The organism is Planomonospora corallina (assembly GCF_042650625.1).
Lineage (GTDB): Bacteria > Actinomycetota > Actinomycetes > Streptosporangiales > Streptosporangiaceae > Planomonospora_B > Planomonospora_B corallina.
The window spans coordinates 130,364-187,876 of sequence record NZ_JBHSBM010000023.1; the positions used below are offsets into that span (position 1 = coordinate 130,364).

At 72.4% G+C, this 57,513-nt stretch carries 44 protein-coding genes and 1 pseudogene (1 of these 45 running past the window's edge); 16 read left to right on the plus strand and 29 right to left on the minus strand.

Features of this window, described 5'->3' with window-relative positions; translation table 11 throughout:
- Window positions 1-106: 106 nt before the first annotated feature.
- Both ACFOWE_RS19890 and ACFOWE_RS19895 read left to right on the plus strand, forming a co-directional pair.
- Window positions 107-1,798: a potassium/proton antiporter gene (locus ACFOWE_RS19890; RefSeq protein ID WP_377289944.1), complete on the plus strand. Its 1,692-nt coding sequence runs from the start codon at window positions 107-109 to the stop codon at window positions 1,796-1,798.
- A complete protein-coding gene (locus ACFOWE_RS19895; protein ID WP_377289946.1) occupies window positions 1,780-1,914 on the plus strand; it encodes a hypothetical protein in 135 nt (44 codons plus the stop codon). The genes ACFOWE_RS19890 and ACFOWE_RS19895 overlap by 19 nt, the downstream gene beginning before the upstream one ends.
- A gap of 142 nt (window positions 1,915-2,056) precedes the next feature.
- Here ACFOWE_RS19895 and mnhG read toward each other — a convergent pair whose 3' ends face one another.
- From mnhG to ACFOWE_RS19935, 8 genes and pseudogenes are all read right to left on the minus strand, one after another.
- Window positions 2,057-2,437 (minus strand): monovalent cation/H(+) antiporter subunit G, encoded by a 381-nt coding sequence (gene mnhG, locus ACFOWE_RS19900; protein ID WP_377289948.1) that lies wholly within the window; start codon window positions 2,435-2,437, stop codon window positions 2,057-2,059.
- Entirely contained in the window at window positions 2,427-2,696 is a 270-nt protein-coding gene (locus ACFOWE_RS19905) for a monovalent cation/H+ antiporter complex subunit F (protein WP_377289950.1), read from the minus strand. The genes mnhG and ACFOWE_RS19905 overlap by 11 nt, the downstream gene beginning before the upstream one ends.
- Window positions 2,697-2,715: 19 nt before the next feature.
- Window positions 2,716-3,315 carry a Na+/H+ antiporter subunit E gene (locus tag ACFOWE_RS19910; RefSeq protein WP_377289952.1) on the minus strand — a complete coding sequence of 200 codons (600 nt, stop codon included), beginning with the start codon at window positions 3,313-3,315 and terminating at the stop codon, window positions 2,716-2,718.
- Entirely contained in the window at window positions 3,312-4,817 is a 1,506-nt protein-coding gene (locus tag ACFOWE_RS19915; RefSeq protein ID WP_377290373.1) for a Na+/H+ antiporter subunit D, read from the minus strand. The genes ACFOWE_RS19910 and ACFOWE_RS19915 overlap by 4 nt, the downstream gene beginning before the upstream one ends.
- 99 nt (window positions 4,818-4,916) lie before the next feature.
- Window positions 4,917-5,353: pseudogene (locus ACFOWE_RS19920) on the minus strand (Na(+)/H(+) antiporter subunit C); the annotation flags it as partial.
- Window positions 5,350-8,199, minus strand: a complete 2,850-nt coding sequence (locus ACFOWE_RS19925; protein WP_377289954.1) for a Na+/H+ antiporter subunit A — start codon at window positions 8,197-8,199, stop codon at window positions 5,350-5,352. The pseudogene ACFOWE_RS19920 and the gene ACFOWE_RS19925, both read right to left, overlap by 4 nt.
- Window positions 8,200-8,593: 394 nt before the next feature.
- Window positions 8,594-8,962, minus strand: coding sequence for a VOC family protein (locus ACFOWE_RS19930; protein WP_377289956.1), 369 nt, complete (start codon window positions 8,960-8,962; stop codon window positions 8,594-8,596).
- Between the two features lie 36 nt (window positions 8,963-8,998).
- A complete protein-coding gene (locus ACFOWE_RS19935; protein ID WP_377289958.1) occupies window positions 8,999-10,702 on the minus strand; it encodes a sensor histidine kinase in 1,704 nt (567 codons plus the stop codon).
- A 357-nt stretch (window positions 10,703-11,059) separates the two neighbouring features.
- On the opposite strand from ACFOWE_RS19935, the gene secA2 reads away from it, so the two are divergent.
- The gene (gene secA2, locus ACFOWE_RS19940) at window positions 11,060-13,285 is read left to right on the plus strand and encodes an accessory Sec system translocase SecA2 (protein ID WP_449301221.1); all 2,226 of its coding nucleotides are present in this window, start codon (window positions 11,060-11,062) and stop codon (window positions 13,283-13,285) included.
- A gap of 22 nt (window positions 13,286-13,307) precedes the next feature.
- Here the strand turns inward: secA2 and ACFOWE_RS19945 are convergent, their stop codons facing one another.
- Genes ACFOWE_RS19945 through modA form a run of 3 tightly spaced genes read right to left on the minus strand, consistent with a single transcriptional unit; the run spans window position 13,308 to window position 15,995 of the window.
- Window positions 13,308-14,336 carry an ABC transporter ATP-binding protein gene (locus ACFOWE_RS19945; protein WP_377289962.1) on the minus strand — a complete coding sequence of 343 codons (1,029 nt, stop codon included), beginning with the start codon at window positions 14,334-14,336 and terminating at the stop codon, window positions 13,308-13,310.
- 59 nt (window positions 14,337-14,395) lie between these two features.
- The gene (gene modB, locus ACFOWE_RS19950; RefSeq protein ID WP_377289964.1) at window positions 14,396-15,178 is read right to left on the minus strand and encodes a molybdate ABC transporter permease subunit; all 783 of its coding nucleotides are present in this window, start codon (window positions 15,176-15,178) and stop codon (window positions 14,396-14,398) included.
- A 40-nt stretch (window positions 15,179-15,218) separates the two neighbouring features.
- Complete coding sequence (gene modA, locus ACFOWE_RS19955) at window positions 15,219-15,995, minus strand: molybdate ABC transporter substrate-binding protein (protein WP_377289966.1); 777 nt, start codon at window positions 15,993-15,995, stop codon at window positions 15,219-15,221.
- 232 nt (window positions 15,996-16,227) lie between these two features.
- Here modA and ACFOWE_RS19960 point away from each other — a divergent pair, with 232 nt between their 5' ends.
- A complete protein-coding gene (locus ACFOWE_RS19960) occupies window positions 16,228-17,028 on the plus strand; it encodes a helix-turn-helix domain-containing protein (RefSeq protein WP_377289967.1) in 801 nt (266 codons plus the stop codon).
- A gap of 114 nt (window positions 17,029-17,142) precedes the next feature.
- On the opposite strand, the gene ACFOWE_RS19965 is transcribed toward ACFOWE_RS19960, so the two are convergent.
- Window positions 17,143-17,685 (minus strand): helix-turn-helix domain-containing protein, encoded by a 543-nt coding sequence (locus tag ACFOWE_RS19965; RefSeq protein WP_377289968.1) that lies wholly within the window; start codon window positions 17,683-17,685, stop codon window positions 17,143-17,145.
- 86 nt (window positions 17,686-17,771) lie between these two features.
- On the opposite strand from ACFOWE_RS19965, the gene ACFOWE_RS19970 reads away from it, so the two are divergent.
- From ACFOWE_RS19970 to ACFOWE_RS19990, 5 genes are all read left to right on the plus strand, one after another.
- Window positions 17,772-19,061, plus strand: a complete 1,290-nt coding sequence (locus ACFOWE_RS19970) for an alpha/beta hydrolase family protein (protein ID WP_377289970.1) — start codon at window positions 17,772-17,774, stop codon at window positions 19,059-19,061.
- Between the two features lie 171 nt (window positions 19,062-19,232).
- A complete protein-coding gene (locus ACFOWE_RS19975) occupies window positions 19,233-19,484 on the plus strand; it encodes a type II toxin-antitoxin system Phd/YefM family antitoxin (protein ID WP_377289972.1) in 252 nt (83 codons plus the stop codon).
- Complete coding sequence (locus ACFOWE_RS19980) at window positions 19,481-19,918, plus strand: type II toxin-antitoxin system VapC family toxin (protein ID WP_377289974.1); 438 nt, start codon at window positions 19,481-19,483, stop codon at window positions 19,916-19,918. The genes ACFOWE_RS19975 and ACFOWE_RS19980 overlap by 4 nt, the downstream gene beginning before the upstream one ends.
- 116 nt (window positions 19,919-20,034) lie before the next feature.
- Complete coding sequence (locus tag ACFOWE_RS19985) at window positions 20,035-21,378, plus strand: extracellular catalytic domain type 1 short-chain-length polyhydroxyalkanoate depolymerase (protein WP_377289976.1); 1,344 nt, start codon at window positions 20,035-20,037, stop codon at window positions 21,376-21,378.
- A 132-nt stretch (window positions 21,379-21,510) separates the two neighbouring features.
- Window positions 21,511-23,025: a golvesin C-terminal-like domain-containing protein gene (locus ACFOWE_RS19990; protein ID WP_377289978.1), complete on the plus strand. Its 1,515-nt coding sequence runs from the start codon at window positions 21,511-21,513 to the stop codon at window positions 23,023-23,025.
- Here the strand turns inward: ACFOWE_RS19990 and ACFOWE_RS19995 are convergent.
- From ACFOWE_RS19995 to ACFOWE_RS20005, 3 genes are all read right to left on the minus strand, one after another.
- Window positions 22,986-23,186, minus strand: coding sequence for a hypothetical protein (locus ACFOWE_RS19995; RefSeq protein ID WP_377289980.1), 201 nt, complete (start codon window positions 23,184-23,186; stop codon window positions 22,986-22,988). The genes ACFOWE_RS19990 and ACFOWE_RS19995 overlap by 40 nt on opposite strands.
- Window positions 23,187-23,205: 19 nt before the next feature.
- Entirely contained in the window at window positions 23,206-23,640 is a 435-nt protein-coding gene (locus ACFOWE_RS20000) for a hypothetical protein (RefSeq protein ID WP_377289982.1), read from the minus strand.
- Window positions 23,641-23,845: 205 nt separating this feature from the next.
- On the minus strand, window positions 23,846-24,838 hold the full coding sequence (locus tag ACFOWE_RS20005; protein ID WP_377289984.1) for a hypothetical protein: 993 nt from the start codon (window positions 24,836-24,838) through the stop codon (window positions 23,846-23,848).
- Window positions 24,839-24,916: 78 nt separating this feature from the next.
- Between ACFOWE_RS20005 and ACFOWE_RS20010 the strand changes: the two genes are divergently transcribed.
- Window positions 24,917-25,105 (plus strand): hypothetical protein, encoded by a 189-nt coding sequence (locus tag ACFOWE_RS20010; RefSeq protein WP_377289986.1) that lies wholly within the window; start codon window positions 24,917-24,919, stop codon window positions 25,103-25,105.
- A 4-nt stretch (window positions 25,106-25,109) separates the two neighbouring features.
- On the opposite strand, the gene ACFOWE_RS20015 is transcribed toward ACFOWE_RS20010, so the two are convergent.
- Complete coding sequence (locus tag ACFOWE_RS20015; protein ID WP_377289988.1) at window positions 25,110-25,940, minus strand: hypothetical protein; 831 nt, start codon at window positions 25,938-25,940, stop codon at window positions 25,110-25,112.
- Window positions 25,941-26,257: 317 nt separating this feature from the next.
- Here ACFOWE_RS20015 and pglX (ACFOWE_RS20020) point away from each other — a divergent pair, with 317 nt between their 5' ends.
- A complete protein-coding gene (pglX, locus tag ACFOWE_RS20020; RefSeq protein WP_377289990.1) occupies window positions 26,258-29,830 on the plus strand; it encodes a BREX-2 system adenine-specific DNA-methyltransferase PglX in 3,573 nt (1,190 codons plus the stop codon).
- A gap of 19 nt (window positions 29,831-29,849) precedes the next feature.
- On the opposite strand, the gene ACFOWE_RS20025 is transcribed toward pglX (ACFOWE_RS20020), so the two are convergent.
- The 8 genes from ACFOWE_RS20025 to ACFOWE_RS20060 form a co-directional block, all read right to left on the minus strand.
- A complete protein-coding gene (locus ACFOWE_RS20025; protein ID WP_377289992.1) occupies window positions 29,850-32,009 on the minus strand; it encodes a DEAD/DEAH box helicase in 2,160 nt (719 codons plus the stop codon).
- Between the two features lie 206 nt (window positions 32,010-32,215).
- The gene (brxD, locus tag ACFOWE_RS20030) at window positions 32,216-33,520 is read right to left on the minus strand and encodes a BREX system ATP-binding protein BrxD (RefSeq protein WP_377289994.1); all 1,305 of its coding nucleotides are present in this window, start codon (window positions 33,518-33,520) and stop codon (window positions 32,216-32,218) included.
- Between the two features lie 102 nt (window positions 33,521-33,622).
- The gene (pglZ, locus tag ACFOWE_RS20035; RefSeq protein WP_377289996.1) at window positions 33,623-36,484 is read right to left on the minus strand and encodes a BREX-2 system phosphatase PglZ; all 2,862 of its coding nucleotides are present in this window, start codon (window positions 36,482-36,484) and stop codon (window positions 33,623-33,625) included.
- A complete protein-coding gene (locus ACFOWE_RS20040) occupies window positions 36,481-40,092 on the minus strand; it encodes a hypothetical protein (protein WP_377289998.1) in 3,612 nt (1,203 codons plus the stop codon). Before ACFOWE_RS20040 ends, pglZ begins: the two co-directional genes overlap by 4 nt.
- Window positions 40,093-40,095: 3 nt before the next feature.
- Window positions 40,096-43,710 (minus strand): BREX-2 system adenine-specific DNA-methyltransferase PglX, encoded by a 3,615-nt coding sequence (gene pglX, locus ACFOWE_RS20045; RefSeq protein ID WP_377290000.1) that lies wholly within the window; start codon window positions 43,708-43,710, stop codon window positions 40,096-40,098.
- A gap of 322 nt (window positions 43,711-44,032) precedes the next feature.
- Window positions 44,033-44,170, minus strand: a complete 138-nt coding sequence (locus ACFOWE_RS20050) for a hypothetical protein (protein ID WP_377290002.1) — start codon at window positions 44,168-44,170, stop codon at window positions 44,033-44,035.
- A 309-nt stretch (window positions 44,171-44,479) separates the two neighbouring features.
- The gene (locus ACFOWE_RS20055) at window positions 44,480-44,695 is read right to left on the minus strand and encodes a DUF397 domain-containing protein (protein WP_377290004.1); all 216 of its coding nucleotides are present in this window, start codon (window positions 44,693-44,695) and stop codon (window positions 44,480-44,482) included.
- A 20-nt stretch (window positions 44,696-44,715) separates the two neighbouring features.
- Window positions 44,716-45,573, minus strand: coding sequence for a helix-turn-helix domain-containing protein (locus ACFOWE_RS20060; RefSeq protein ID WP_377290006.1), 858 nt, complete (start codon window positions 45,571-45,573; stop codon window positions 44,716-44,718).
- 238 nt (window positions 45,574-45,811) lie between these two features.
- Here ACFOWE_RS20060 and ACFOWE_RS20065 point away from each other — a divergent pair, with 238 nt between their 5' ends.
- Complete coding sequence (locus tag ACFOWE_RS20065; RefSeq protein ID WP_377290008.1) at window positions 45,812-46,237, plus strand: hypothetical protein; 426 nt, start codon at window positions 45,812-45,814, stop codon at window positions 46,235-46,237.
- Window positions 46,234-46,641, plus strand: coding sequence for an ATP-binding protein (locus tag ACFOWE_RS20070; protein WP_377290010.1), 408 nt, complete (start codon window positions 46,234-46,236; stop codon window positions 46,639-46,641). The genes ACFOWE_RS20065 and ACFOWE_RS20070 overlap by 4 nt, the downstream gene beginning before the upstream one ends.
- A gap of 12 nt (window positions 46,642-46,653) precedes the next feature.
- Here the strand turns inward: ACFOWE_RS20070 and ACFOWE_RS20075 are convergent, their stop codons facing one another.
- Complete coding sequence (locus ACFOWE_RS20075) at window positions 46,654-49,170, minus strand: DUF262 domain-containing protein (RefSeq protein ID WP_377290012.1); 2,517 nt, start codon at window positions 49,168-49,170, stop codon at window positions 46,654-46,656.
- A 183-nt stretch (window positions 49,171-49,353) separates the two neighbouring features.
- Window positions 49,354-49,641, minus strand: coding sequence for a hypothetical protein (locus ACFOWE_RS20080; protein ID WP_377290014.1), 288 nt, complete (start codon window positions 49,639-49,641; stop codon window positions 49,354-49,356).
- A gap of 87 nt (window positions 49,642-49,728) precedes the next feature.
- On the opposite strand from ACFOWE_RS20080, the gene ACFOWE_RS20085 reads away from it, so the two are divergent.
- Window positions 49,729-50,172 carry a hypothetical protein gene (locus ACFOWE_RS20085; protein ID WP_377290016.1) on the plus strand — a complete coding sequence of 148 codons (444 nt, stop codon included), beginning with the start codon at window positions 49,729-49,731 and terminating at the stop codon, window positions 50,170-50,172.
- A 42-nt stretch (window positions 50,173-50,214) separates the two neighbouring features.
- On the opposite strand, the gene ACFOWE_RS20090 is transcribed toward ACFOWE_RS20085, so the two are convergent.
- Window positions 50,215-52,134: a hypothetical protein gene (locus ACFOWE_RS20090; RefSeq protein WP_377290018.1), complete on the minus strand. Its 1,920-nt coding sequence runs from the start codon at window positions 52,132-52,134 to the stop codon at window positions 50,215-50,217.
- Between the two features lie 307 nt (window positions 52,135-52,441).
- On the opposite strand from ACFOWE_RS20090, the gene ACFOWE_RS20095 reads away from it, so the two are divergent.
- Together ACFOWE_RS20095 and ACFOWE_RS20100 are read left to right on the plus strand one after the other, a co-directional pair.
- Entirely contained in the window at window positions 52,442-52,729 is a 288-nt protein-coding gene (locus ACFOWE_RS20095) for a type II toxin-antitoxin system Phd/YefM family antitoxin (RefSeq protein WP_377290020.1), read from the plus strand.
- Between the two features lie 55 nt (window positions 52,730-52,784).
- Complete coding sequence (locus ACFOWE_RS20100; RefSeq protein ID WP_377290022.1) at window positions 52,785-53,057, plus strand: type II toxin-antitoxin system RelE family toxin; 273 nt, start codon at window positions 52,785-52,787, stop codon at window positions 53,055-53,057.
- A gap of 69 nt (window positions 53,058-53,126) precedes the next feature.
- Here ACFOWE_RS20100 and pglW read toward each other — a convergent pair whose 3' ends face one another.
- Entirely contained in the window at window positions 53,127-57,305 is a 4,179-nt protein-coding gene (gene pglW / locus ACFOWE_RS20105; protein ID WP_377290024.1) for a BREX system serine/threonine kinase PglW, read from the minus strand.
- A gap of 89 nt (window positions 57,306-57,394) precedes the next feature.
- Window positions 57,395-57,513, minus strand: the 3' portion of a protein-coding gene (locus tag ACFOWE_RS20110) for a hypothetical protein (RefSeq protein WP_377290026.1). 1,447 nt of this gene lie beyond the right edge of the window; only the last 119 of its 1,566 coding nucleotides appear in the window; its start codon lies beyond the right edge, outside the window — the gene reads right to left on this strand; its stop codon occupies window positions 57,395-57,397.

A 57,513-nucleotide genomic window follows, 5' to 3' on the forward strand; every position in this document is an offset into this window, starting at 1 on the left:
GGGGTGACGGAAAGGACCGAAGGCAGGGGCGGGGGTCCGGCGGAGCGGGAAGGCAACGGCGCGGTCGGTCGTCGTCCGGCGGCTGGGGGACCGGGAAGGCGTCGCCATGAATCTGCCGGAGCTGTACGGAGTGCTGCTGGCCGGTGGACTGGTCCTGCTGGCCGGCATCATCGCGGCGCGCACCGCCGGCCGCCTCGGCCTGCCCAGCCTGCTGTTCTTCCTCGGTCTCGGCGTGCTGCTCGGCGAGGGCGTCCTCGGCATCCGCTTCGACGACGCGCAGCTGGCGCAGACGCTGTGCACCTCGGCACTGGCGGTCATCCTGGTCGAGGGCGGTCTCAGCACCCGCTGGTCCGGTCTGCGCCGTCTGCTGGCCCCCTCCGCGCTGCTGGCCACCGCCGCGGTGGTCGTCAGCGTGCTGGTCACCGCCGCCGGAGCGCACCTGCTGCTGGGCATGGACTGGCAGCTGGCGCTGCTGATCGGCGCCATCGTCTCCTCCACCGACGCGGCGGCCGTCTTCGCGGTGATGCGCTCGCTCTCGCTGCCGAAGCGGCTGTCGGCGATGGTGGAGGCCGAGTCGGGATTCAACGACGCCCCCACCGTGATCCTGGTGCTGGTCTTCAGCGCGTCCGGCGGCGTTCCCGACCCGCTGGCGATCGGCGGGCAGATGGCCTACCAGATCGTCGTCGGGGCCGTGATCGGCCTGATGGTCAGCGGGGCCGGGGTGATCGCCCTGCGCTACGTCGCCCTGCCGGCCAGCGGCCTGTACCCGCTGGCCAGCATGGGGCTGGGGATCATCGCCTTCGCCGCCGCGGGCGCGGCCGGCGCCTCCGCGATCATCGCCGCCTACCTGTCCGGGATCGTCCTGGGCAACGCCGTGCTGCCGCACCGCGCGGCCACCCGCTCCTTCGCCGAGGGTTTCGCCTGGCTGGCCCAGATCGGCCTGTTCGTCATCCTCGGCCTGCTGGTCGACCCCGGTCAGCTGCCCGCCGCGCTGCTGCCGGCCCTCGTCGTCGGCCTGGTCCTGCTGCTGGTGGCCCGGCCGGTCTCCGTGGTGCTCTGCCTGATCCCCTTCCGCATCCCCTGGCGGGACCAGGCGTTCATCTCCTGGGCGGGCCTGCGCGGCGCGGTGCCGATCGTGCTGGCCACCTTCCCGGTCGTGGCCGGCGTGCCGGGCAGCGAGCGGCTGCTGCACATCGTCTTCGTCCTGGTCGTCATCTTCACCCTGGTCCAGGGCCCGACACTGCCGGGCCTGGCCCGGCTGCTGGGCCTGGCCCAGCCCGACCAGGCGCGGGAGGTGGAGATCGAGTCCGCCCCGCTGGACGTGCTGGACGCCGAGCTGCTCACCGTGTCCATCCCGCCCGGCTCCCGACTGCACGGAGTGGAGATCGCCGAGCTCCGGCTGCCCCCGCCGGCGGCCGTCAACCTGATCATCCGCGACCGGACCACGTGCGTGCCCGCCCCCGACACCCGGCTGCAGGAGGGAGACGAACTGCTCATCGTCGCCACCGGCGGCACCCGTGAGACCGCCGAGCGGCGCCTGCGCGCCGTCGGCCGCCGCGGCCGCCTGGCCCACTGGTACGGCGAGACCGGCCAGGCGGATCCGAGTCCCGTCCCCCCACCACCGAACGGAGGCCATCTGAAATGGACATCATCCCAGCGACCATCCCCGGCACCGGAACCGTCCACCAGTGCGAGACCCGGCACGGGCAGCGCATCGGCGTCATCGACCACGGCGATGAGCGGCGCACCCTCCTCATCTACGGAGCCGCTGATCCCGACGTGCCCACGCAGACCATAGAGCTCGACGAGGACGAGGCCGACCAGCTGGCCGAGCTGCTGCTGAGCCCTTCGCTCACCGATCGGCTCGCCGCCGTCGAGCGTCGCCTGGCCGAGATCACCGGTAAGAAGACCTGACCCCGGTCCGGGGCGGGCTCCGGCCGTCCGGCGGGTGAGAGAGCCCTCACCCGCCGGACGGCCGGCTCCGCGGAGGCACGAGGAACATGTCCGCGGACCAGGGCGGCGGCCCCGGGGCGGTGATGGAGACGCACCCTGCCGGTCAGGGGTTCTCCCGCCGGTCCCCGGACTGTCCGCCGCTCCTGTCGGCGGGGGCGGACAGCTCGTCGACGACGAGCAGATCGGGACGTACCAGCCCTTCCCGATGGGCGGCGCGGCCGACCATGTGCGCTGACACGGGGGCGGTGGCCAGCTGGAACACACCGATCAGCACCAGCGTCGTGATGTCCACGGTGTTGCGCAGCCGCAGCGCGCAGCCGAGCAGCACCAGCAGCAGGCCGAGCACCTGGGGCTTGGTGGCCGCGTGCATGCGCGAGAGCAGGTCGGGAAAGCGGATCAGGGCGACCCCGGCGGAGAGGCTGAGCAGGGCTCCGGTGACGAGGCACACCGCGGTGGCGGCGTCGAGGACGGTCTCAGGACTCATCGCGGCGGCTCCCGGCGGTGAAGCGGGCGACGCTCACCGCGCCGGTGAAGCCCAGGATGGACAGGACGACGAGCACGGGCAGCGCGGTGGCGTCACGGCTGTAGGCGGCATCGGCGGCGATGGTGGCGACGATGACGGCCAGCAGCACGTCGGTGGCCACGATCCGGTCGAGGACGGACGGGCCGTGGACGATCCGGGCGAGGGTGAGCATGCCGGCGACGGCGAGCAGAGTGACGACCGTGATGATGACGATGGTCATGCGGGTGGTCCTTCCCGATTCATGCGGATGGCGGAGGACTGGCGGAGGCGGCGATGAGGCGTCGCTCGGCGGCCGAGCCGATCGCGGCGATGATCCGCGCCTCCAGCTGCCAGACGCTCTGGCGGAACCGGTCGGCCTCCGCCCGGTCCCGCACGCCGAGGACATGGACGTACAGCGTGCCGGCGGCGCGGTCGACGTCGATGACGATGCTGCCGGGGACCAGGCACAGGGCCTCGGCGGTGAGCGTGAGGTTGAGGTCGGAGCGGACCCGGAGCGGTACGGCGATGATCGCGCTGCGCGGAGTGTGCCCGATCCGGAACGCGAGGGCGGCGACCTGGAAGCTGGAGACGACCAGGTCCAGGAGGAAGCGCAGGGCGAAGCGGAGTGCGCCCGGCGGGTGGACGTGCCCGGTGAAGGTCACCGGCGGCAGCGGGAACACGGTGAGGACGACGGCCGCCACGGCGAGGCCGCTGACGAGGTCGGCCCAGGTGAAGGAGCCCCACAGCAGGACCCACACGGTGACCAGGGCGACGACGGCGGCCACCCGGTTGCGGCGCCGTTCGCGCGGGGTCAGCGGGGCGGGAGCGGCGTCGCTCCGCGGGGTACGGCGGGGGCTCACGGCGCACCGTCCGGGTAGACCGCCCGTATGTACGGGGTCCGGTCGAGCAGGTGGACGGCGGCCCCGCCGCTCAGGTCGAACAGCGGCCCGGCGAGCGCGGTGAGTCCCACGCTGAGGACCACCAGCGCGGCGGTGGAGGCGACCATCAGCCGGGGCAGCATCGCGCCGGGTCCCTGGGCGCTCTCCCCTCCCCTGCCGGGCGGCCGCCCGCGGTGGGAGAGGTCGTCACCGTCGGGCATGCCGGGGTGCGGGACGCGCCAGAAGGCCAGGTTCCACACCCGGGCGACGGCGTAGAGGGTGAGCAGGCTGGTCAGCAGCCCGCCTGCGACCAGGGCCCAGGCCAGCGGGCGGCCCTCGGAGATCCCGGCCTGCAGGAGGCCGGTCTTGCCGAGGAAACCGGAGAACGGCGGGATGCCGGCGAGGTTGAGCGCGGGGACGAAGAACAGCACCCCGAGCAGCGGCGAGAGCCGGGCGAGCCCGCCGAGCCGGTCCAGGGAGGTGCTGCCCCCGCGGCGTTCGACCAGGCCGGCGACGAGGAAGAGCGTCGTCTGGATCACGATGTGGTGCACCACGTAGAAGATCGCGGCGGAGAGGCCGGCGGAGGTGGTGAGCCCGATTCCGAACAGCATGTACCCGATGTGGCTGACCAGGGTGAAGGAGAGCAGCCGTTTGACGTCGGACTGCGCGATCGCGCCGAGGATGCCGACCAGCATGGTCAGCAGTGCCGCCACCAGCAGCAGGTCGGCCGCGCGCCCGCCGGGGAAGAGCAGGGTCTCGGTCCGGATGATGGCGTACACGCCGACCTTGGTCAGCAGGCCGGCGAAGACCGCGGTCACCGGAGCCGGAGCGGTGGGGTAGCTGTCGGGCAGCCAAGCCGAGAGCGGGAAGACCGCCGCCTTGATGCCGAAGGCGAGCAGCAGCGTGCCCTGCAGCATCAGTCGCAGGTGGTCCGGCAGGGCGTCGAACCGGCCGGCGAGCTGCGCGAGGTTGAGGGTGCCGGTGGCCGCGTAGACGAGCCCGAGGGCGGCCAGGAAGATCATGGAGGAGAGCAGGCTGACCACGACGTAGGTCGTGCCGGCCCGGATGCGGTTCTCCGTGCCGCCCAGGGTGATCAGCACGTAGCTGGCCACCAGCAGGATCTCGAAGCCGACGTAGAGGTTGAACAGGTCCCCCGACAGGAACGCGTTGGTCACGCCGGCGGCGAGCACGAGGTAGGTCGGGTGGTAGACCGAGAGCGGTGTCTCCTCCTCGCCGTCGGCCATGCCCTGGCCGATGGAGTACGCCAGCACGGCGAGGGTGACGGCGGCCGAGACGACCAGCATGAGCGCGGCGAACCGGTCGGCGACCAGGACGATGCCCAGCGGCGCCGCCCACCCCCCCACCTCGACGACCAGCGGTCCGCGCAGCGAGGAGACGGCCAGCAGGGCGGCGGCGACCAGCAGGGTCGCGCCGAGCACGGTGAGGCTGACGGTCCGCTGCGCACGCGGGTGCCCGGCCAGCATCAGCGTCAGCGCCGCTCCGAGCAGCGGGATGACCACCGGCAGCGGGACGAGGGCCGTCGTCACGGCGCCCCCGTCCCGTCGCCGGGGCGGGCGGGCCGGTCGGTGCCGCCGCCGTTCCCGCCGCCGTTCCCGCCGCCGTCCTCGTCTCCGTCCTCGTCGTCGGCGGACAGGCCCTCGTCCTGCTCGGCGAGCCACGCGATCCGGCGGTCCTCGGCATCGTCCTGCACCTCGTCATGGCCGACGAGGAGCCAGCTCCGGTAGGCCAGCGCCAGCAGGAACGCGGTCATGCCGAGTGTGATCACTATGGCGGTGAGGATCATCGCCTGCGGCAGCGGATCGCTCATCCGGTCCTGCGGGGTGGTTCCGACGATCGGCGCCCCGCCGGCCCGTCCGCCCATGAGGATCAGCAGGTTGACGCCGTTGCTCAGCAGGATCACTCCCATCAGGACCCGGGTGAGGCTCCGTTCCAGCAGCAGGGTCACGCCGGCGGCGAACAGCACGCCGACCGTGGCGACGTAGGTGAGGTTGGGCGTCACGCCGGCTCCTCGGTCAGGGTGTGGTCGTCGGACTCCTTCTGACGGTCCATCTCGGCGCCGAGGCTGCGCAGGATGCTGAGCACCAGCCCGACGACGATGAGATAGACGCCGACGTCGAAGAAGACCGACGTGACGAAGTGGACGTGGCCCAGCACGGGCAGGTGGAGGTCCAGCACCGCGCTCTGCAGGACCTGCCCGCCGAACGGCATCGCCGCCGCGCCGGCGCCGACCGAGACGAACAGGCCCGCGCCGAGCACGACGCCCGCGTCGATGGGGGCCGCGGCGTTCAGCTCGGCCCGGCCGCCGGCCAGGTACCGCACGGTCAGGGCGAGCCCGCAGACCAGCCCGGCGGCGAACCCGCCGCCCGGCGTGTTGTGGCCGGAGAAGAGCAGGTAGACGGAGAACAGCACGATGGTGTGGAACAGCAGCCGGGTGACCACCTGCAGGATGATCGACTGCTGCCGGGTCCCGGGGTCCGGGGCGGTCGCCAGCCAGCGCCCCGCCTGCGCCCCGATCACCGGCAGGGCGTCCCTGTGGCGGCGCAGCGCATCGGAGCCGCGGAAGATCAGGCTCGCCACGCCCGTGGCGGCCGCCACCAGCACCGAGATCTCCCCCATCGTGTCCCAGGCCCGGATGTCGACCAGGGTGACGTTCACGATGTTCCTGCCGCCGCCGTAGGACACCGAGAACTCCGGGAAGCCGACCGAGACCGGGGGCACCCGGCGAGCGCCGGTGGCGGCGTAGGCCATGCCGGCGGCGACCGCGCCGACGATGACGCCGATCGCGACGCGCCCACGCCGGTCGGCCAGGATGGGCCGCTGGGAGAACTTCGCCGGCAGGCGGCGCAGGACGAGGACGAACATCACGAGCGTGACGGTCTCCACCAGGAACTGCGTCAGCGCCAGGTCGGGCGCGCCGTGCAGGACGAACAGCACCCCGGTGCCGTACCCGGTCACCCCGACCAGGACCATGGCGGCGAGCCGGCGGAGCGCCCGGGTGGCGAAGACCGCCGCGGTGATCACTCCCGCTGCGACGACCGCCTGCACGGGGGTGTCCCAGGCGCGCCCCGGCCGGAGCCACGGCTGCCCGGCGAGCATCACCCCGCCGGGCAGCACGATCAGTGTGAGCAGGATGACACCGAGGTAGAACGGGAGCGATCCGCGCTGGGTGGCTCCGGTCAGCTCCACCGCGAGCCGTCCCACCCACTCCGTCACGCGGTCGTAGACGCGCGCCCCGTCGACCGGCAGCCGTAGCCTGCCCGGCAGGCCCCCGGCGAGCAGGAACAGGGCGGAGCCCGCCGCCAGCGCCAGGACGGACAGCCCCAGAGCCGGGGTGAACCCGTGCCAGAGCGCGAGGCGGTACGGGACGCCGGCGGCAGGGACGGCGTCGGCGTACCCGGCCAGCATCCCGCCGACCGCCGGGGCGCAGACACCCACCGCGAGCCCGGCCACGGCCAGCAGCGCCGCCGGTCCCAGGAACACCCACCCGATACGGCGGGGCCGTACGGCGGCCACCCCGGGCTTGCTCGCGAAGGCCCCCCACAGCAACCGCAGGGCGTAGGCCACGGTGAGGGCCGAGCCGAGCACCAGGCCGGCGAGCGCGACCCGGTCCGCGCCGGATCCGTGCAGCAGGGCCTCGAACACCGCCTCCTTGCCGACGAAACCGGCCGTCGGCGGTACCCCCGCCATCGATGCCGCCGCCAGCGCGGCGACGGCGGCCGACCACGGCGCGCCCCGTCCGAGGCCGCTGAGCTCACGCAGGTCCCTGGTGCCGGTGGAGCGGTCGATGATGCCGACGACGAGGAAGAGGGCGGCCTTGAACAGCGCGTGCGCCAGCAGCATCGCCGTACCGGCCAGCGCCGCGTCGCGGCTCCCGGCCCCGAACACCGCCATGAGCAGGCCGAGCTGGCTGACCGTGCCGTAGGCGAGCAGCAGCTTCGCGTCGTGCTGGCGCAACGCCGCCCACCCGCCCAGGAGCATCGTGACCGTGCCGGCGGCCAGCAGCACCCCCCGCCACACGCCCACCTCCCCGAAGGCCGGTGTCATCAGCGCGGCCAGGAAGACGCCGGCCTTCACCATCGCCGCGGCGTGCAGGTAGGCGCTGACCGGGGTGGGCGCGGCCATGGCGGCCGGCAGCCAGAAGCTGAACGGGAAGATCGCGGACTTGCTCAGCGCGCCGAGCAGGACGAGCAGCAGCGCGACCGCCAGGTACCCGCCGCCCGGCGGCGCCTGGGCGATCTGCGACCACCGGTAGGTCCCGGCGTGCTCGCCGAGCATGATGAAGCCGGCCAGCATCGCCAGCCCGCCCAGTGTGGTGACCAGCAGCGCCTGCATGGCGGCCATCCGGCTCGCCCGCCGGGCCGGGTCATGGCCGATCAGCAGGTAGGAGAAGACGGTGGTCAGCTCCCAGAACACGTAGAGCACGAGCAGATCGTCGGAGACGACCAGGCCCAGCATGGCGCCGGCGAACGCGGTGAACACCGCGGCGAAGCGCCCGAGCCCTTCTTCACCGGCGGCGAAGTAGCGGGCGCTGTAGACCAGGACCAGCGCGCCGATCCCTCCGACGAGCACGACCATCAGCCAGCCGAGCACCCCCACCCGGACGGCGATCTCAAGGCCGAGCTGCGGCACCCACGGGTAGGTCCCGGCCACGGCGGTGCCCGCGCGGATCTGGCCGGTGTGCGCCAGCGCCCACACCAGTGCGGCCGCCGGGACCGCTCCCAGCACGTACAGGGCCCGCCGCCCCAGCAGGCGTACCAGCGGCGGAGCGGCCGCGGCGGCGAGCGCGTGGACCGCGACGAGCAGGAGGACCCCCTCCGCGCCGGGCACCGGGGCCGGTGTGCTCATCGGGGTCCCCCCCGACCTGCCAGGATGCCGACCGGCCGGGCACGGGGGGCGGAGAGGCGGGTGACGGACCGGCGTGAGACCGGCGGCAGGTCCGCGCGCATCGCCGAAGGACGTTCTCCGTCCGCCGGTGGGTCCCGTGGAAGAGAGCGGTCAGGCGTCACCTGCCAGGTGGAGGCCGTCCGACCGCCCAGCATGAGCATTCCCTCTTCCCCCGTCGGCTCCGCCCGTCCGGCGTGGACCCCGTCGTCTCCCGGGGTCCAGGGAGACGACGGGGTCCGTCCCCTTATCAGTCTGGGCGGGGAGCGGCAACGGCACCCTCTGGGTTGGTCCCCGTTTCTCCAGGTGAACACCATGGAGATGGTCGTGGTCCCGGAGAGGGACGACGGCCGGAGGTCTAACCGTCCTCGCGGGTGGGGCAGACGCAGAACAGGTGGCCCTCCGGGTCGGCGAGGACGGTCCAGCCCTCCCCGCCGGGCTGGAAGTCCGGCCTGCTCGCCCCGAGCTCCAGATAGTCCTTCACCGCCTGCTCCACGTCGGGGACGCGCACGTCGAGGTGGAACTGCTTGTCCGGGCCGGGCCAGGCGGCGGGCCTGCGCTCGGGGTTCTTCTGGAAGTAGATGTTCATCGTGCCGTCGCCGATGCCGGCGTACTCGTCCTCGGCGTACCGGACCTCGTAGCCGAGCACGGTCGCGTAGAACTCCGCGAGCCGCCTGGGCTCGGCGCAGTCGATGGTCACGGCGAGGAACTTCGCGGTAGTGGTCATGGCTCCGATCGTGCCGCCCGTACCTGCCACCTGATGTCAGGTATGGGAGAGCGGATCCGCGGGCGCCGGCTCCTGCCGCCCGTCGCCCGCGGGAGAGGCCGGCTCCTCCTCCGGGCCGGAGGAGGCCGGCTCCTCCTCCGGGCCGGAGGAGGCCGGCTCCGGGTCGGACAGGCCGATCTCCTCCGGTCCGCCGGCCACGGGCAGGGCGATGACGAAGCGCGTCCCGTCCGTGTGGTCCGTGTCGAGCCAGATCCTTCCCCGGTGGTACTCGACGATCTTCCGGCAGATCGCCAGGCCGATGCCCGTCCCCTCGTAGGCCTCGCGGTTGTGCAGCCGCTGGAAGATGACGAAGATCTTGTCGGCGAACCGGGCGTCGATGCCGATGCCGTTGTCCGTCACGCTGATCAGCCACTCCGTGCCCTGGAGCCGCGCCTCGATGCGGACCACGGGCGCGTGGTCGGGGCTGCGGAACTTCAGGGCGTTGCCGATCAGGTTCTGCCAGAGCATCACGAACTGGGACCGGTCACCGGTCATCCGGGGCAGGCTCCCGACCTCGACCCGTCCCCCGGACTCCTCGGTCGCGGCGGCGAGGTTGCGCAGGGCCGCCGAGACCGCCTCCTCCATGCCGAACACCACCGGCTCGCGGGTGACACGGCCCACCCGGGAGAAGGTGAGCAGCTCGTTGATGAGCACCTGCATGCGTTTGGCGCCGTCCACCGCGAAGGCGATGTACTGCTTGGCCCGCTCGTCCAGCTGCTCGCCGTAGCGCTGCTCCAGCATCTGGGTGAAGCTGGCCACCTTGCGCAGCGGCTCCTGCAGGTCATGGCTGGCCACGTAGGCGAACTGCTCCAGCTCGGCGTTGGAGCGCCGCAGCTCGGTCGCCTGCTCCTCCAGCTGCTGCCTGGCCTGGCGGGTCGTCTCCAGCTCGGCCACGATCCGCTCGCGCATCGCCTCCATGTCGCGGGAGAGCGCGGCGATGTCGGCGGGCCCGCCGGTGTCGACGTGGTGGTCGAAGTCCCCGCCGGTGACCCGGCGCGAGGCGGCGCCCAGCCGCTCCAGCGGCCGGAAGACCACCACGCGCAGCAGCACCGCCACCCCGATGATCGCGAACAGCAGGACCGTGAGGATGCCGAGGAAGGCGGCGTCGCGCAGCACGCGCGCCTCCTCCAGGTCCGCGCGCGCCTCGTCCCGCACCTGCGTCCACACGCTCTTCTGCGACTCCAGCGCCTGCCGGACGGCCTGGAAGGCCTGCCGGCCCCGCTCCGCCCGCACCGGGTCCATCTTCTCCGGGCCGCCCTCCCGGACCAGCTCGATCGTCGGCTCGGCGTACTCCTGGCGCCAGAACCTGGCCCGGCGCTCCACCTCGGCCAGCGCCCCCAGCAGCCGCTCGTCCGTGATGAGCCGCCTGATCTCGGCGATCGAGCGCCGCTTCTCCTGCAGACCCGCCGTGTACGGCTCCAGGAACTGCTCCTGGCCGGTGATGACGAAGCCCCGCAGGCCGGTCTCCTGGTCCAGCAGGGCGGCCTGCAGCCGCTCCGCCTCCACCCGGGCCGGGGAGATCTTGTCGGCCAGGCGGTTGGACACTCCCGCGGTGTTCTGCAGGGCCGTGGCGCCCGTCATCGCGGCCACGCAGAGCAGCAGCGCCATGCACAGCAGCATGAGGTTGACCCACCCCTGCGCGCTCCAGCGACCCGCCCGGGTCGGCGCGGCGGGCGGCGGGGCCGTCTCGTCAGCGGTCATCGCCCTCACCTTCGGCACGGTCCCGCCGGCGGGCGGGCATTCGATGGCTGGGACAACATACCGGCAGAAGCCACCTGATCCGATCGGAGAGCCGCGTCCGGCCGGACGCACGGGCGTGTCGTGCGCCGTGGAACCCCGGGTGCGCGGGCGTGTCGTGCGCCGCGGAGTCCCGGAGCCCCGGGTGCGCGGGCGTCCCGGACGCCGGTACGGTGGCCCCACCGGCGCGCCCGGCCCGTGCCCGCACGCACCGGCGGCGGGCGCACCGGCGGCGGGCGCACCGTGGGCCGGTGGGCCGGTGGGCCGGTCGCGGACGGGAACGCGGTCCCGGGAGCGGACGTTGGAGGGAACGTGGCCTCGATAAAGCAGTTCGTCAGGCGGTTCCTGGAACGCCCCGGCTCGGTCGATCTGACGCCCTTCGAACGCGCGGTGGCGGCCTCCCACGCCCACGCCGGGCGTCTGCGCGGACTCGGCGAGCTGCCCGAGGCCCGGGTGGACGACCAGGCCGCCTTCTGCGCCCTGCTGCGCGAGGCCGCCGACCGGACGCTGGGGCTGCGCCCGTACGACGTGCAACTGGTCGGCACGCTCGCCCTGCTCTCCGGCCACGTCGCGGAGATGGCCACCGGCGAGGGCAAGACCCTGTCCGGCGCGATGGCCGCCGCGGGATACGCGCTGCAGGGCAGGCGGGTCCACGTGATCTCGGTCAACGACTACCTGGCCCGGCGCGACGCCGAGTGGATGGCCCCGCTGTACGAGGCGCTGGGCGTCTCGGTCGGCTGGATCGGGCAGAGCTCCACCCCGGACGAGCGCCGCGCCGCCTACGCCCGCGACGTCACCTACGGCTCGGTCAGCGAGATCGGCTTCGACGTGCTGCGCGACCGGCTCCGCACCGACGCCGCCGACCTCGTCGTGCCCGAGCCGGAGGTCGCGCTCGTCGACGAGGCCGACTCCGTGCTGGTGGACGAGGCGCGGGTGCCGCTGGTGCTGGCCGGGGCCACCGAGGAGGGCGGCGCGGTGCCCGAGACGGCGGCTCTGGTCCGGCGGCTGGTCAAGGGCTACCACTACGAGATCGACGACCAGGCCCGCAACGTCCACCTGACCTCCAAGGGCATCGACACCGTCGAGGAGGCGCTGGGCGTCGTGCTCTACGACGACCCGCACACCCTGGCCGAGGTCAGCCTCGCCCTGCACGCCCACGCCCTGCTGACCCGGGACGTCGACTACATCGTCCGCGACGGCAGGGTCCACCTGATCAACCCGTCGCGGGGCCGGGTGGCGCTGCTGCAGCGCTGGCCGGACGGCCTGCAGGCGGCGGTCGAGGCCAAGGAGGCGCTGCCCCCCTCGGAGACCGGCGAGATCCTCGACTCGGTCACCGTCCAGGGGCTGATCACCCGCTATCCCGTCAGGTGCGGGATGACCGGCACCGCGGTGGCCGTCGGCGACCAGCTCCGCGAGTTCTACGACCTGAAGGTCGCCGTCGTCCCGCCCAACCGGCCGCTGGTCCGCGCCGACTCACCGGACCGGCTCTTCGAGCACGCCATGGAACGCGACCGGGCGCTGGCCGAGGAGATCGCCGAGGCGCACGCCACCGGCCGCCCGGTCCTGGTGGGCACGCCGGACGTGGCCGAGTCCGAGCGGCTCGCGCTGACGCTGGCCGGGCGCGGCCTGGAGTGCGTGGTCCTCAACGCCAAGAACGACGCCGAGGAGGCCTCGATCATCGCCCGCGCCGGGGAGCGCGGCGCGGTCACCGTCTCCACCCAGATGGCCGGGCGCGGCACCGACATCCGTCTCGGCGAGGGGGTGGCCGCCCTGGGCGGGCTGTACGTCATCGGCTCCGGCCGGCACGCCGCCAGCCGCCTGGACGACCAGCTCCGCGGCCGCGCCGGGCGGCAGGGCGACCCCGGCGGCTCGGTCTTCTTCGTCAGCGGCGAGGACGACCTGATCGCCCGCTACGTGGCCGACGAGTACCGCGGCGGGGCGCCCTCGGAGCGGCTCGTCGCGCACGCCCAGCGCGTCGCCGAGGGCGTCAACCTGGAGATCCACCGCAACACCTGGCGCTACACGCGCCTGCTGGAGCGCCAGCGCGAGGAGGTGCTGGAGCGCCGGGGCAAGGTCCTGCGCGGGCGGGCGGCCTCCGAGGCGCTCGCGGAGGCCGCCCCCGGGCGCTGGGCCGAGCTGCTGGAGAGCCTGGAGGCCCTGGAGGATCTGAGCGGCGGGGCCGAGGAGGTGCTGGACGGGGCGGCGCGGCAGATCGTCCTGTTCCACCTCGACCGCTGCTGGGCCGAGCACCTGGCGCACCTCGCCGAGGTCCGCGAGGGCATCCACCTGCGCGCCCTCGGCCGCACCGACCCGCTCGCCGCGTTCCAGGCGGAGGCCGTCACCGCCTACCGGCGCATGCTGGCCGAGGTCGGCTCCCGCTCGGTCGCGACCCTCGAGACCGCCGAGCTCACCGCCGGCGGCCTCGACCTCGCCGGCGCGGGGGTCCAGCGCCCCACCGCGACCTGGACCTACCTCGTGCAGGACAACCCCTTCGGCACCGAGCTGGAGCGCATCGCCGGCCGCCTCGCCCGCGCCCGCCGCCGCTGACCCCGGCCCCTCGCCCGGGGCGTCAGGCCGGGTAGGCGTGGGTCTCGGTGGCCTTGAGCGCGGCCCAGACCCGGGTGCCGGGGCCGAGCCCGAGGTCGGCGACCGCCGCGGCGGTGACGTCGGCCGCGGCCTCGATCGGCCCGGTGAGCAGGACCCGGACGTGGTCGCCGTGCCGTTCCACCCCGCCGACCTCGGCCTCCCAGAGGTTGCGGGGCGAGCCGTCCGGGCGGGTGCGGTACAGGGCGACCGCGGTGGGTGCGAAGGCGACGAACACCGGGCCCGCGCAGGACTCGGCCGCGTTCAGCGTGACGCCGTCCAGCCGTACGGTGTGCCCGTCGGCGACGCCGCGGTAGAGGTTGAGCCCGACGAGCCTGGCGACGTAGTCGGTGCGCGGATGGCGGGCGACCGCCGAGGGCGGGCCCTCCTGCACGACCGCGCCGTCCTCCACCACGACGAGCCGGTCGGCCAGCACCATCGCGTCGAGCGGGTCGTGGGTGACCAGGACGGCGGCGCCGTCGAAGTCGCCGAGGTGGCGGTGGAGCGCGGCGCGCACGTCCAGCCGGGTGTGCGCGTCGAGCGCCGCCAGCGGCTCGTCGAGCAGGAGCAGCCGGGGCCGTACGGCCAGCGCCCGGGCGAGGGCGACGCGCTGGGCCTGGCCGCCGGAGAGCTCGCGGGGCCGGGCGTCCTCGTGGCCGGCCAGGCCGACGCGCGCCAGCCACCGGCGGGCGACCTCGCGGGCCCGCCGCCGCCGCACGCCGTGGCAGCGCGGGCCGAAGGCGACGTTGTCCAGCGCGGACAGGTGCGGGAAGAGCAGGTAGTCCTGGAACACCATGCCGACCGGGCGGTGCTCGGCGGGCGCGGTGTGCAGCGGCTCGCCGTCCAGGTGGATGTGCCCGGCCGACAGGGGAAGCAGCCCGGCCAGCGCGCGCAGGGCCGTGGTCTTGCCCGCGCCGTTCGGCCCGAGCAGGGCGACCACCTCCCCGGCGGCGACGTCCAGCTCCAGGTCCAGGCGGAACCTCGGCCGCTCCACCACCAGCCTGCTCGTGATCATGGGTCCGCCCCGGGGGGCGGCGTGCCCGGCGTCCCCGTCCCCGCTCCCGTGCCGGGCCGTCACGACGTCCCCGTCCACCGGTCGCGGAGGCTGGCCAGCACGAGCACGGAGACCGCCAGCAGCACCAGGCTGAGCACGATCGCGGCCTCCGGGTCGGTCTCCAGCGCGAGATACACCGCCAGCGGCATGGTCTGGGTCCGTCCGGGGAAGTTCCCGGCGAAGGTGATGGTGGCCCCGAACTCGCCCAGGGCCCGCGCCCAGCACAGCACCGCCCCGGCCGTCACGCCGGGCGCGACGAGCGGCAGCGTCACCCGGGTGAAGATCCGCCACCGGGACGCCCCCAGGGTGGCCGCCGCCTCCTCGTAGCGCAGGTCCGCGGCCTTCAGCGCGCCCTCCACGCTGATCACCAGGAACGGCATGGCCACGAACGCCTCGGCGAGCACGACCCCGGCCGTGGTGAACGGCAGCGAGATCCCGAACACCTCGTGCAGCCACCGCCCGGCCAGGCCGTTGCGGCCCAGGACGAGCAGCAGGGCGACGCCGCCGACCACGGGAGGCAGCACCAGCGGCACCGTCACCAGCGCGCGGACCAGGCGGCGGCCGGGGAAGTGCCCCCGGGCCAGCAGCCAGGCCAGCGGCACCCCGAGCAGCAGGCAGATCGCGGTGGCGAGGGTGGCGGTGACCAGGGAGAGCCGCAGCGCCTCCAGCACCAGCGGCTCCGCCAGCCGCCGCCCCATCTGCGGCCACGGGGCCCGCACCAGCAGACCGCCCAGGGGCGCGACGAGGAAGACGAGGCCGGCGATCGCCGGGACGGTGAGCAGCCACGGGGCCCGTCCCCTCATCCGGCCTCCCCGTTCCCGTGCCGTGCGTTCCCCGCCATGGCTACGGGACCTCGAACCCGGCCCGGGCCAGCGCGGCCCGGCCCTGCGGGGAGCGGACCAGGTCCGCGAAGCGCCCGGCGAGGTCCCCGGCCGGGGCGTCCTTCAGCACCGCGATCGGGTAGTCGTTGACCGCCTCGGCCGCCTCGGGGACGTCGATCCCCTCGACCTTGCCCGCCGAGGCCCGCACGTCGGTCCGGTAGACCAGGGCCGCGTCCACCTCGCCGAGCTCCAGCTTGGTGAGCGTGGCCTTGACGTCCTGCTCCAGCGTGACCGGGGTGAGCTCGACCCCGGCGGCGGCCAGCGTCTTGACCGCGGCGGCGCCGCAGGGGACCTGGGGCGCGCAGAGCGCGACCTTGATCCGGGCGTCGGCGAGGTCCGCCAGGCCGGTGACCTTGGCGGGGTTGCCCGCGGGGACCGCGAGCTGGAGCCGGTTCCTGGCGAACACGGCGGGCGCGCCCGCCAGGGAGGCGTCGGTCACCGTCTTCATCGGGGCGGGGGCGGCGGCGGCGAACACGTCGGCGGGGGCGCCCTGCACGATCTGCTGGGCCAGCGTCGCGCTGGAGCCGAAGTTGAACCGGACGTCCACCCCGGGCTCGGCGGCCTCGAAGTCCGCGCCGAGCCCGGTGAAGACCTCGGTCAGGGAGGCCGCGGCGAACACCGTGACCGTCCGCTCGCCGGTCCCGGAGGAACCGCACGCGGCCGTCACGGCCAGCAGCGCCAGCGCCGCCGCCCCTCCGGCCGTCCGCCGTAGCGCCGTCTGGAGATTTCGGTGCCCCACGCCGCCCGATCCTGGCACATCCCGCGCCCGGCGTGCCTTACGGGGGGATGCCGCCGGGGATGCTCCAGGGAATGCCAGGGCGGGTGCCGCCGGGGATGTCCCAGCGGATACGCAAGGGATGCCGCCGGGGATGCTCCAGCGGACACCGCAAGAGATGCCGCAGAGGATGTCACGACGGCCGTTACCGACGAGGTAATGGCAATACAGATCATTGCTGGATATCGTGCGATTCGTGACCTCCACCAGCACGAGCCGCCCCGTCGGCGAACTGCTGCGCCAGTGGCGGGAACGGCGGCGGATGAGCCAGATGGACCTCGCCATCCAGGCCGACATCTCCACCCGCCACCTGAGCTTCGTGGAGACGGGCCGCTCCAGGCCCAGCCGTGAGATGATCCTCCACCTCGCCGAGGAGCTGGAGCTGCCGCTCCGCGAGCGCAACCACCTGCTGCTCGCCGGGGGCTTCGCCCCCGTCTTCGCCGAGACCCCGCTGAACTCCCCGGAGATGACCTCGGTCCGCGAGGCCATCGGGCAGGTGCTCGGCGGCCACCAGCCGTACCCCGCCGTGGTCGTGGACCAGCGCTGGAACCTCGTGGACCGCAACCCCGCCACCGGTCTGCTGCTGCGCGGCGTCGCGCCGGAGCTGCTGGAACCGCCCGTCAACGTGCTGCGGCTGAGCCTGCACCCCAAGGGGATCGCGCACCGGATCCTCAACCTCGGCGAGTGGCGGGCCCACCTGCTGCACCGGCTCCGCCGCCAGATCAGCCTGACCGCCGACCCCGAGCTGACGGAGCTCTGGCGGGAGCTCGACGGCTACCCCTGCGACCAGCCCGAGCCCGAGATCGGCACGGGGCAGGGACAGATCGTGATCCCGCTCCGGCTCCGCCGGGGCTACCGCGAGCTGGTCTTCTTCAGCACGATGACGACGTTCGGCACGCCTCTCGACATCACCGTCGCCGAGCTGGCCATCGAGGCGTACTTCCCCGCCAACCCCGAGACCGCCGCCTACCTGCAGCACCAGCACCACCCCGACTAGCGGCCCGCCGCCCGCCCGGGCCGGTCCCGCCGGTGGAGCCGTTCCGGTGGAATCCGTGCCGGCGGCAGCCGTGGCGGTGGGGCCGTCTCCCCGGCCGTCTCCCCGGCCGTCTCCCTAGGTCGCGGACGGCATCAGGATGTTGGTGATCCTCCTCCGCGTCCGGCCCTCCCCCGGGCCGTTGGCCGCCCAGGTCTCGAACACGGCCCGCAGGTCGGCCGCGAACGCGGCGAACTCGGCGTCGGACAGCCACAGGGCGGTTTGGCGGTAACCGACGCCGTCGCGGCGCAGGTCGACGTCGCCCCCCTCCAGATAGCGGTCGAAGTCGGCCATCAGCCCCGCGACGAAGGCCATGAAGGCCTGCCGGTGGTCCTCCGTCGTCATCGCGGCCAGGTCCTCCTCGGTGATCTGCGCGGCCGCCAGGCGGAGCGCGTAGGTGCGCTCCACCGCGCCCCGCACCCGCTGCTCGCCGGTGACCTCCAGGACGCCGGCGTCGGTCAGCGCGGCCACGTGGCGGTAGAGCGTGGCGGTGGAGACGTCGGAGAGCTCCGCGGCGAGGGCCGCGGTCGTCATGCGGCGGTCGCCGAGCAGCGCCTGGACGATCCGCAGGCGCACCGGGTGAAGGAGGAGGTCGACGCTGGTCGTCTTCGCGATCTTCATGGCTCAACAATCTCATATTTGACATCAATCTCAAAGATGAGAATACTCATTGCCAGGCAAAGAGGAAAGGACGCACGATGGCGACGATGACGACGACCGCGACCGAGCTGGTGCTGGCGCTCAGCGAGGGCGAGAAGGTGGCGGGGCTCCACGGGGACATCCGCGTGCCGCTCTCCGCGGTCCGCGATGTCGACGTGGTGCGCAACCCGGTGACCGAGGTCCGCGGGCTCCGCGCCCCCGGCCTGGCGATCCCCGGCCGGACGAAGATCGGCACCTGGCGGAGGCCGGGCGGCAAGGCCTTCGTGGTCGCCCGCCGCGGCACGCCGGCCGTACGGGTCACCCTGGAGGGCGCCGACTACGCCGAGCTGATGGTCGGCGACGACGACGCGGCCGCCCTCGCCGGCCGCGTCCGCGCGGCGGCCGGCCTGCCCGAGCCCGCCGTCGAGCAGCGCGTCACCTTCGCCTCCGGGGAGCTGACCCTCGGCGGCACCCTGGCCCTCCCGCCCGCGGGCGCGACCGGCGCCGGGCCGTACCCGGTGGCGCTGGTCGTCACCGGCTCGGGCCCGCTGGACCGGGACGCGAACCACAAGAGCATGCGCATCGGCACCAGCCGGGACCTGGCGCACGCCCTGGCCCGCGCCGGGGTGGCCTCGTTCCGCTACGACAAGCGCGGCGTCGGCGAGTCGCAGGGCTCCTTCCTCGCCGCCGGGCTGAGCGACAACATCGACGACGCGCGGGCCGCGCTGGCCTGGCTCCGGACCCGGCCGGAGGTCGACCCGGCCCAGGTGTTCGTCATCGGGCACAGCGAGGGCGCCGTCGTCACCACCGCCCTGGCCGCCGAGCCCTCGGCGGACCTGGCCGGGGTCGTGCTGCTGGCCGGCATGGCGAAGACGGGCGAGGAGACCCTGTCCTGGCAGACCCGGCAGATCGCCGGCGACCTGCCCGCGCCGGTCCGGCTCGTCCTGCGCGTGCTCCGCACCGACCTGGTCGCCAAGCAGGCCGAGGCGGTGACCAAGATCAAGGCCACGACGACCGACGTCGCCTGGATCCAGGGGCGCAAGACGAACGCGCGCTGGACCCGCGAGTTCATCGCCTTCGACCCCGCTCCGCACCTGCGCGCGCTGCGCACGCCGGTCCTGGCCGTAACCGGCGCCAACGACGTCCAGGTCGACCCCGACGACCTGGAGGCGATCGCGGCCCTGGTGGACGGCGACGTCACGACCGTCCGCATGCCCGGCCTCAGCCACCTGCTCCGCCGCGAGGAGGAGGGCAACGGCGGCCTGCGCACCTACAAGCAGCAGGTCCGCAAGCCCACCGACCCCGAGGTCCTCACCCTCGTCACCGACTGGATCACCAGCCGCCTCCCCGAGCGCTGACCCTGCCGCCCCGGCCGGGTGGTACGGCTCGCCGTACCACCCGGCCGAGGCCTCCGGCTGGGACGTCCGGGATCTCTGCGAAGATCACAGCATGCGCGTACGCGGCGGAGCCCTCCCGGTCCTGCGCGAAAGAGACGTCCTCAAGTAGTACATAAGTAGTGCATTGGCGGCATGGAGACCACCGCACGCGAGTTCAACCAGCGGTCCGCCCGGATCCTCGCCGCCGCCGAACACGGCGAGACCGTCGCGGCGACGAAGAACGGCCGGCACATCGCCACGCTGGTCCCCGCCGATCAGATGGAACCGCCGCCCCCGTTCCCCACCGATCCGATGGGCGACGATGACGACCTTCCCCTGTTCGACGGACCGCCCGATCTCTCGGCCCGCACCGACGCGCTGCCGGCCGAGAGGTTCGGCCGGTGAGCGCTCCGGTGGCCGTCGCGGGCACGTCCGCACTCCTGGCGCTCTTCAACCGCCAGGACACCGAGCACGCCGCCTGCGTCAAAGCCCGCGCCCAGATCAGCCACCTGGTCATCTCCCCGCTGGTGCTCGCCGAACTCGACTGTCTCGTCACCGGCAGGATCGGCCAGAACGCCGCCCTCGCGGTCCTCGACCACATCATGGACCGGGTCGACGTGAAGCGGTACGAGGTTCCCGAGCTCTCACCGCACCTGCGCACCGCCCGCGCACTCATGGTCCGCCACCGGACGATGAACATCGGCCTGACGGACGCCGTGAACGCCGCCGTGGCGCGGCGCCGGTCCCGTCCGCCTCGGTCGCCTGTACGGCCCGCCGTACGAAATTTTCATGCCGCCCGCCCCGACCCCACTGCCCGTCCGCAGGTCAGCGCCACTTGACGGAGAAGCCTGACGGCAGGTCTTGATGACTGGAAAATTTCGGTGATATCCCGAATCTTTCAGAGGCCATGTCGTCCCGCGTGGCCGTACGGGAGAACAGGACAGCGCGGATGAGGATGAGAAGCAGAGTGCTGGCAGCGGTGGCCGCCGCCGTGACGCTCGTGGCGGCCTGGGTCGTCACCGCGGCGTCCCCCGCCGCCTCGGCGACCCTGACCGAGGTGACCGGCTTCGGCGCCAACCCGACCAACCTGCGCATGCACCTGTACGTGCCGGACCGGGTCCAGGCCAGGCCCCCGGTCCTGGTGGCCGTGCACTATTGCACCGGCTCCGGGCCGGCCTTCCACTCGGGCACGGAGTTCGCCTCCCTGGCGGACCGGTACGGCTTCGTCATCGTGTACCCGTCCGCGACGCGGAGCGGCTCCTGCTTCGACGTCTCCTCTCCGCAGGCGCTCCGACGCGACGGCGGCAGCGACCCGGTGGGGATCATGTCGATGGTCCGGTACGCCCTGCAGCGCCTGGGCGGCGACCCCGACCGGGTCTACGTCACCGGGGCGTCGTCCGGAGCCATGATGACCAACGTCCTGCTGGGCGACTACCCCGACGTGTTCAAGGCCGGAGCGGCGTTCATGGGGGTGCCGTTCGGCTGCTTCGCCACCACCGACGGCTCCGGCTGGAACAGCGCCTGCGCCAACGGGCAGGTGGTCAGGACCCCGCAGCAGTGGGGCGACCTGGTGCGCGCCGCCCACCCCGGCCACAGCGGTCCGCGTCCCCGGATGCAGATCTGGCACGGCACCGAGGACGCCACGCTCCGCTACCCGAACTTCCAGGAGCAGATCAAGCAGTGGACCAACGTCCACGGCATCGGCCAGACCCCGGTGCTCAGCGACAGCCCGCGCCCGGGCTGGACGCGGACCCGCTACGGGAGCGCCGGCGAGCAGGCCCCCGTGGAGGCCGTCAGCCTCCAGGGAGTCGGGCACAACCTGCCGATGGGCGGGATGGCCGAGGCCGCGATCCGGTTCTTCGGCCTGGACGGCGGCGGCCCCACCGCGACCCCCACCGTCACCCCCACGGTGACCCCCACCGCGACCCCCACCGTGACGCCGACCGTCACCCCCACGGTGACGCCGACCGCGACGCCGGGCGCGGGATGCCGGGTCGCCTACACCGTGAACGCGTGGAACACCGGCTTCACCGCCTCGGTGCGGATCACCAACACCGGCTCCTCCCCGGTCGGCGGCTGGTCCCTGGCGTTCACCCTCCCGGCCGGACAGACCGTCGTCTCCGCCTGGAACGCCACCGTCTCACCGTCCGGCGGACAGGTGACCGCCAGGAACGCCTCCTACAACGGGACCATCGCTCCGGGCGCCTCGGCCGACTTCGGCTTCCAGGGCGCCCACACCGGGAACACCGCCGCGCCCGCCTCCTTCAGCCTCAACGGCGCCCCCTGCGCCGCCGGCTGACCGCGGCCGTCGAGGCCTTCAGGCGCCGGTGAGATAAAAATCTTCTCCTGACTCACCATTTATGGAAATTACCGACATGTGTCACGGGAGTCCCCTACTGTGCTGCCGTCGTCCCCCAGCGAGGAGATCCCCATGACACGCGCCCACCGGCGGCTGACGGCTCTCGCCGTCTCCGCCCTGACGGCCCTGCTGGTCACGGCCGGCCAACCGGCCCTGGCGGATCGGGCCACACCGCTGTCCGCCGCCTTCGACCGGGCCGCGGCCGAGTACGACGTCCCGCGCGACCTGCTGATCGCCCTCGGCTACGCCGAGACCCGACTCGACGACCACGGCGGGGAGCCGAGCGCGAGCGGCGGCTACGGCGTGATGCACCTGGTCAGCAACCCCACCACGCACGCCCTGGAGAAGGCCGCCGAGCTCACCGGCCTGCCGGTCGCCGAGCTCCGCTCCGACACCCCCGCGAACGTCCTCGGCGGCGCCGCGGTGCTGCGCGCCCACGCCGACACGCTGGGCCTCGACGAGACCGCACGCAAGGACCCGGGCCGCTGGTACGGGGCCGTGGCCGCCTACGGTAACGCCTCGTCCCCGGAGACGGCCCGCCTGTATGCCGACTCCGTATACGAGATGCTCGGCGTCGGGATCAGGGCTCCCGGCGGCCTCGTGGTCGTGCCGCAGGAGGTCACCGCCGACCGCGGCGAGTACGCCGGGGCCCGCGACCTGACCGCGTCGGCCACCACGCTGAGCACCGACTACGGGCCCGCGGCCTGGGCGGCGGCGAACTCCGGCAACTACACCGCCTCCAGCCGCGAGTCGAGTCACGCCATCGACCGGATCGTCATCCACGTCACCCAGGGCTCCTACGCCGGCAGCATCTCCTGGTTCCAGAACCCCGGTGCCGACGTCTCGGCGCACTACGTGGTCAAGTCGTCCAACGGCGCCATCACCCAGATGGTCCGCGACAAGGACATCGCCTGGCACGCGGGCAACCGGACCTACAACACCCGCTCCATCGGCATCGAGCACGAGGGCTACGTCGACAACGCCTCGTGGTTCACCGACGCGATGTACCGGGCCTCCGCCGCGCTGACCCGCCACCTCTGCGACAAGTACGGCATCCCGAAGGACCGCGCCCACATCGTCGGCCACAACCAGGTGCCCGGCGCCACGCACACCGACCCGGGCTCGAACTGGAACTGGACCACGTACATGAACCACGTGACCGGCGGCAGCACCCCGTCGTGGTCGACCATCGTGGACAACGCCACGGCGGGCAAGTTCACCGCCGGCGCCGGCTGGGGCACCTCGACCTTCTCCAGCCGGCGTCAGGGCGCCGACTACCGCTTCGCCTCCCCGGCGGCGGCCGGCGACTCCGCCTGGTACCGGGCGGGCATCCCCGGCGCGGGCACCTACAAGGTCGAGGTCTGGTACCCGGCCGACCCCGGCTACAACAGCTCGGCGCCCTACATCGTGGCGACCTCGAGCGGCAACAAGACCGTCTACGTCGACCAGCGCTCGGGCGGCGGCGCCTGGCGCAGCCTCGGCACGTTCAGTCTCAGGGCCGGCACCTACGACGTCGTGGGCGTCAGCCGCTGGACCTCCGGCACCGGTTACGTCATCGCCGACGCCGTCCGCATCAGCCGCGCTTGACGTCGTCCGCCCGGCCGGCGCCCCGCTCCGGGAGGCGGGCGCACGGCCAGGTAGGCGGCGTAGACGTGGCGGTAGGCGAACTCGTCGTACTCGTCGTGGACCCGGTCGAGCCAGGCCCCGATCCCGTCCTCTCCCGTCCCGCCACCGGTCTCCTCGATCATGATCCTCAGGGTACGGCCGTCAGCCGGCCGCCCGCCGTACGAGGTTCACGAGGTTCACGACGACGGCGACGGCCGTGCCGACGATCGAGAAGACCAGGACCCAGTGCGCGACGAGCGCCCAGTCGGCGGCGGGGTCGCCGAAGGCGAACGGGAAGACCCGCAGGATCCGGACGAGCGCGGCCAGGCTGATCACCGTGGTGACCAGTTCACCGAGGGACCTCAGCCACTCCGGGTCGTGGATCATGTAGACCAGGTTGGCGACCGCCCCCGCCGCCAGCGAGAGGTTGACCAGCGGCAGCACCTGCCAGGTCTCCTCGGTGAGGAACGGTACGGCCTGCCAGCCCGGCTCCTTGTTGATCAGGTGCAGCAGCACCGTGTCGACGATGGCGGCGACGCCGTACCCGAAGCGGCGGGCGGCGACGGCCGCCCCGCGCACCGGTGCGGTGGCTCTCATGACGGCCTCCAGGGGTCCGGTGGGTTCCCCCGCTGACCTCACGCTATGCCCGGCGGGCCGGACCGGTCAGGGGCGAAGGTCCTTGAAGGTCCTCGAAGGTCCTCGAAGGTCCTGGAGAGGTCCGCGGGGGCCATCGGCCGCGCCCGACGCCCTCCGTCCGGCTCCGCCAGCCGGCTCCGTCAGTCGGCTCCGCCAGCCGGCTCCGTCAGTCGGCCAGGATGACGTCCCCCACGGCGGACGTGACGACGAAGGAGTCGAGCTTCCGCAGCCGGCCCGTCCCGCGGTCCAGGCGGTACCAGGTGTAGGTGTGGTACTCCTTGCCGCTCGGCCCGCGGTAGGAGTCGGTCAGGAGATCGAGGCGGCCCGCCGCGTCCCAGCGTGCGCTGGAGGGGAATTCGCCCTTGCGGAGCCGGAGGGGGAAGGTGCTCTTCTTCCCGGTGGCCAGGTTGCGGACGGTGACCCGGTTCCTGGACGGATAGGCGTCGTTCCTCGACGCCTTGGCCACGGTGACGCCGTCGGGACCGAGATCGCCCGCCATGTAGACCGACCGCCGCAGCTTCACCGCCCACGTCCCGGTCGCGTAGACCACCGCCCCGGACCGGTGGGTGGCCATCAGGTGCCTGTCGTCCGGGCTGAACCTCGCCAGGCCGTATCCCCGGGGCAGGACGAAGGTCCTCCCGGTGACCGTGTCCACGACCCGGTCCCTGAACGGCTCCTGCGACTCGTGCTCCCCCTCCACGGCGGTGGGCCGCTCCCCCTCCACGCCGACGAACCGCCCGCCGGGGGAGAGGGTCAGCCCGGTCACCCGGACGGAGTCCGGCCGCTTCACCTTGGTCTGACGGGCCCTGCCGGTGGCGACCTCCCAGATCATGAGCGCGCCGTCGCTCCCCCGGAAGTACGCGGCCCGCCTGCCGTCCGGGGAGACCGCCATGAGCCCCATCGCCGGGTTGTCGCCGTCGGTCCTGCGCGCGTCGGGGAGCGCACGGACCCGGCCGTCGCTCAGCCAGAGTTTCCACGGGCCGCAGGGATGCCGGCCGACGCCGCCGTCGTTCACGCAGGCGCTGAGGCCGGCGTAGCGGATCACCGGCCCGGCCGGTGCGTCTCCGGCACGGGACGCGGTCGTGGACGCGGCTTGAGCAGGGGACGCGGTCATGAACGAGGCGGCCGTCACTACGGCCATCACCACCCGGAACGGCATTCCGCCATCTTTCCACGGTGCGGAGCGAGGGCCGCCGGTGTCACGGAGACGGCATACCGTGTTCCCAGGAGGCGCACCATGAGCAGACGACGCTACGTCGCCAGAGGCGTGCCGGGCGGCTACCGCATCTGGGACGACCACGGGCGGCGGTGGTGGGGCGACCTCTACGAGCTCTGCCCGGACGAGCTCCTCGACGAGCTGAACGGCCCGAAGGATCCCGAAAGAATCACCGCCCTTCTCAAGCGGTACCGGGCGCAACGGCGGTAGCCGCTCACGGCTCGGCCCGCTCCCGGTGAACGGCACCGGCCAGACGTGAGCGCTCGGCCGCGGAGATGCGGAGACGAGGGAACCCGTCGATCGTGACGGCTCCCGTGAGCACGGAGAGGTCGAGGTCCCAGTCGGTCTGCTCACGCTCAGCACGGATCCGGCGGACCCGCTCGATCTCGGCCATGGCCTGGTCATGACTCCAGTCGTTCGCCGTGCAGAGGGCGGCGAGCACCAGCATCATCCCGCCTCCGCTCTCGGCCTGGTCGATACGCTGCACGCTGCGGCAGTCAGCACACAGAGCGACCAGCCGCCTGAGCTTCTGGACATGGTGGACGTCATCGAAGGCCCACAGCTCATGGCAGTCGGGCCGGCGAATCCGACCGCGTTCCCCCCGGCGGGGTGTCATGCACATCTCGCACCAGCTGGGGATGGTGTCACGCAGCCGGTTCCAGTCGGCCACGGAGACGATGCTCCTCAGGTCGGATCCCCACGCGTCGGGCGGCAGGAGATCAGTGTTGAGCCGTCCTGGCACCAGGTCGGGATTGGAGGGAACCGCCTCCTCCGTCCGGGGGTGAGAGTCGCCGGGAGGACGACGCCCCAGCGGCGCGAGTGCCTCGGGATCGATGTGAAGACCGTGTTCGGCGACGAACGCGTTGATCGAACTCAGCAAGGCGCCCGTGAGACCGCTCCGGCCGACGGGGACGACGAACCCTTGGAGATCTTCGTCCCAGCGCGTGGCTCCACGTACGGCTTTCCGGAACGTCTCTTCGATGCCGGGGGTGCGCGGGAGCTTGAAGATCAGACAAGGACCGGACCGCCTCACTCTGGGAACCACGGCTTCCTCCTAGGACGACGAGATCATCCCTAACACCATGCATAAAATAAACGACGCCCGCAACCCCGCAGTCCAACGGAGATCTCTCACCATAATGACACTGCAGCTAAAGAGAGGACGCGCCCTGGAGAGTTCTCCTGCCTCCGCTTTCGAACACCCCGGGAAGGATGCTGCAGACTAGCTAACACGCTACGATAATTAACTGCACAAGGTACGCAGGGAGTGTCCTCGCGGGCCACCCCCTACCGTGGCCGTCGAGGGCGCGTCCCGCCGATGCCTGTGCACACCCGGGCGAGTGTCCCCCCAAGGAGAATGTGATGATCGATCGGACGGCCCTGCTTGCCGACCTCCGCCGGCAGACGGCCGAGTTGAAGGCTCACCTGCTCGACTCGTGGACGGCGGAGCCTCCCGGCGAACCCGCGCGGGGGGCGCGGCGGTCGGCTACCCCCTCCAGCGAGCGGGAAGAGCGCGCGGACCGCACCGCCACGGCATGGGTCCTGGGCACGGTCCTCCTACGGTTCTGCGAGGACAACGGCCTGATCGAGCCGGTGTTCGTCACCGGCCCCGGAGAACGGTCCGAGCAGGCGATCCACCGGCAGGGCGAGTATTTCCGCGATCGCCCTCGCGACAACGACCGCGACCGGCTCAGGACCGCCTTCGCGGAGGTGACAGCCGCGCTCGCTCCGGTGCGGATCTTCCCCGACCAGGAGGAGCCCATCCCGCATGAGGCGGCCGGGAGCCTGCTGGCCTTCTGGCGGCGCCGCGACGAGAACGGTGAGCTGATCCACGATTTCACCGACCCCGAGTGGAGTACGGACTTCCTCGGCGATCTCTACCAGGATCTGTCCGAGACCGCCAGGAAGACCTACGCCCTGGTCCGCACACCGGCGTTCGTCAGCGAGTTCATCCTCGACCGCACCCTCGGTCCCGCGCTGGAGGAGTTCGGACCGGACGGGTTCCGGATGATCGACCCGGTGTGCGGCTCCGGAGGTTTCCTGCTCGGCGCCTTCCACCGGCTGCTGTCCGAATGGCAGCGGGCCGCCCCCGGTATGGACAGGTGGGAGGCGGTCCGCAGGTCCGCCGCATCGGTCCACGGCGTCGATCTGAACCCGAACGCCGTCACCATCGCGCGGTTCCGCCTCCTCGTCGCCGCGATGAAGGCCGGAGAGGTCCGGCGGCTCACCGGTCTTCCGCCGCTCGTCCTGCCGGTCGCCGTCGGAGACTCGCTTCTCGACGGCCGCCACGGTCCCGGCCGCCCAGCCGTACTCCGCCGCGACGAGAGCGCCGATCCGCGATCCCCCTCCGACGGGGACGTGCGCCGCTACAGCCCGTCCGGGACGGACCTGCTGGCCGCCGGGAGCTACCACGCGGTCGTGGGCAACCCTCCCTATCTCACGGTCAGGGACAAGAGGATGAACGAGGCGTACCGGGACGCGTACGCCGATGTCTGCTCCGGGAAGTACACGCTGACGGTGCCGTTCGCCCAGCGCTTCTTCCAGCTCGCCCGCCCCGCCAACCCCTCGGGAGAAGGCGCCGGCCATGTCGGCCAGCTCACCGCGAACAGTTTCATGAAGCGGGAGTTCGGTCGGAGTCTGATCGAGAACTTCCTGTCGGAGATCGACCTCACCCAGGTGGTCGACACCTCCGGGGCGTACATCCCCGGGCACGGAACCCCGACCGTCATCCTGTTCGGCAGGAACCGGCCCGCGCGCAGCACCCCCGTCACCGCCGTCGTCGGCCTCCGCGGAGAGCCCGATCTTCCTGCCGATCCCGCGCGCGGGCGGGTGTGGCAGTCGATCCTCGCCCAGAGCTCCGGCATGGTGAGGGAGGACGAGTGGACGCAGACGCTGCTGCTCGACCGGGCGGCGCTGCGGAGCTTCCCCTGGAACCTCACCGACTCCACGACGACGGCGATCCTGCGGAGCATGGGGGACGGCAACCGGCTCGGCGCGCGGGTGGCGCGGATCGGCTATGTCGCCACCACGGGCGCCGACGACGTCTTCATCGCACCGCCCGCCTCCTTCCGGCGGATGAGCCTGGAGAAGGAGGAGCCCGTCAGAGTGATCACCGGTTCGGAGGTCCGGGACTGGACCGTGACCCCGGTGATGGAGGCCTTCCGCCCCGAGGAGATCCGGGTAGGACTGCCGCGTGTCCCACGGGAGCAGCTGGAACGGCTCTGGCCCTACCGGACGGTCCTGGGCCACCGGGCGAACCATTCCGGTGGCTCCTACTTCCAGGCCGGGCGCGCCTGGTACGGCTGGCACCACGTCACGGGGACGAGAGGCGCACATGACTGGTCGATCGTCTTCCCCTGGGTGGCCACCCACCCGCACTTCAGCGTGCTCCGTACCTCCGACGTCGTCCCCCTGCACTCCGCCCCTGTGATCAAGCTGCCGAAACCCGCGTGGGAGGTGGACCACAAGCAGCTGGCGGCGCTGCTCAACAGCTCGGCCGTCTGCTTCTGGCTCAAGCAGCACAGTCAGAGGAAGGGCCAGTCCGGCCCCGACCAGTTGGGGAGCAGTGAACCGTGGACGGATTTCTACGAGTTCACCTCCACCCGCCTGGCGGATCTCCCCCTCCCCCCTGACCGCTGGTCCGGCGACCGGTGGTCACGTCATGCGACCACCTTGGACGATCACGCCCAGGCACTGGCCGCGGCCGTACCCGCCGAAGTCCTCCGCAGCTCTCTCCCGCCCTCGCGCGAAGCGCTGGAGGAGGCGCGGGCGCGCTGGACCCGGCTCAGGGAGAAGATGATCGCTCTCCAGGAGGAGCTGGACTGGGAGATCTACGGCCGGTACGGCCTGCTGCCCGACTCTCAGGACCTCCTGGCCGATTCCGAGGGTGCCGACGTTCCGCGTGTGCGGCCCGGTGAACGCGCTTTCGAGATCGTCCTGGCCAGAAGGCTCTCCTCCGGCACGATCGAGACCGACTGGTTCGAGCGCCACGGCCTGGCACCTGTGACCACAGTGCCCGAGGACTGGCCGCACGCGTATCGGAACGTCGTCCTACGGCGTATCGACGCCATAGAGCGGAACGCCGTCCTGGGAGTCCTGGAACGGCCGGAGTTCAAGAGGCGGTGGGCGAGCGAGGGCTGGGACAGGCTCCTGTCCGACGCCCTGCGCACCTGGCTGCTCGACCGGTGCGAGTCGTCCGAGCTCTGGTACGGCCTGCGGGACGGGTGGCGTCACCCCCGCCCGCTGACCGTCGCGGAGCTGGCCGGACTGCTCCGGCAGGACGACGAGTTCGTCAGGGCCGCGGACTTCTACGCCCCGCGCCGCACCGTGGAACAGGTTCTACGGGACCTCCTCGCCGACCAGCACGTCCCTTACCTCGCGGCGCTCCGCCTGCGCGAGTCCGGCCTGCGCAAGCGCGCGGCTTGGGAGGAGGTCTGGGACCTCCAGCGGCAGGAGGACGAGCTGCGCCGACGCTCCGGCGACCGCGCGGCCGACCGCCTGCGCGACACCATCCCGGTACCGCCCAGGTACACGGCGGCGGACTTCCTCAAGACCGGTTACTGGAGCCATCGGGGAAAGCTCGACGTCCCCAAAGAGCGCTTCATCTCCTACCCGGGCGTCGCCCGCGGAGGAGACCTCCTGATCGGCTGGAGCGGGTGGAACCTCCGGGACCGGGCCCGTGTCCTGCTCGACCTCGCCGAGGCGCAGGAGCGAGAGAACCCCTCTGCGGAGACCGTCATCCCCCTCGCGGCCGGGCTGCTCGAACTGGAGCCCTGGCTGATCCATCCGGACGGCGGATATCACTACCGACCCACCGTGGAGGCGGTCCGCGCCTGCCTCGACCGCGTCCGCACCCGCCATGCCCTCTCCGAGGAGGCCCTGCGGGCGTGGCGGCCCCCGAAGCCGAGCCGGGGGCGCCCGCGGAAGAACCTCTGACCCCGGCCGGGGCCGCCGCTCATCCGCGGACCGTCCAGCGCGCCGGTTCGGCGAGTACGGCGGCTGCCCCGTCGAGGTCGGCCAGTCGGGCGGCCAGCGTGGCGACGGCGAGGCGTTCGGGAAGCGCCGCGCTGAACTTCAGACCGTGCAGGGCCTTGCCGTCCACCTCGGGAAGGCAGAGCCGCCCGGCGGCGTCCCCCGTCCCTGCCCTCCACCTCGGGAGGGTGAGATCGCCGCGGAGGCGGATGGACACGTCGTCGACCCGCTGACCCGGCACGGCGAGGCCCTCCAGGGTGGCGGCCAGCGTGGCGTTGGCCCGGTGGCCCGCCCACGTCCACCAGCGGACGTCGCCGGCCGCCGGGTCACGGGTGACGACCGTGCCGCCGGGGTGCACGGAGCCGGCCTCGTCCTGCCGGAGGGCGCCGAGCCGCTCCGCCGCGCGGCGGCTGAGCCGTACCGGCGGGTCGGCGCCGAGCAGGACCTCGCGCATCGCCCGGCAGAGCGCGAAGGAGAGCCCGCCGTACCCCGTCCCGCCCCAGCGGGCCCTGCCGTGACCGTCCGCGGGCTCTACGTGGCAGCGCCGCCGCCGCCAGTCGGTGTAGGTGACGCGCCAGGTCCGTCCGGCGAGCAGCAGCAGGCGGGGGCCTTCGACCTCCTCGGTGAGGAGCGCGGGATCGGTCCGTCCGATCTCCGTGCGCCCTGACAGCACGGTGAACTCGGGCGCGGCGGTGAAGACGGCCGTCATGTCCATGAAGTGGCGGCGCCCGAACCGGCGTTCGGCCTCGGGGCCGATGAAGAGCATGCCGCCGTCCTCGTCGAGGTACCCGCCCTCCAGCAGGTGCCGGAGGATCGGTGCGGCCGGGGCGCCGAAGGGGGCCAGGCCGTTCCACCACTCCTGCCAGGTACGGTCGCCGACCCGGTGCTCCTGCAGGCAGAGGGCGAGGATCTGCTGGGCGACGAGGTGCCGGGGCTCGGGCGGCGCGGTGACCGGCTCGACGAACCCCTGCCCCCACAGGTGCAGGAGCCCCGCCGCCCGCAGCAGCGACTCACCGTCCAGCGCGAGGAACAGGCAGTTGCGGACGGAGCCGGGCCTGCGGCCGGTGCGGCCGATCCGCTGCAGGAACGAGGAGACCGTGGACGGTGCGTCGATCTGGACCACCCGGTCCAGGTCGCCGACGTCGATGCCGAGTTCCAGCGTGGAGGTGGCGACGATGACGCAGTCCCGCGCCTCGGCGAACGCCTGCTCGGAGCGGCGCCGCTCGTCGGCCGAGAGCGAGGCGTGGGAGAGGAAGACGGTGACGCCCCGTGCGCGCAGCGCGTGGCCGAGCTCCTCGACCAGCCGCTTGGAGTCGCAGAAGACCAGGCGTTTCTCGCCGCGGTGCAGCGCGGCCAGGAGCGTCGCGGCGTTGGAGACCGACCCGACGTAGTCGAGTTCCACCTCTCCCTGCGGGGGCGCGGTCGCCGTGCCGGGGACGGCCCGTGCGGAACCGGAGGTCTGCCGCGCGGGCACGGCCGTCCCGCCGCGGGCCGTACAGACCGGCGAGGTCGCCGTCTCCGGGGCGACGACCGTGCCCGGCCGGGTGCCCGCTCCCGATCCCTGAAGCCAGCCGAGCAGCTCCGGCGGGTTGCCCACGGTCGCCGAGAGGCCGACGCGCTGGATCGGTCGTCCGGCCAGGCGGGTGAGCCGCTCCAGTACGGCCAGCAGGTGCCAGCCCCGGTCGTCGCCCGCGAAGGCGTGGACCTCGTCGACCACGACCGTCCGGAGTCCCGCGAAGAGCATCCGGTGGTCGACGTTCACGCTGACCAGCATCGACTCGATCGACTCGGGCGTGGTGAGCAGGACGTCCGGCGGGTCGCGCAGGATGTGCCGGCGCCGCGCGGTGGAGACGTCGCCGTGCCAGAGCGCGGCGCGCCGGCCGATCCAGCCCGCGTAGCCCTCCAGCCGCGGCAGGAGGTTGTTGAGCAGCGCCTTGATCGGGCAGACGTAGAGCACGGACAGGCCGCGCGGGCTCTCGGAGGCCATCCGGCTGAGCAGGGGGAAGATCGCCGCCTCGGTCTTGCCGCCCGCCGTGGGGGCCAGCAGCAGGGCGTCCGATCCGGCGAGCAGCGGTCCGACGGCCGCCTCCTGCAGGGGCCGCAGCCCCGGCCAGCAGAGCGTGTTGACGATGTGGTGCAGCACGACGGGGTGAAGCCCTTCCGCGCCCGGCGCGGGCCCGGAGTCCGGCCGCCCGGCACCCGGGGCCCCGGGGTCCGGCCGCCCGGCACCCGGGGCCCCGGGGTCCGGCCGCCCGGCACCCGGGGCCCCGGGGTCCGGCCGCCCGGTGCCCGTGGCGGCCGGCTCCGGCGGGTCGGCGTCCGGGGGCCCGGGTGCCGGCGGGCCGCCGTTCACGGGAGGTCCAGCTCGACGTCGTCGGTCGTGAGCGCGTTCCGTTCGACCTCGTTGAGCTCGGCGGCGCGCACGGTGAGCCGGTAGTGCTCGCGGGGGTCGAAGTCGGGGAACTGGTCGACCCGGTCGAGCACGTCTCCGACGAGCTTCTTCAGGAAGACGCGGGGCGCGACGCCGGCCCTGCCGCCGAGTGAGCCCGCCACCGCCTCGGCCAGCAGCGCGACGTAGGCGTCGTCGACCAGGTCGGGCACACGGGGGGATGCCCCGGCCGCGTACAGGTCGCGGACCCGGCCGCCCAGCTCCAGCAGGCCGTCGCGGGTGAAGCCGGGCAGCCGGATCTGCACGGCGCGCGGGTTGTCGAAGCGCGGGTCGGTGGTGAAGTCGGCCGCCAGCCGGGAGGCCAGCGGGGGCAGCCGCTGCAGGCCCTGGGGTCCTTCGAAGAAGGCGGGGGTCCCGGTGACGAGCACGTACAGCCCGGGGAACCGCCCGGAGTCGATCTCGTCGACGAGCTGCCGCAGCGCGTTCAGCGCCTTGTCCCGCACGTCGGAGCGGACCCGCTGCAACGTCTCGACCTCGTCGAGGACGAGCAGCAGGCCCCGGTGGCCGGAATCCCGCAGGACCGTCAGCAGCCCCTGCAGGAAGCCCAGCGCGCCGAAGTGGTCCAGGTCTCCGCGGACCCCGGCGGCGCGTTTGGCGGAGGCCGACACGTGCGGCTGCCCGCCCAGCCAGGCGAGCACGCCCTCGGCGGTCGCCGGGTCTCCCCCGGCGACGGCGGCCCGGTAGCCGCGCAGCGCGGCGGCGAAGGTGGGCGCCGAGCGGCTGACCTCGGCCAGCCGTTTCTCCAGCAGCGCCTCGACCGCCCTGTCCAGCGCCTCGGTGTCGGACTCGGAGACGCCGCCGGCCAGTGCGTCCTCCTCCAGGGTGAACATCCACGCGTCGACGACCGAGCGGAGCGCGCTGGGCGGGAACTCCGCGGTGGACAGGTTCTCGCAGAGCCGCCGGTAGACGGTCTCCAGCCTGTGCAGCGGCGTCTCGGTCTCGGAGATCTGCACCTCGGCGACGGCCAGGCCGTGCCGTTTGGCCCGCTCGGCGAGCCACCGGGCGAAGAACGTCTTGCCGGAGCCGTACTCGCCGCGGACCGCTTTGAAGACCGCACCGCCCTGGGCCGCCGTCTCCAGCTCGGCGTCGAGCGCGGCGGTGAAGCGGTCGAGGCCCACGGCCAGCAGGTCGAGCCCGGCGGAGGGGACGGTCCCGCGCCGCAGCGCGTCGATCACCTCGCGGCGGCGGCGCTCACTGACCTTCACGACCTGTCCCCGCCCTCACGGTCCGTCCCGCCTCCTCGTGCCCCGCGACGTCGCCCGCCGCCCGCGCCGCTCCCCGGTGTCCTTCCACGGCCTGGTGCCCCGTCACGGCCCGGGGATCCCGAACTGCTCGGCGAGCAGGACGGCGTCGAGCTCCACCGTCACCTCGTCGGGGTCGTAACTTATCGGATCGTAACCGTCGACGCTGAGCACCCTCCGCACGGCGGCCAGCACGTTCCGCAGGCGCGCGGCGGGGACCTCCGCGGCGGCCGACAGGGTGCTCTCGTGGAGCCGGCACCCGCCTGCGAGCAGGGCGCCGAGGACGGCGCGGACCCGGGCGTCGTCGGGGGCGGCCCGGCCCGCGCGGGCCTTCTGCGCCGCGTACGGCTCCGATCCGAGCAGGTCGTCGAGGAAGCGTGCCCAGCCGGGAGCGGACGGGGCCACCGGCGCGGACGGGGTGAGCGGGGCGGCCGGTGCGGCCACCTCCTCGATCGCGATCAGCTCGCCCTGCTCCTCGGGGGCCTTCGACCTCGCGGCGGCCTTCGCTGCGGCCTTCGCGGCCTTGGCGCCGCTCCTGGCGGCCTTCGAGTGGGCCGCACCGGCGGGCTCCCCCGCCGGGCCCGCCGTCGCCACCGCGCTGTGCCACCAGGCGGGCTCCTGGGCCGGGGCGGGCCGCCATCCGGCGATCTCGTCGACCGGGACGGCGCTGAACACCGCGAACGGCACCGCGACCTCGGCCCCGGACGCGCCGCCGTGGTAGCCGGCACGCTTGTGCCCGTAGCGGATGTCCTCCCGCCAGGGCAGCACGACACGACCGCCGCCGAGGAGCACCCGCCGCCCGGAGACGAGGATCTCCCCGTCTCCGGCGGGCTTGCTCGCCGGTCGCCAGCGCCCCGACTCCGAGCCGGTGCCGGAGCGCAGCTCGCTGCCGCGTTCCACCACGTGGCCGTGGTCGGAGGTGAGGACGAGCAGCCGCCCGGAGATCCGGGCGGCCTCCAGCAGCGCCTCCAGGTGCGTCACCCGGTCGGCCGTCCACGCGACGGCCGGCCCGGTCTTGTCGAGCGAGTCGTCGACCGCGTTGAGCACGACGCCGACCACCTTCGCCGGCCCTTCGACGGCCGCCTTCACCGCGGGGTCGAGGGCGTGCCCGTCGGGGGCGCGCAGGTCGTCCTTGTGGAACAGCCGTGCCTGCGCATCACCGACGGCGGCGGGGAAGGCGGTCTTCTCGTCGTACTGCCCGCCGGTGTGCAGCGCCCCGGTGAGCAGGCTGGTACGGCAGGCCTCGGTGACGGTGGGCAGCGCCGGGAGCAGCACCCGCCGGTGCCCGAGGGAGGAGTCGACCAGTTCGGTCCAGCGCCGTGCGGCGAGGCTCTCGGCCAGCTCGGCGAGCACGCCCGCGGACATGCCGTCGACGACGACGAGGAGCGACCTGCCGAGCGGGCGCACGAGCGCGGCGAGCGCCGACTCGATCGGGACGAGGGTGCCGGGGTCGCTGTCGGCGGCGACCGCCGCGGCCAGGTGCCCGGCGAGCCTGCGGTCGTGTTCGCCGCGGCGGGCCGCGACGGCGGCCAGCAGGTCCCGGTAGGCGGCGGCGACCGCGTCGTCGGGGTCGCGGACCCCGCGGAAGGCCCACTCCACGTAGGCGCCGGTGCGGACCTGCTCGTGCAGCGCGTCGGCGAGGGTGGCGGTCTCCCTCCCGGGGACGGCCAGCCAGCGGAGCAGCCGCAGCGCCATCCTCGCGGCGTCCGTGCGCGCGTTGAACCCGGCCAGATCGTGCGCCGCGACCCGGCCGTGCGCGGCCTCCGCCGCGGCCAGCGCCGCCGCGTCCGGGAGCACCGTGTCCGGCCCTGTGTTCGGCGCTGTGTCCGGCCCTGTGTCCGGCGCTGTGTTCGGCGCTGTTTTCGTCGCTGCCGCGCCCCGTGCCGGGAGGCAGCGCCGCAGCGCCGTGGCGAACGCGCGCAGCCGCAGCTCGTAGGAGCCGGGCAGGAGGGTGGAGTCGGCCAGGAGCGCCTCGGCGTTGAACTCCCGCAGCAGCGCCTCGGCCCGCTCCAGCAGGCTGTCGGGACGGTCGAGCTGGCCGGCCAGTGCCTCCGCCGCCCGCGACCAGGCCTGCGCCTGCTCGGCGGGCAGGTCCGCCCCGCCGACCCGCGCCCGCAGCAGGCCGCGGGCCTCGGCCGCGTCCTGGGCGCCGTCCTTCCAGAGCAGCCCCGCGACCAGCGCGAGCGGTACGGCGTCGCCGCCGTGCCCGGCCTCCGCCGCGCGCAGCGTCCAGGCCCCGGCCGCCCCGGTGGCGCCGCTCAGCCAGCCGGTGAGCCCTTCCCGGACGTCGGCGGGCAGGGACGTCAGCCGGTGCACGGCGACCGGGTCCAGGCTCCAGCGCAGCAGCCCGAGCGCGTCGGGGTGGTGCGGGGAGAGGTGGCGCTCGCCGTCCCGTGACGCGCCGAGCACGGCCGAGGCCAGGTGGCCGAGGGCGTGGTCGCGGGTGAGCGTCCCGCCGGGGGCCTTCGGCCAGCCCTCAGGAGGCTCCCACCGGGCCAGGGCCCCGGCGGCCCAGCCCTCGTCGAGCAGGAGCGGGTCGATGTCGCGCGCCTGGAAGGACTGCTTGAGCATGTCCCAGGGGCGGAGCGTGAGCAGCCGCCCCCGCAGGAGGTGCGCGCGGATCCCGATGCCGAGGTCGGCGTCGTCGAGGTCGGTGACGACGACCAGGTATCCGTCGCCGTGCCGGAGCATCGCCTCCCGTACGGCGAGCGGCGACGGGCAGACCTCGACTCGGACGGCGGCGTCGTTCACGGTGAACTCCCGCTCGGCGGTCCATTCGAGGCGCGCCTGGACGCCGACCACGCCTCTGCGGTGGCCGGCCTCCTGGAGCCCGGTGACGATCGCGCGGACCAGCGGCAGCGTCACCGCGGTCAGTGAGGAGCCGGACGACGGCCGGGAGCGGTGGGCCGGGGGCGCGGGTGTGGTCACGGGCGCACGCTCCAGGTGACGGTGATCCGCGCGCCGGGGTTGCGCTCGGCGAAGGCCCGCAGCTCCGCCACGGCGTCGCCGACCCGGTCCGCCTCGACGGTGACGGAGCCGCTGCGCTTGCCGGGCGGGTCCGGCGGCGCCTGATCGGCCAGGATCTTCCGGGCGGTGCTCCGGGCCTCCAGCAGCACCGCGCCCAGCGCGGTCTGGAACTCGTCGCGGGCCGCCGCCTCGCGGAGCCGTTCCAGCACCTCGGCCGCGCGCGGCTCGTGCGTCATGGAGGCGACGGCCTCCAGCAGCTCCCAGTCCATGTCCTTCAGCCGTGCCGCGACGTCCCGGGCGGAGCTGAGCGACTTGGCGAGGACCTCCTCCACGGCGGACTCCCGCGACTCCGCGAGGGCCTCGGCGAGGTCGGCGGCGTCGCCGTTCTCGTCGAGCAGCCCGGCGACCAGCGCCGCCGCGTCCCGGGCGGTGGCGTACCGGCCCGCGTCCTCCACCAGTCCGAGGACGTCGCGGTGGGCGCCGAGCACGGCGACGAGCTCGCGGGCGGGGAGCCGGAGGTCGCGGGCCCGCTCGCGGACGGCCGTGGCCAGCCGGTTGACGTTGGCCGCCGTGCGCAGCGGCGTGACGTGCACGCCGAAGAGCTTCGCCGCCCGTTCCACGGCGCGCTTCCAGGTGGCCTCGTCCGGGAGCCGGGGGAGCCGCAGCTCGTAGCCGCCGTCGATGCGCTCCAGCGGCGGCCGGGCGACGGGCCCGCCGCCCTTGGCGTACCACTCGCGGTCCTGGGCGAGCGCGAAGGCCGCGACGACCAGGCCCCGGGTCAGCGGGTCGAGCCCGCGCGGCTGCGGCTGGTCGAGCCAGGCGATCAGCCGGTCGACGCCGATGACCTCGCCGAGCCCTTCCTGCGCGGCCCGCTGGATGAAGTGCCTGCGCAGCGGGAACGTGTCGGCGTTGAACAGGAAGGCGTTCTCCAGTGCCTCGCCGACGCCGAGCGGGTTGGCGACCTTGCGGAGCACCTCGCGGTCCTTGGCCGGCATGGGGACGCGCCCGCTCTCCTGGGCGGCGGCGGCGTCGAGATACTGCAGCACGAGGGTCGCCTCGGCCCGGCGGACCTCACCGGCGAACTTCGGGTGGTCGGGGTACTGCGAGCCGAGCATCTGGTCGAGCAGGTTGGCCAGGCAGTCCGCCAGCCGCGCGCCGACCGGCGCCCCGAGGGTGAGCCGGGGGTCGAGGGTGGCGTAGAACGCCGTGTGCCCGCGGGTGGTGTCGATGTCGGCGGGGTCCCGCGGCACCGCGCCGTACGCCTGCTGGACCACCTCCCGGATCTTGGTCTCCAGGGTGGTCCGCCGGTTGGTCAGCAGCGCCTTGGCCGCGGCGCGGTCCTGGACCGACAGGTGGCTGGCGTTCTGCTCGTAGCGGTCGGCGGAGGCCAGCAGGTAGCGGAGCGCGACCAGCTCGCCGAGGTCCCGCTCGCGCTCCTCGGTGAAGAAGGCGGGGACCCACGCCACGCTCCGGCTCTCGACGCCCTCGCGCTCCAGCTTCTCGAAGCGGGCCAGGTCGTGCTCGGGGCCGTACCCGGCGTCGTCGAACGGGAAGTCGACGACCAGCTTCCAGCGGTCGCCGTCCGCGCAGAGCGCGTCCCGGCTCAGCAGGTCCTCGTTGCGGATGTTGCCGTAGACGATGTCGACGGCCCGGCGGCTGCCCCGCCAGACGAACGAGTGCGTGTAGACGCCGCCGATCGTCTCGGTCGGCACGGTCACGCCGAGCGAGTCGAAGACGATCTCGCGCAGCAGGCGCTGCCGCTCGCCCTTGGTGTCCTGGTTGCGGACCCGCTCCAGCACGCTCTCGTAGTCGACCCCGGCGAGCTGGACGCTGATCAGCGGGTTGCCGGGGTCGTCGGCGAAGTGGATCTCGCTGACCCCGGAGCCGGCCAGGTGCTTGAAGAGCGCCAGGACCCGCTTGTCCTCCTCGCCCCTGAGCGGGGTGACGATGGTGCCGTGGTTGAGCGCGGCCAGCTTCCGCGCGGTGAGCGCGGTGAGCGCCGGGACGCCGGGCGCGAGCGCGGCCAGCAGGGCGGTCTTCACCAGGCGGGCGTCGGTGACGAACGGGTGGGTGCGCGGCAGGCCCCGGGTCTCCTCGACGGAGACGAGCTTGTGCTTCTGGAGCAGCCGGGGCAGCAGCTTCTCCTCGTACAGCGCGCGCGCGTTGGCGAAGTGCCGCTTCATCTCGTCGGTGAGCGGCACCACCCCGGAGTCCATCAGCACGTCGTAGACGTCGCCGACGGGGATGATGTCGTCGACGGTCAGCTCGTCCCGGCCGCGCCGGAGCAGCTCGGCCATGGTGCGCAGCGCCGTGCGCTCCCGCTGGAGCAGCCCGGACAGCGCGACCATGGTGGAGACCAGCGCCGGGGAGAAGGGGTAGGTGCTCTGGAAGGCCGCCGCGTCGGAGGAGCCGTCGGGGCCCTCCAGCAGCACGTTCCACACCTTCGGCTCGCGGGTCACCTTGCGGAAGGCCGCCTCCAGCGCGCCCTCGGCGCCGGGCCGCTCCTGCAGCAGCCGTCGCTTCAGGATCACCGGGAGGTTCCGGTCCTCCAGAGTGATCTTGTTGAAGCGGTCCTCCCACCAGCGGAACGTCTCGCCGATGGCGTACTTCTCCGCGCCGGGGATGTTCGTGCCGAGGAAGTCGCGCAGGTCGCGCTGGCGGGCGACGAACGACACCAGCGGGATGGCGCGCCGGCCGGAGGCCGACTCGACCAGCTTGGCGACCTTGGCGCCCTCCCGGCCGACGAAGGCCGGGTCGGAGCTGCGGGAGGCGAGCCAGAGCACCAGCTCGTCGAGGAAGAGCACGGCGCAGTCGTAGCCGAGCCGCCGGGCGTGCGCGCTGACCGCCTCCAGCCCCTCGTCGAGCGGGAGGTAGGCGGCGCCGCGCGTGTAGCCGGTGAAGTAGGCCCCGACCAGCGCGGAGACCAGACTGGCCCGGGTGGGGTCGCCGACCCCGGCCCGGCGGGCGGCCTCGTAGGAGGCGGCGTCCCAGTTCCCGGCCAGGCCGCCCCAGCCGGGGTTGGACATCGTGCCGAGCCCGGCGAAGAACACCTCGTCGCCGAGGCGGGCCCGCAGGTTGTCGGCATCGGCGAACAGGCCGTCGGTGCTGTGCACCTCGGGCAGCTCCGCCTCCGGGTGGAGCCGGCGGATCTGCTCGACGTAGCCGCCGAGCACGGCCTCCTCCAGCGTCTCGACGCCGACCAGGTGGTAGGTGAGGCAGAGGATCCGGCGGCCGGACAGCCACGGGTCGTGCTTGGCGAGGGTCGGCGCCAGATCCCGCATCCCCCAGGCGTCGGGGTCGTGCCGGAGTACGGCGTGCAGCACCGACATGAAGTGGCTCTTGCCGGAGCCGAACGAGCCGTGCAGGAACGCCGCGTCGCTCCGGTTCTTCTCCAGCGCGCCCTTCACCAGGGAGAGCGCCGCCTCGAAGCTCCCGGCGAGCTGGGTGGTGACGACGTAGCTGTCCAGGGTCGGCCTGACCGCGGAGACGCCGTCGCTGAGCTTGAGCACGAAGTCGTTCGCGCTCAGCTCCTCGGGGATGTTCAGGACGTCCCTGAGCAGGGTCGCCATGGGTCAGCTCTCCTTCTTCGCAGTGCCCGCGGCTCTCCTGCCGCGCCGCCCGGCCTCGGGCCGCCAGGCGGCCAGCGCCTCGCGGGTCAGCCCCCGCTCGGCGAGCCGGCCGTCCAGCCAGGCCGTGAAGTAGTCGGCCGGCGAACCGGCGTAGAGGTCCGCGTACTCGTGGTGCCACTGGTGCAGCCACGGCTCCAGCTCGGCCAGGCCCGCCAGCAGCGGCACGGCCCGCTCGTCGCCGGCCGGGTACTCGCGCTCGATCAGCGTGTTGGCCAGCGCGGTGGCCCGCTGCAGGTGGTCCCAGCCCGCCCAGCCGTAGACGGGGGTGGCGTCGTTCTCCCGCTGCGCGCCGGGGTAGCCGACGAACCGCTCCTTGGGCACGTCGAGCTTGCCCCGGTGCCGCCAGTAGGAGGGGCTGGCGAAGTCCTTGGGGTTGTACTTCGGCGGGACGTCGATCTCGACCTTCTCCCCGGCGTCCTCGCGGCGCTGGCGCGCCCAGACCTCCTCCCAGTCCTGGCGCTTGAGCAGGCCGGTGGGGGTGTGCCGGAGGGCGGCGAGGTAGGGGACGTGCTCACCGGAGAGCAGGGCGGTCAGCTCGGTGGTGAGGTCGTGGTCGGGGCGGCCGACGTAGAGGTCCATGACCTGCCGGAAGTCGGCGTCGGTGCGGACCAGGTCGGCGAGCTGCGCCACGCTGAGCGTGCGGGGCGTGCCGTGCTCCCGGCCGCCGTCGAACCAGAGCTCCTCGGCCTCCAGCCGGTCCAGCAGCCAGGTGCGCAGCGCCTCGGCGCGGGTCTTGCCGTACGGCTCGGCGGACCAGCGCCGCTTGCACTCGGGCGCCTCGACGAGCTTGAGCAGCGGCCGGTCTTTAATGACCTCGATCCGGCGGCGGACGAGGTCCCGGTACGGCTGCGGCCAGTGGGAGGGCACGTCCCGGACGGGGGTGGAGCCGTGCCGCTCGAACCACTGGGTGTCGTTCTCCCCGTCGAGCACCTGGGCGCCGAGGACGATCTCGAAGGCCCGCTCGCCGAGCGCCAGGCCGGGCAGGTCGTCGCCGTGGTAGGTCAGGTCCTCGTCCAGGATCCCGTAGAGCCGGTAGACCTCCCAGTCCAGCTCCTCCTGGACGGCGATCATCTCGGCCCGGACGGCGTCGTGGCGCTTGCGCGCCTCGGCCAGCGCCTCGTGGGACGGTACGGCCTGCGCGCAGACGGCCTGGGGGGTGAGGGCGGCGAGCTGCTGGGCGAGGGCGTCGAGACGGCGGGCCTTCTCCAGGGGGGCGCCGCCGGGGAGGGGGAACTCGGCGACGTTCGTGGCGTTGAACGCGAACCGCTCCATCCAGTCCTCGGGCTGGATGCCCCGCCCCATCCCGCTTCCGCCCTTGGGAAAGCAGACCTGCTTGAGCCAGAAACAGGCCGTGGAGGAGTTGAGCAGTCCTAGGAGCCGGAGGTGGTCGTCTTCCGTCGCCCCCTCCGGCAGCTTGATCACCGGAGCGGTCTGTTTGAAAACCTTGCCACCGCGATCCAGCACGAAGTGATTATGGGTCGCTACTTCCCCAAATGTGATCGACAAGGGCGTCATGTAGCGCTCTGACACCCATCGATACCAACCCCACCAGGCCACTCCGGCCTCGGAGGGCACTTGCCCGTCAAATCCAACAGTAGATCTTAGGATTTGCCGAAACCGCCACAGATGCCGCCCCCAGGACGAACTGTCTATATAATCAACCGGTGACTGGCTCTCATTGAAAGTAACGAGAGCGCCTCCACTGTCGCCGGCAGCCCAATCACGTACCGCTTCGCCAACAACAAGTGGTCTCGCCAGAGGATAGACAACACCCCGCCTGCGGAGCCACGGAGTGCCGACGAGGAACACGTCATCCTGGCCAGGAAAACTCGCAAACCCAATCGGCCTGCCAATCTCATCCCGAACTTTCTTCGGCGAGGATTCAATCAGCGAGACAAGTTCGCCGGAGCCGCCACCGGAAAGCGTCCATGGATGAGTAGCCAGCCGCTGACGAGGTACCTGCGTTACAGACACATATCTCGTATCCGCAGCGGGCCGATCGATGAAGTCAACTATGGAACGCCATATTAACCCCCGCGCGGGGTCCGCAGGCCGAGATGGCTCACCACGGATACCGAGCACCGCACGCACTTCACTGAGCCGATTCCTGTCGCGATTCTTGCCGATCAAAATGACTGTTGGAGTTCCGTGCCCTGGAATGTATGCACCAGACGCATCGATCACTTCCGTCAGATCCGCCTTATGCGCAAAGAAGTTCTCGATCAGCTTCTTGCCGAACTCCCGCTTCATGAACGAGTTCGCCGTGATCTGTCCCACATATCCCGGCCGCTCGTTGTCTCTGACCGCAAGCCGGAAGAAAAGCTCAGCGAACGGAACCGTGAGAACGTATTTGCCCGAGCAGGTCTCCTTGTAGCGTTCCCGATAAGCGTCCCTAAGTGTCTTGTCATTGGCCGGAACGTAGGGCGGGTTGCCGACGACCACGTGGTAGCGGCCGTAGTCGAGGATGCCGGGGAAGCGGTCGATGTCCTCCCAGTCGTAGAGGTGCGCGGCGAGCGGGTCGTTCTCCAAGACGTCCAGAGCCATCTGACGGCCGCCCCCGGCCGCCCTGCCGCCGCCGTACAGCAGCGTGTCCCCGGTCGCGATGTTGAGGCTGAGCGCGGGCACGTCCGGCCCGTCGAGGCGGGTGGCCCCGCACGCCTTCAGCGCCGCCACCATCAGGCGGAACTTGGTGATCGCCGTCGCGGTCGGGTTGATGTCCACGCCGTGGACGGCGTCGAGCACCTTCTGCACCCGGACCCGCTCGTCCATCCCCGGCTTGCGCGTGTTCCACTCCTCCAGCAGCCGGTCGAACGCGCCCAGCAGGAAGTGGCCCGACCCGCACGTCGGGTCGATCAGCTTGAGCTCCTCCAGCCTGAAGTCCTTCAGCGCCGGGTCGAGGACCCGCTCCAGGATGAACTCCTCGACGAAGACCGGGGTCTGCAGCAGGGCGTAGCGCTTGCGGATGTGCTCGGACAGGTCCTGGTAGAGGTCGCCGAGGAAGCGGGTGTCCAGGTCCGGGCTGTGGAACTCGTCGTGCGCCAGCCGTACGCCCTCCGCGTCCCGGCGGCGGAAGAGCGCGATCAGCTCCTCGGCCTGGTCGGCGGAGAGGTCCCACCACCAGACGAAGTCGGAGTCGGGGAAGAGCGCGTGCCCGGCCCGGGTGGAGCGGAGCCAGGTGAAGGACGCGCGCAGCCACTCGCGGGCGGTCAGCCGGGGGTTGCGCTGGATCCAGTCGGCCTCGGCGTCGGCGGCCTCGGAGGTGGCGAGACCGGCCGCGTCGCGGGAGGCGATCCAGCGGTGGGCGGTCAGGTCGTTGTCCTCGCAGAAGCGGATGAACGCGCAGGCGACCACCCACGAGCTGGCGGCCTGGGCGCTCTGCGCGATGAGCCAGTCGTTCCAGCTCTCCCCGGTCCGGCCGATGCCCCCGGCCCGGCGGTGCATCTCCTTGAGCCGGTCACCGATCTCCGGGATCCGGCCCGCCTGCTCCCGCAGGTCGTCGGCGACGCGCCGCGCCTGCTGCTGGAGGTCCTTGAGCAGTGCGGCGGAGATAACCGACACCTGATCACCCTTCCCGTCCCGTCACCCGCCGGCCACCCCACCGTGGCCCGCTGCGCTGCGGCCTACTGCGGCTGCCGTGGCCTGCCGTGGCCGCCCGTGCCCGGTCACGCCCTGCCGCCCCTGTCGCGGTCCACGGCGATCCACCGCGCCGGACACGCCCTGTCAGTCTCGCAACTCCAGCAGGGCACGCCGAACCAGCGCAATAACAATACGGGCGCATAAGCGACCGATGAAGCCGATCATCGGAAACCGCCCGGGACCATCCGTTCGCCATCCCAGCCCTTGGAGCATCGGGCCATCGAGCCGGAGAACGGGGCCGGACTCACCGGCCGGTCTCGGCGGCCGGGTCCGGCTCTCCGGGCTCCACCAGGTAGGCGTAGGGGCACTCGTGCGGGCCGGCCGCGCTGCAACCACCGCAGGGACGCGACTGGTCGAGCACGCACTTCGGGTCGGACTGCATGCCGCCTCCCTGGTCCGCGGTCACCGTCACCATCCCATCGACCGGACCCGGTGTCGATCATCCCTATCGCGGTGTCGGACATGTCACAGTCAACGCGTCACCCGATCCGCCGCCAGAACCTCCGGCGTACCGACAGCAGTGCTTCAGGATGACCCATCTCTCACACCCCCAACGATCAGGGTGTTGCGACGACCCCTTGAGCCTAAGGCCCGTCCGGACGCACACTTCCCGGAAAACGACCCTGGGCTTCACGCGTCGATCTTCCGGCACACCCGGTCCACGGACAGCGACCGTCCACCGCCGCGACGATCAGCCCTGGCCGTCGAACTCGCCGCTCTTCACACCGGCGAGGAAAGCCCTCCACTCCGCAGGCGTGAAGACCAGAACAGGCCCACTCCGGTCCTTGCTGTCGCGCACACCGACCCGCCCTCCGGACAACGAAGCGACTTCGACGCAACTGCCGCCGTTCCCCCCGCTGTAGCTGCTCTTATGCCAGACGGCATCGGACAGGTCCTCACCGGACACGGGATCCCCTTTCCCGGCACTCAGAAGCCTTCTCTGGCAAGCTTCGCGATCAAGTCAACCGAATCGCGCGGGCTGAGTGCCGAAGCGCGCAGATGGTCATATGTCAGCGTATACACCTGGACCTCTTCAGACTTCTCCAGATACAGGCTTCCGGTCATGTACTCCAGGTAGACGACCTCCCCGCCCCCTTCGGCGAAGGACAGAACGGCGAAGGAACCGAGCATCGCCGCATGCGCTCCGGCCTCGTAAGGCAGGACCTGGATGGTCACGTTGGGGTTCGCCGAGAGGTTCACCAGGTGCCGCAGTTGCCGTTCCATGACATGGGCACCGCCGACGCGACGCCTCAGAGCCGCCTCGTTCATGATCGCCCACAGGTGCATGGGATCTTCGGACCGCGTGATGACGTCCTGCCGTGCCATGCGGAGCCCCACATGGCGGTCTATCTCATCGGCCGAGTCCAGCACTCTTGCCGCCTGGTAGACGGCCCGAGCGTAGTCCTCGGTCTGCAGGAGCCCGTGAACGAGTTCGGGCTCGTAATTGCGGAGCGATGACGCCTCCGCCTCCAGGCCCACGTACACCTGGAACCACTGCGGGATGACATCGCTGTACGCATGCCACCAGCCACGCTCCCTCGCCTGTCTGGCCAGTTGGATGAGCGCTTCGTACTCGGCCCCCTCACGGAGTCCGTAGAGCTGGAGCATTGCGCGGACGTCGTTGACGGAGATCCGGAGCGTTCCGCCCTCCACCTTGGTCATCCGTGAGGTCGACCAGTCCAGGTGCTCCGCCACCTCTTCCTGCTTGAGACCGGCGGCGATCCGCAGTTGCCGCAGCTCTCGGAGCAAGCGTCGGTGGCGGACGGTCGGCGAGAAGTTGGCCATGGGTCTTCCTCCTGACCTGCCTACGTGATCACGCATCGTAATGAATCTTTGACCGTTCGCACCAAACCACTTGCACATTCAGTTTTGCATGTGCAAATTTTGCATGTGACTTCCTCGGAAGGATACGCCGCCTCGGCAGGCAGCACCGCCGGTTCCATACATGAGGAAGCATCCGGCACGGAGAGGACCACGGCCGAGAACACACGGCTTCAGCCCTGACGGAAAAGCGGGTGATCAGATGAAGACGCATGACCTCCGTATGTGGAGCGGTCAGTTGGTGGAGCTGGCCTGGGAGTTGAACGAGCTGGGGTTCGACTCCGTGGTCCGGCTCCCGCCCGGTGGGCGGCCGAGTGTGGAGATCTTCCTCCCGGCCGGCCGGTCCCGGACCGCGACCGCACCCCGAGACCACGTCTCGGTCTTCACCTGGGAGCGGGGCCGCCCCCGGAAGGTCCGCACCCGGCGGAGCCCCACCCCGCAGGACCGGGACCTTGACCTGGACCGGGACCGGGACCTGAACCGGGACCGGGACCGGCGGAACCGTGATCAGTGGAGCCGTGATCAGCAGGGCAGCGCTCCGCACGGCCGTACCCCGCGGGGCGCCGCCCTGCGGGACGGCGGCGCGATGCGGGCGGCGGCGGAGCGGATCCTGGAGGCCGCGCGATGAACGGACCGCGACTGCTCGGCCAGACCGGCCTCCCCGGCGAACTCGCCGCCGTGCCCCGGGCGAGACGCTACGTCCGCGACCTGCTGGACCCCCTCGGCCACACCCGCACCGACGACGCCCTGCTCCTCGTCACCGAGCTGGTCGCGAACTCCGTACGGCACTCCGACTCCGGCCGCGTCCCCGGCGGCCGGGTGAACCTGGCCGTCATCACCTGGGCTGGAACGCTCCACGTCGACGTGATCGACGCGGGCTCCGACGAGAGCGCACCCCGCCTCCGTACGGACGCCTGCGCCGAGAGCTGCGGCGGGCGCGGCCTCCGGCTGGTCCACGAGCTGGCCACCGCCTGGGGCTGGTACGGCGTCCCGGCCGGACGGGTGGTCTGGTTCCAGCTCGCCGGGACCTGAGCGATGCGCAGATCACTCCTGGCGGGTCACCACGGCCCGGAACCAGTCCAGGCAGCTCTGCACCACGTCCCAGACGGCGTCGACGGCGAGCAGCGCCACCGGGAACGACGGATACAGGTCCAGCTTCGCCAGCGGGATCTCCACCCCGGGCGCATCGTTGACCTTGTCCCGCAGTTCCTCCCGCAGGGCGATGTCGTCGAAGGGACGCCGCTTCTTGAGCGTCCCGAAGGGGATCTCCACCTTCCCGGGATAGGCGGAGTAGACCCGGATCGGCGTCAGCACCTCGCTGCCCCGCTTGATGACGGGGGCGCAGGAGGCTCCGTTCGCGCCGTACTGGATCGTGCCCTCCCCGGCGCGCCAGTGGTCCAGCAGCCGCTGCACCGCCCCCGAGACCTGCGGCCCCGTGGCCTCGCCGAGCTGCTCGAAGAAGCGCCGCTGCGCGTCCTCGATCTGCCGGTGCTCGCCCGGGACCATCTCCAGCTCGCGCAGGCTGTCGGCGCCGGGCAGGCCGAGCAGGGTGGCCAGCTCCCTGGCCGTGATGCGCTGCGACTGCACCGCCCGGCCGAGCTCGTCGATCTCCACACCGTCCGCCTGGAGCACCTCCAGCATCTGCTGTCGGAGCCGGCTCCGCGAGACCGCGATCCCGCCCGAGGGCGGCTCCCCGTCCAGGGTCAGCACCCGGTGGCTGTTGAGCACCCTCTCCTTCTCCAGGTAGACCCGGACCGGGACGGTGTGCGAGCCGGTCAGCTCCGCGAGGTCGCCGTAGGAGGTCCAGGTCGCCGGGGGGAGCGCGGCGAGCGCCTGGACGAGCTGGGTCCAGTCGCGCGAGGGCGCGGCGCCCCGGTCCGCGGTGAGCGGTCCCGGCCAGATCGTGATCGCCCGGTCGGCGAGCTCCTGCGCCCGGGCGAGGATCTGCGCCTTCCCCCAGCGGTCCTCGGCGGCGATCCGGTGGTTCATCGCGATCCCGCTGTGCTGGAGGAACTCCTTCTTCTCCTTGAAGGGGATGTTGCCCAGCTCGGAGTTGTAGCCGCTCAGGGTGAGGTTGCCCAGGGTGTGGACCAGCTCGCTGTGCAGGAGCTTCGGGTTCTCGCTCTCGGTGCCCAGCTCCCGCAGCCACTCCTCCGTGAGCGTCTGCGGCAGCACGTGCTCGATGGTGATGTGCTTGCCGGTCAGGTCGGCCCGCTCCTTGAACGGGTGGCTCTCCTCCAGCCGGCACAGGATGAGCTTCTGCTGCGCCCGGGTGCCCTGCCAGTAGAAGGACTTCTCCGCGATGTCCCGGCGGAACTCCTCGTCCGAGGACCAGTAGAGCCGGGCCGGGGAGAGCTCGGCCCGGACCGCCTCGTCCACCGGCCGGTCGGCGGTCAGCCGCCCGGTGAGCCGCTGGAAGACGCGGTTGAGGTTGGCGCTGGTCACCCGGCCGACGAGCCGCCGGACGACGAAGCTCTCGATGTACAGCAGCGCCCGCGCGACCTCCTCGTCGGTCGCGTCCCCCTGCTCCCGCATCTCCAGCAGGCGCATGATCACCGGGTAGGCGGTCGTCGCCTTGAAGTCGCTGAGGAACGCGATCCGCGCGCCGATCTCGGTGCCCGTGTCGGGGCGGAGGATCTGGTCGAGCCGGCGGGCCCGCCGGGCCAGCTCGCGGACGTACTCCTCGATCTTCTGCTCGTCCTGCCCCATCCCGGCCAGCAGTTCCTGGTGGCCCCGGTAGACGTCGTTGTACTGGGCCTCGTCCCCGCGGGCCAGGACCAGGACGAGGTACATCAACTGGTCGAGCCCCTTGGCGTCCAGCAGCCGCTGGATCGGCAGCCAGTAGCGCTCGTAGACCTCCCCGCCCCGCGTGGGCAGGCACATGAAGATGTAGTTGCGGATCAGGTCCACCTGGCTGAGCCGCATGCCGGTGTTGTTGATCGACTCGAAGATCCGGAAGACGTTGTCCTCCTTCTCCACGGTGATCTGGACGAGGTCGAGCCGGCTGAGGATGACCCGCTCGATGCGCTGGATGTCGTGGGGGTCGGCGGGGTCGTCGATCTCCACCAGCTTCCGGCGGAAGAACTGGTAGGCGGCGCCGACCCGCCCGCTGACCCGTTCGTCGCCCGCCCCGTCGACGCAGGCCGTGAACGCCTGGCGGTCCACCTGGGTCGGCAGGAGCTTGTAGCGCCGCTCCCCGTCCTCGTAGCGGTTGATCAGGTACAGGTCGTTGACGCGGTCGCGGTGGCCGGGGTCCTCGGCGACCTGGTGGTCCCGGAGCGCGCACAGGGCGAGCAGGAGCGTGGTCAGGCGCTGCTGCCCGTCCACGACGATCCACTGGGAGTTGGTCGGCGTCAGGTCGGGCGCCGGGGCCAGGACCACCGAACCAAGGAAGTGCCCCGCGCCCGCCGAGGCCGGGGCCACGTCGGCCTGCAGGGTGATGTCCGTCCAGAGGCGCTGCAACTGGTCGCTCTCCCAGGCGTAGGAACGCTGGTAGAGCGGGACCATGAGCTGTATCTCGCCCTTGATCAGGTCGCGGAGCGTGGTCTGGACGGCTTTCACGCGGAGCCCTCCTCGGAGAACGCAGAGCGCACGGGGATTTCGATGATCTTCCCATGGCCGCCGGGACACGCGCTGGAGTTTCCGCGCAATACGAGCGTTCTCCGCCCTCCCCGGTCCTTTTTCCACCGGCCGCACAGACCACCGTCCCTCACGGACCGGCGACCGGCGATATCGCGGAAATGGTCAATTACCACTTGCAGCGGGCGAATTCGCCGGGAGGGAGCGGATCTCCTCCTCCACGGTGTCGATGAGGGCCTGGGCCGCCCGGCGGAGCCGTACGCGGCGGGCGCTCAGGTCCTCGGCGAAGCGTCTGGCCACCGGGCCGACCCAGACGGACCTGCCGGTGAACTGCCCGTGAGCCGGGTCGAGCGCCGCCTCCAGGATCGCCACCCGCGTCTTGAGCTCCGCCAGGGTCTGCTCCAGGAGCCTGCGCCGCGCCTCGGGCGCCGCCCCCTCCACGAGCTGGCTCACGACCATTCCTCCGTCCGCACGGGGACATCCGACCCGTCTATTGGACAGTATGAGATCTACGGGAAATCCGACCACCCGGAGGGCTTCATGGCACGTCTCGCACGGCAGGGCGCTCTGATTTTCACAGCAACCTTATTCGCCATTTCCGGCTGCGCCGAAAAAGAACCCACCGCCGCCGAGGCCGGAGAGACGCTGAAACGCCACATCACCGAACTGATGAAGAGAAGCCAGGCATTGAACGTCGAGGTCACCGATCCGGGGGGACGGGACGTTCCCTGCGGCGAAGACAGGGCCAAGCGGACCTATGCAGCTGTCGGCCAGGACGCCGAACCACACTCTGACGCGAATGGGCTCAACGGGCTCCTGGTCGGCGCCCTCTCCTCGGTCGCCTCCTACCAGATCACCGAAGACCCGGGAAACGCCCCTATCAAGCTCGCCAGCGAGATGCACCGAACGAAGCTCATCTTCGAGTCGACAGAGGACGGGCAACTCAAAGTCCGTGGCGAGACCGAGTGCCTCCCCAGCTCCTAACCTGGCAGGACCCGGCCCTGTGCATGTCTCTGATGCCACGGCCTACCTGTCGAAGGCGAGGGCGCGCTCCCTACCTCGTCCGTTTCCACCTTCGAACCAGTCCGCCATGCGACCGGACAGACTACCGACGGAGAGCCTGTCTGAACCTCCCATGCCGTTGGCGTCGGCCCACTTCTCGAAGGCCGTGAGCCCCTTGTTGCCCTGTTCGAGGAGGTCGGGGAAGGGCCGGAGGTTGCCTTCCCCGTCGGCGACGGCCACCCCCGGCGGGCAGGCGGCCTGGTACTCCCCCGGCGTCACCTTCGGCGTGAACCCGGCGTCCATGAGTGCCTGAGCGAACATGTGCTGGCGGCCGAGCGTCGTATCCCCGTCGGCCTTGCCCAGCTTGTCCGTCCGCTTCCCGTCCTCCGGCCCGAACGCGTCCTTGCCGGAGAAGCCCGTGCTCAACGCCAGCCAGGCCAACTGTCCCGCTGCCTTCTCGAAGCCCAGACCGCCCACGCCGAGCCCCAGGTCGAGCGCGAAGCCCTGGAGCTTCTTGGCCTGCTCGTCGAGCGCGTCCAGCTCACCTCGGACCTTCTCCGCTGCGGCCACCTCGAACCCGCGGACGTTGCCCAGGGCGATGAGGGCCTGCTCCAGAGACCCGGTCTCCCGAGACTGCTTGGTCGTTCCCAGGTTCTCGGCGATCAGCTTCTGCGAGAAGCGGCCGATCCCCTCCTCGAAGGGGGTGAGATTCTCGTCCGTGTCGGCGAAGGTCTTCAGGAACGTGTAGGTGTCCTGCGGGTTCAGGGTGAAGGCCGACCTCAAGCCCAGGGCCGAGGTCGTCGGCTTGAGCGCGCTGGGCTCGGTCATGTTGCCGTCGCCGATGTTCGCGCCCTCGGTGATCTCGGTGACGTACGCCCCGGCGATCTCCGACAGGTGGACGCGCGCCTTCTCCGGCACCTTGAGGTCGCCGAAGGCCGTCATCACCGTGAAGGCGAACGCCGCCGCCTCCCCGCTGTGCGCGCCGTCCTGCTCGTCGTACGCCCCCGCCGCCGCGGCGAGCATGCGGCCGAAGGCGTCGGCCCTGGCGTCCTCGAAGGGCCCGTTGAGCACCTGGCCGTTGAACGCCTTCAGGTACTCCGCGAGCTTCTTCTGGTCCTTGGTGAACGACCCCGTCACCTTCCCGATCGCCAGCCGGGCCGCCGCCGGGTTGTTGCCCAGCGCGTACATCAGCCCGGCGGGGACCTTGCGCGGGTCCGCCATCCCCCACGCCGAGGCCAGGCCCGCCAGCCACTCCGCGGGGAACTCCCCCGCCGTCAGCAGCAGTTCCGCGCCGAGCCGCTTCTCGGAGGGCCCGGCCGCGCCGGCGTCCCGTACCGCGTCCCTGACCTTGGCGAAGCCCGGGACGTGCGCCCCGGCCGTGACCGCGCTGCCGAACGCCTGGCTCACCGTGCGCAGCAGCGTCTCGTCCGGGTCGGCCGGGGCGTGGGTTCCCGCCTGCCGCTTGGTGTGCACGCCCTCCCGCAGCAGTACGGGGAGCCCCAGCGTGCCCTGCACGCCGAGCGCGGCGAAGAAGGCGGCGGTGAACTCGGCGTCGTGCTTGTTCTTCTCCAGGTCCTCGACGACCCGGGCGTACCGGTCGGAGTCCGCGGGGCCGTTCCAGAGGCCGGCCGGGCCGAGCTCCGCGAGGCGCTTCCCCAGCTCCGTGCCCTGCTTCCTGGAGTCCGCCGGGGAGCGGTAGGCGCCCTCGTCGAAGGCGACCAGCGGAGAGCGGACACCCCAGGTCGGCAGCGCGTTCGTCGCGCGGGCGATCTCCTGGCGGCGCCGGAGCCCCGGCAGCTCACCGTCGATCCAGCCCGCGATCTCCGCGATCGGCCGGAGTCCCGAGGCCGGAACCTGCGCCGCCGCGAGCAACTGCCGGATCCGCTCGGACTGCTCACCGATCACGTCCCGGCCCCGCTCCAGCGCCGAGACGAACTCCAGCATCAGTCCCGGATCGATCCCCGCGAACTCCGGCGACGACGCCCCAGCGCCCTCCGGTTTCGATGGTTCCGATGGCTTCGGTTCCATGATCCCCCTTGACCGCGTTCCCGACGTTCCCGGCCGCTCCGCCGTACCGGCCGATCACCGCCATCAAACCCCGAAATCACCGAACTCGCGCCCCCAACCGGTGGCCCACTCCGGACCGCGCCCTCTTCCCTCTCCTGGAAACTCGCGGACCCGCCCGGTCCCACCAGGATCATGATGGCCTGAACTCTGGCCGGAATATCGGCCATTCCCATATCATGGCCTCATGGAGATCATCCCGATCAGCGAGGCGAAGGACCGGCTCACCGAGTTGGCCGACCGGGCCGCCCGCGAGCACGACCACTTCACCCTGACCCGGAACGGGCGGCCCCACGCCATGATCGTTTCCGTGGCCGAGTGGGAGTCCCTGCAGGAGACCCTGGAGATCCTCGCCGACCCCGGGATGCGTGCCGACCTGGTCGAGTCCATGGCGGCCGAGACCCGGGGCGACGTGACCACGGAGGAGGAGATGTCCGCCGTCATGGCCGCCCGTCTCGGCAGGGCCGGCGCGTGAGCGAGCGGACCGCGGGCACAGCGGCTTCGCCCGTTTGACCGGCGGAGGAGGCACTATGAGCGACCGATATGCGATCCTCCTCGCCCCTCCGGCCCGACGCGCCCTCACCACGGACCTGCCCGAGAGCGTGGCCGCCGCCGCCTGGGAGCTCATCACGGGAGCCATCTCCCGGGAGCCGTGGCGTGTGGGCAAGCCTCTTCAGGAACCGTACGACGGCCTGCACGTCGCCCGGCGCGGAACCTACCGCGTGGTCTACCGGATCGACGAGGACAAGCGCACCGTGACGGTCCAGACCATCAAGCACCGCCGGGACGCCTACCACGCGTGACCGTTCCCGGGTCGGGACAGCCCTGGGGACCGCGGCACCATACGCTGTCGCTCCGACCCGGACGGCCCTCTACGAAGCCGCCAGGTGGCGGTGGGCGTCGACCCAGTTCGTGGAGACCTTCAGCGCGTCGAGGGTGCCGGGGGCGGGCCGGTCGTCGATGTACGGCGCGCCGCCCCGCTCGACCGGCAGCAGCAGCCACCGGGCCGCGGGCCGGGCGGTCGCCTTGTCCGCCAGGCGCTCCAGCACGCCCAGCCGGTCGTAGCGGGCCAGCGGCGCCGCCTCGACGATCAGCAGCGGCGCCGGATCGGCGACCAGGCGCTCCTCCAGGCCGGCCGCGGCGAGCGCGACGAGCCTGCGCAGGTTCGCGGCGTCCTGCGGGGCCGCGTCGGGGCGGTCGGAGTGGAGCACCAGCGACCAGTCGACGTTGAAGCTGTCGGCGGTCGAGCGCATCGCGGTGACCAGCTCGGCGGTCAGGTCGAGCACCTCGGCGCCGAAGCGGGCGCTCAGCGCGGCGATCGCGTCGGCGTAGAAGCGGTAGTCCACGCTGAGCGTGAGGAACCCCCGCTCGCGGGCGGCGAGCGTCATGCGCCGCTCGAAATCGGCGAACTCCCTGCCGCCCGCGCTCCCGCTGAGGCTCGTCAGGCCCCGGCTCCGGGAGGAGGGCAGGATGCCGCCCTGCACCTTGCGCGGCTCGTAGGCCCCCTTCGTGAAGACCAGCGGGACCCCGGCCTGCTTCAGCAGCTCGTTGAGCCTGCCCGGCTCCCGGCCCGGAGGGTCGTCCGGGAACGGCCCGACCCTCGGGTAGCGGGCGCGCACCCGCTCCTTGAGCTGCTCGGGGTTCATTCCGTGGCGGACCACGCCCAGCGAAGAGGCCATCTGCTCCAGGGCCCGGCGCGGGTCCAGCCCGTCGGGGTAGACCTCCCCCCGGCCGTTGGCCGCGGCGGTCCGCGAGGCGGCGGCGGCCAGCGGCGCCAGCCGTTCGGCGGGCAGCTCCGGGCATCCCTCCGGTCTCCGCACGGCGCGCAGCCCGGCCTCGGTGTGCGCGGCACCGGGCAGCGGGCTCTCGGCGGCGAGCTGGTCGGCGGCCTTGCCGAGCCGTACGGCGTAGTCGAGCAGGTCCGTGCCGGGCACCGCGTCGGGGTCGGTGGGCTTCTCCAGCGCGACGATCACCGAACGGTGCGAGCGCCGCTGCAGGAGCCTGGCCTCCCCTCCGCGCTCCGCCTCGACCTCGACGGCGGCGCGGACCAGGCCCAGCGCGCCGCGCAACCACCGCTCCCCGACCGCACCGGGGCTGCGGGAGGCGAGCAGCGCCTCGGCGATGCCGGTGGCGTCCGTCACCCCTCCGGCCCCCTCGACGATCTCGACGATCTCGTCGCGGACCTGGGTGAGAACCCTCTTCGACCGCCAGCCTCTGCGCGCGGTGGGGATGATCTGGCCGACCCTGCCCGGGGTGACCCCGGCGGCCCGCGCCAGCTCGGCGTTGCCCGGCCAGTCGGACGTGCCGTGCTCCAGCCCCAGGTAGAGCCGGAGCACCCGCTCCTCCGTGGAGTCCTTCCGGACGCTCTTCGGCACCAGGGCGGCGAGGACCGAGCCGATCCCGCGGTCGGACCCCTCCTTCAGGTCCGCCGGGTCCGGGGCGTCGGCGAGCGGCTGGAGCCGGGCGCGCCACTGCTTGGCCCGGCGCCTGATCTCCCGCTTGGTGGGATCGGCCACGCCGGACAGGCGGGAGAGCTCGAACGGCGAGCGGGCCAGCAGGTCGCGGACGGTGCGCACGTCGATGCGGTGCAGGGCGTCGACCGCCCGCGGAGTGAGACCGGCCGAGGCGATCGCCGTGTCGAGGCCCGCCCTGCCCGCGGCCTGGTCGAGCTCCTCCCCCGTCACCGGGTTGACGCTGGCCGGGGTGGCCGCCGCGGGCGGGATGGCGTCGCAGACCGCCTGCCAGGCGAGCCTCATGGACTCGATCGAGTCGTGGCGGGCCTTGACGTCCCGGGAGAGCGCGCAGCGGAGGAACGCGACGAGCGCGTCGCGGGCGGGACCGGGCTCGAAGTCGTCCGGGTCGATCGCGACGTCGCCGCCGATCACCGCGGGGTGGCTGCGGCTGCCACCGGCACCGTAGGACGGGGTCTTGCCCGTGGCCATCTCGTGCAGCGTGACGGCCGCCGCGTAGCGCTCGGCCGCCGCGTCGTAGCGGGGCCGGTGCACCGGGTCGAAGAACGGATCGAGGTACGGCGGGGTGCCCACCCCGGTCTGCTCCAGCGGCGCCCGCGAGAGCGAGAAGTCGAAGAGCGTCAGGTGCACCTCGCGGCTCTTGCCCTGCTCGCGGAAGGCGAGGTTGTCGGGCTTGATGTCGCGGTGGTTGATCCCGGCGAGGTCCAGCGCGGCGAGGATCTCCAGCAGGTCCTTGCCCCAGCGGGTGAGGAAGTCGAGGGAGAGCCGCCCCTCGCGGCGGATCACCGAGGCCAGGCTCTCCCTTCCGGCGTCCTCCAGGAGCAGGGCCGTACGGCCGCCGACGGTCAGCGGGCCCTCGAGAGCGCGGGCGATGCGCGGGTCACGGGCGAGTTTGAGCACCTCGGCCTCGTCCAGCAACCGCCGGCGCGCGCCTCCCTCGTCCAGGGCCACCTTCAGTACGGCCTGGCCGTGCTGGGGGTCCTTGACGAGCAGGGCCAGCGCGGTGGAGCCCTGGCCGAGCCGCTGGACGACCTCGAACCGGCCGGGCTGCTCCCGGGTGCCGACGACCGAGCCGGGTGTCGCGTCCAGCGGATCGACCTGCTGCGCGATCTCCTCCCGCAGCACGATCTCCTGGACCAGCGCCTCGAGCTCCTGTGTGAACTTCTCCGCCGACTCGGTACGGAGGTCGACGTCACCGGCCGTGGCGTTCCGCACCAGATCGATCATCGCCTGCGGGGCGCCGTCCAGCTCGACGCCGACGTCGAGGCCGCGCTCGCGGGTGAGCCGCTGCTGGAGCTCTTCACCCGTGACCGCGGGGGCGCTGCCAGTGAAGATCAGGAAGGAGACGGCGCCGAGTCCGAAGACGTCGGCCAGGACCGGGTCGGCGTCGGGGGCGTGGAACGTCTCCGGCGCGATGTACCCGTGGGCGGCCCGGTCGGTCAGTGCCTCCAGGGTGCGGGTGCCCGCGGCGTAGCTGCCGTGTCCGGGCGAGCCCGGCACCGGGCGTCCGGCGGTGTGCCAGTCGCGGACCCGCACGCCGTACCGGCCCTGCGCGAGGGTGCGGACGAAGACGGACAGCGGGCTGAGCCTGCGGTGGACCAGCCGCCGCGAGTGGGCGTAGCGCAGCGTGTTGGCCAGCGTGCGGACCAGGTCGATCCGCGCGTCCAGAGAGAGCTCACCGGCTTTCTGCCGCAGGAAGTGGTCCAGGCGCACCTCGCTCGCATCGTGGTCGAAGACGACGGCGAGGCCGCGCTCGTGCTCGTAGAACTCGATGGCGCGGGCGATGCCCGGGTGGTTGACGTTCTCCAGAGTGACGAACTCACGCTTGGCGGCCCGCAGGATCGCGGCGCGCTCCTCCTGGGAGACGCTCTGATCGACCAGGTGGAAGCGGACCCGCCGGACGCCGTCGAGCAGCGGGTGGCGGGCCAGGTGGTCCTGCCAGCCGGGGCCCTCGGCCAGCGGACTGTCCGCCAGTTCCAGGTTGCCGACCTTTCGGCCGCGGACGCTCGGCCGGACGCCCGCCCGCTGGATCAGCCGGGCCAGCTCGACCGAGCGCCTGCGGTCGACGGCGTTGCGCGGGTTCCTCGGTGTGGCGGCCAGCTCGTCCCTGATCAGCTCGGCCAGGCCGTCCGGGCCCTGGCCGTCGATCCGGTAGACGCCGTGCCTGCCCCGCTCCGTGAACCTGACCTCGGCGGACGGCTGGTGCAGGACCACGCCCGCGTGCACGAACGGCAGGTCCCTGCCGCCGGCGTCCTCGAGCAGCTGCTTGAAGTGCTTGGCCTTGGTGTCGGCGAGGATGCGGGGATGGTCCTCGGTCGTGCCGTTGTGGAACCAGGTCTGATGGTCACCGGTGATCCGGCCGGACCAGTGCTTGAGCTCCAGAAGATAGATGCCGCCCTTGCCGATGACCAGGAGGTCGACCTCGTACTGGCGTCCGCTGCGGGTGGTGAAACTGAAGTTGCTCCACGCCCGGTAGGGGTCCTCGTCCGGCAGCAGGGCTCTGATAGCGGCGAGGCCGCCCCGCTCGTGGGCGTGCGCGGAGGGCGTGACCTCCATCCAGCGCTTGCTTCCGGCCTCCACACGCCCCTCCGTTCCTCGGCGCAGAGTCTAGCCCGGAAGGCACTTCCCTTCTCGTCGTCACGGCCGTCCCTCCCCCGCCCCTCCCGCGGTCACGGCCCGGTCCGCTTCCGGTGGACGACGACGTCGTCGCCGCGCCCCGGATACGCCATGACCAGCAGCCGCTGCGCGCCGTACTTCTCGCCCTCCCACGGGAGCCAGGCGTAGTGCA

What these genes read in the sequence shown, in the direction of transcription:
- ACFOWE_RS19890 (WP_377289944.1), top strand. Translation starts at nt 107, where the DNA reads ATGAATCTGCCGGAGCTGTACGGAGTGCTGCTGGCCGGTGGACTGGTC.
- mnhG (WP_377289948.1), bottom strand. Translation starts at nt 2,437, where the DNA reads ATGAGTCCTGAGACCGTCCTCGACGCCGCCACCGCGGTGTGCCTCGTC.
- ACFOWE_RS19905 (WP_377289950.1), bottom strand. Translation starts at nt 2,696, where the DNA reads ATGACCATCGTCATCATCACGGTCGTCACTCTGCTCGCCGTCGCCGGC.
- ACFOWE_RS19915 (WP_377290373.1), bottom strand. Translation starts at nt 4,817, where the DNA reads ATGCTGGCCGGGCACCCGCGTGCGCAGCGGACCGTCAGCCTCACCGTG.
- ACFOWE_RS19925 (WP_377289954.1), bottom strand. Translation starts at nt 8,199, where the DNA reads ATGAGCACACCGGCCCCGGTGCCCGGCGCGGAGGGGGTCCTCCTGCTC.
- ACFOWE_RS19930 (WP_377289956.1), bottom strand. Translation starts at nt 8,962, where the DNA reads ATGACCACTACCGCGAAGTTCCTCGCCGTGACCATCGACTGCGCCGAG.
- ACFOWE_RS19935 (WP_377289958.1), bottom strand. Translation starts at nt 10,702, where the DNA reads ATGACCGCTGACGAGACGGCCCCGCCGCCCGCCGCGCCGACCCGGGCG.
- ACFOWE_RS19945 (WP_377289962.1), bottom strand. Translation starts at nt 14,336, where the DNA reads ATGATCACGAGCAGGCTGGTGGTGGAGCGGCCGAGGTTCCGCCTGGAC.
- modB (WP_377289964.1), bottom strand. Translation starts at nt 15,178, where the DNA reads ATGAGGGGACGGGCCCCGTGGCTGCTCACCGTCCCGGCGATCGCCGGC.
- ACFOWE_RS19965 (WP_377289968.1), bottom strand. Translation starts at nt 17,685, where the DNA reads ATGAAGATCGCGAAGACGACCAGCGTCGACCTCCTCCTTCACCCGGTG.
- ACFOWE_RS19970 (WP_377289970.1), top strand. Translation starts at nt 17,772, where the DNA reads ATGACGACGACCGCGACCGAGCTGGTGCTGGCGCTCAGCGAGGGCGAG.
- ACFOWE_RS19975 (WP_377289972.1), top strand. Translation starts at nt 19,233, where the DNA reads ATGGAGACCACCGCACGCGAGTTCAACCAGCGGTCCGCCCGGATCCTC.
- ACFOWE_RS19985 (WP_377289976.1), top strand. Translation starts at nt 20,035, where the DNA reads ATGAGAAGCAGAGTGCTGGCAGCGGTGGCCGCCGCCGTGACGCTCGTG.
- ACFOWE_RS19990 (WP_377289978.1), top strand. Translation starts at nt 21,511, where the DNA reads ATGACACGCGCCCACCGGCGGCTGACGGCTCTCGCCGTCTCCGCCCTG.
- ACFOWE_RS19995 (WP_377289980.1), bottom strand. Translation starts at nt 23,186, where the DNA reads ATGATCGAGGAGACCGGTGGCGGGACGGGAGAGGACGGGATCGGGGCC.
- ACFOWE_RS20000 (WP_377289982.1), bottom strand. Translation starts at nt 23,640, where the DNA reads ATGAGAGCCACCGCACCGGTGCGCGGGGCGGCCGTCGCCGCCCGCCGC.
- ACFOWE_RS20005 (WP_377289984.1), bottom strand. Translation starts at nt 24,838, where the DNA reads ATGCCGTTCCGGGTGGTGATGGCCGTAGTGACGGCCGCCTCGTTCATG.
- ACFOWE_RS20010 (WP_377289986.1), top strand. Translation starts at nt 24,917, where the DNA reads ATGAGCAGACGACGCTACGTCGCCAGAGGCGTGCCGGGCGGCTACCGC.
- pglX (WP_377289990.1), top strand. Translation starts at nt 26,258, where the DNA reads ATGATCGATCGGACGGCCCTGCTTGCCGACCTCCGCCGGCAGACGGCC.
- ACFOWE_RS20040 (WP_377289998.1), bottom strand. Translation starts at nt 40,092, where the DNA reads ATGGCGACCCTGCTCAGGGACGTCCTGAACATCCCCGAGGAGCTGAGC.
- ACFOWE_RS20050 (WP_377290002.1), bottom strand. Translation starts at nt 44,170, where the DNA reads ATGCAGTCCGACCCGAAGTGCGTGCTCGACCAGTCGCGTCCCTGCGGT.
- ACFOWE_RS20060 (WP_377290006.1), bottom strand. Translation starts at nt 45,573, where the DNA reads ATGGCCAACTTCTCGCCGACCGTCCGCCACCGACGCTTGCTCCGAGAG.
- ACFOWE_RS20065 (WP_377290008.1), top strand. Translation starts at nt 45,812, where the DNA reads ATGAAGACGCATGACCTCCGTATGTGGAGCGGTCAGTTGGTGGAGCTG.
- ACFOWE_RS20070 (WP_377290010.1), top strand. Translation starts at nt 46,234, where the DNA reads ATGAACGGACCGCGACTGCTCGGCCAGACCGGCCTCCCCGGCGAACTC.
- ACFOWE_RS20085 (WP_377290016.1), top strand. Translation starts at nt 49,729, where the DNA reads ATGGCACGTCTCGCACGGCAGGGCGCTCTGATTTTCACAGCAACCTTA.
- ACFOWE_RS20090 (WP_377290018.1), bottom strand. Translation starts at nt 52,134, where the DNA reads ATGCTGGAGTTCGTCTCGGCGCTGGAGCGGGGCCGGGACGTGATCGGT.
- ACFOWE_RS20095 (WP_377290020.1), top strand. Translation starts at nt 52,442, where the DNA reads ATGGAGATCATCCCGATCAGCGAGGCGAAGGACCGGCTCACCGAGTTG.
- ACFOWE_RS20100 (WP_377290022.1), top strand. Translation starts at nt 52,785, where the DNA reads ATGAGCGACCGATATGCGATCCTCCTCGCCCCTCCGGCCCGACGCGCC.